At 60.7% G+C, this 57,066-nt stretch carries 52 protein-coding genes and 2 pseudogenes (1 of these 54 only partly in view); 33 read left to right on the top strand and 21 right to left on the bottom strand.

The window, feature by feature from the left end; genetic code table 11:
* The 3 genes and pseudogenes from ACP7BS_RS18430 to ACP7BS_RS18420 form a co-directional block, all read left to right on the top strand.
* Positions 1–317, top strand: a pseudogene (locus tag ACP7BS_RS18430) (MFS transporter) (its annotated part extends 901 nt beyond the left edge of the window); the annotation flags it as partial.
* Between the two features lie 124 nt (positions 318–441).
* Entirely contained in the window at positions 442–891 is a 450-nt protein-coding gene (locus tag ACP7BS_RS18425) for a RidA family protein (RefSeq protein ID WP_426239270.1), read from the top strand.
* A 174-nt stretch (positions 892–1,065) separates the two neighbouring features.
* Positions 1,066–1,163: pseudogene (locus ACP7BS_RS18420) on the top strand (cold-shock protein); the annotation flags it as partial.
* Between the two features lie 609 nt (positions 1,164–1,772).
* Here ACP7BS_RS18420 and ACP7BS_RS18415 read toward each other — a convergent pair.
* Together ACP7BS_RS18415 and ACP7BS_RS18410 are read right to left on the bottom strand one after the other, a co-directional pair.
* The gene (locus tag ACP7BS_RS18415; RefSeq protein ID WP_426239269.1) at positions 1,773–2,657 is read right to left on the bottom strand and encodes a sugar phosphate isomerase/epimerase family protein; all 885 of its coding nucleotides are present in this window, start codon (positions 2,655–2,657) and stop codon (positions 1,773–1,775) included.
* Between the two features lie 35 nt (positions 2,658–2,692).
* On the bottom strand, positions 2,693–3,655 hold the full coding sequence (locus tag ACP7BS_RS18410) for a Gfo/Idh/MocA family protein (RefSeq protein ID WP_426239268.1): 963 nt from the start codon (positions 3,653–3,655) through the stop codon (positions 2,693–2,695).
* A gap of 189 nt (positions 3,656–3,844) precedes the next feature.
* On the opposite strand from ACP7BS_RS18410, the gene ACP7BS_RS18405 reads away from it, so the two are divergent.
* Entirely contained in the window at positions 3,845–4,669 is an 825-nt protein-coding gene (locus ACP7BS_RS18405) for a helix-turn-helix domain-containing protein (RefSeq protein WP_426239267.1), read from the top strand.
* 25 nt (positions 4,670–4,694) lie between these two features.
* Here ACP7BS_RS18405 and ACP7BS_RS18400 read toward each other — a convergent pair whose 3' ends face one another.
* Positions 4,695–5,384 carry a hypothetical protein gene (locus ACP7BS_RS18400; RefSeq protein WP_426239266.1) on the bottom strand — a complete coding sequence of 230 codons (690 nt, stop codon included), beginning with the start codon at positions 5,382–5,384 and terminating at the stop codon, positions 4,695–4,697.
* A 401-nt stretch (positions 5,385–5,785) separates the two neighbouring features.
* Between ACP7BS_RS18400 and ACP7BS_RS18395 the strand changes: the two genes are divergently transcribed.
* From ACP7BS_RS18395 to ACP7BS_RS18345, 11 genes are all read left to right on the top strand, one after another.
* Positions 5,786–7,588, top strand: coding sequence for a thiamine pyrophosphate-binding protein (locus ACP7BS_RS18395; protein WP_426239265.1), 1,803 nt, complete (start codon positions 5,786–5,788; stop codon positions 7,586–7,588).
* Between the two features lie 89 nt (positions 7,589–7,677).
* The gene (gene hisD, locus ACP7BS_RS18390; RefSeq protein ID WP_426239264.1) at positions 7,678–8,994 is read left to right on the top strand and encodes a histidinol dehydrogenase; all 1,317 of its coding nucleotides are present in this window, start codon (positions 7,678–7,680) and stop codon (positions 8,992–8,994) included.
* Positions 8,995–9,077: 83 nt separating this feature from the next.
* The gene (locus tag ACP7BS_RS18385; protein ID WP_426239263.1) at positions 9,078–10,328 is read left to right on the top strand and encodes an ABC transporter substrate-binding protein; all 1,251 of its coding nucleotides are present in this window, start codon (positions 9,078–9,080) and stop codon (positions 10,326–10,328) included.
* 79 nt (positions 10,329–10,407) lie between these two features.
* A complete protein-coding gene (locus ACP7BS_RS18380) occupies positions 10,408–11,304 on the top strand; it encodes a carbohydrate ABC transporter permease (protein ID WP_426239262.1) in 897 nt (298 codons plus the stop codon).
* On the top strand, positions 11,294–12,172 hold the full coding sequence (locus ACP7BS_RS18375) for a carbohydrate ABC transporter permease (protein WP_426239261.1): 879 nt from the start codon (positions 11,294–11,296) through the stop codon (positions 12,170–12,172). The genes ACP7BS_RS18380 and ACP7BS_RS18375 overlap by 11 nt, the downstream gene beginning before the upstream one ends.
* Positions 12,173–12,176: 4 nt before the next feature.
* A complete protein-coding gene (locus ACP7BS_RS18370; protein WP_426239260.1) occupies positions 12,177–13,277 on the top strand; it encodes an ABC transporter ATP-binding protein in 1,101 nt (366 codons plus the stop codon).
* 9 nt (positions 13,278–13,286) lie between these two features.
* Complete coding sequence (locus ACP7BS_RS18365) at positions 13,287–14,789, top strand: GMC family oxidoreductase (protein ID WP_426239259.1); 1,503 nt, start codon at positions 13,287–13,289, stop codon at positions 14,787–14,789.
* Positions 14,789–16,435 (top strand): GMC family oxidoreductase, encoded by a 1,647-nt coding sequence (locus tag ACP7BS_RS18360; RefSeq protein WP_426239258.1) that lies wholly within the window; start codon positions 14,789–14,791, stop codon positions 16,433–16,435. Before ACP7BS_RS18365 ends, ACP7BS_RS18360 begins: the two co-directional genes overlap by 1 nt.
* Positions 16,436–16,698: 263 nt before the next feature.
* Positions 16,699–17,328 carry an HAD family hydrolase gene (locus ACP7BS_RS18355; protein ID WP_426239257.1) on the top strand — a complete coding sequence of 210 codons (630 nt, stop codon included), beginning with the start codon at positions 16,699–16,701 and terminating at the stop codon, positions 17,326–17,328.
* Complete coding sequence (locus ACP7BS_RS18350; RefSeq protein WP_426239255.1) at positions 17,325–18,107, top strand: DeoR/GlpR family DNA-binding transcription regulator; 783 nt, start codon at positions 17,325–17,327, stop codon at positions 18,105–18,107. The genes ACP7BS_RS18355 and ACP7BS_RS18350 overlap by 4 nt, the downstream gene beginning before the upstream one ends.
* A gap of 28 nt (positions 18,108–18,135) precedes the next feature.
* Positions 18,136–19,140, top strand: coding sequence for a glycoside hydrolase family 3 N-terminal domain-containing protein (locus ACP7BS_RS18345; RefSeq protein ID WP_426239254.1), 1,005 nt, complete (start codon positions 18,136–18,138; stop codon positions 19,138–19,140).
* An 82-nt stretch (positions 19,141–19,222) separates the two neighbouring features.
* On the opposite strand, the gene ACP7BS_RS18340 is transcribed toward ACP7BS_RS18345, so the two are convergent.
* Positions 19,223–20,224, bottom strand: a complete 1,002-nt coding sequence (locus tag ACP7BS_RS18340) for a glycoside hydrolase family 3 N-terminal domain-containing protein (RefSeq protein WP_426239253.1) — start codon at positions 20,222–20,224, stop codon at positions 19,223–19,225.
* 369 nt (positions 20,225–20,593) lie between these two features.
* Between ACP7BS_RS18340 and ACP7BS_RS18335 the strand changes: the two genes are divergently transcribed.
* Positions 20,594–21,826: an MFS transporter gene (locus ACP7BS_RS18335; RefSeq protein WP_426239252.1), complete on the top strand. Its 1,233-nt coding sequence runs from the start codon at positions 20,594–20,596 to the stop codon at positions 21,824–21,826.
* 83 nt (positions 21,827–21,909) lie between these two features.
* Positions 21,910–22,263 carry a hypothetical protein gene (locus ACP7BS_RS18330; protein ID WP_426239251.1) on the top strand — a complete coding sequence of 118 codons (354 nt, stop codon included), beginning with the start codon at positions 21,910–21,912 and terminating at the stop codon, positions 22,261–22,263.
* Between the two features lie 61 nt (positions 22,264–22,324).
* On the opposite strand, the gene ACP7BS_RS18325 is transcribed toward ACP7BS_RS18330, so the two are convergent.
* The 5 genes from ACP7BS_RS18325 to ACP7BS_RS18305 form a co-directional block, all read right to left on the bottom strand.
* Positions 22,325–23,089 (bottom strand): DeoR/GlpR family DNA-binding transcription regulator, encoded by a 765-nt coding sequence (locus ACP7BS_RS18325; RefSeq protein ID WP_426239250.1) that lies wholly within the window; start codon positions 23,087–23,089, stop codon positions 22,325–22,327.
* Positions 23,090–23,246: 157 nt separating this feature from the next.
* Positions 23,247–24,305: an SIS domain-containing protein gene (locus tag ACP7BS_RS18320; protein WP_426239249.1), complete on the bottom strand. Its 1,059-nt coding sequence runs from the start codon at positions 24,303–24,305 to the stop codon at positions 23,247–23,249.
* Between the two features lie 16 nt (positions 24,306–24,321).
* The gene (locus ACP7BS_RS18315; RefSeq protein WP_426239416.1) at positions 24,322–25,044 is read right to left on the bottom strand and encodes an ROK family protein; all 723 of its coding nucleotides are present in this window, start codon (positions 25,042–25,044) and stop codon (positions 24,322–24,324) included.
* Positions 25,045–25,388: 344 nt separating this feature from the next.
* On the bottom strand, positions 25,389–26,675 hold the full coding sequence (locus ACP7BS_RS18310) for a glycerate kinase type-2 family protein (protein WP_426239248.1): 1,287 nt from the start codon (positions 26,673–26,675) through the stop codon (positions 25,389–25,391).
* 19 nt (positions 26,676–26,694) lie between these two features.
* Complete coding sequence (locus ACP7BS_RS18305; RefSeq protein WP_426239247.1) at positions 26,695–28,284, bottom strand: GMC family oxidoreductase; 1,590 nt, start codon at positions 28,282–28,284, stop codon at positions 26,695–26,697.
* A gap of 225 nt (positions 28,285–28,509) precedes the next feature.
* On the opposite strand from ACP7BS_RS18305, the gene ACP7BS_RS18300 reads away from it, so the two are divergent.
* From ACP7BS_RS18300 to ACP7BS_RS18285, 4 genes are all read left to right on the top strand, one after another.
* On the top strand, positions 28,510–29,592 hold the full coding sequence (locus ACP7BS_RS18300) for a sugar ABC transporter substrate-binding protein (protein WP_426239246.1): 1,083 nt from the start codon (positions 28,510–28,512) through the stop codon (positions 29,590–29,592).
* Between the two features lie 102 nt (positions 29,593–29,694).
* Positions 29,695–30,735, top strand: a complete 1,041-nt coding sequence (locus ACP7BS_RS18295) for an ABC transporter permease (protein WP_426239245.1) — start codon at positions 29,695–29,697, stop codon at positions 30,733–30,735.
* 6 nt (positions 30,736–30,741) lie between these two features.
* Entirely contained in the window at positions 30,742–32,244 is a 1,503-nt protein-coding gene (locus ACP7BS_RS18290; protein ID WP_426239244.1) for a sugar ABC transporter ATP-binding protein, read from the top strand.
* 10 nt (positions 32,245–32,254) lie between these two features.
* Positions 32,255–33,214 (top strand): ABC transporter permease, encoded by a 960-nt coding sequence (locus ACP7BS_RS18285; RefSeq protein ID WP_426239243.1) that lies wholly within the window; start codon positions 32,255–32,257, stop codon positions 33,212–33,214.
* Positions 33,215–33,294: 80 nt separating this feature from the next.
* Here ACP7BS_RS18285 and gloA read toward each other — a convergent pair whose 3' ends face one another.
* The gene (gene gloA, locus ACP7BS_RS18280) at positions 33,295–33,708 is read right to left on the bottom strand and encodes a lactoylglutathione lyase (protein WP_426239242.1); all 414 of its coding nucleotides are present in this window, start codon (positions 33,706–33,708) and stop codon (positions 33,295–33,297) included.
* A 161-nt stretch (positions 33,709–33,869) separates the two neighbouring features.
* Here gloA and ACP7BS_RS18275 point away from each other — a divergent pair, with 161 nt between their 5' ends.
* Genes ACP7BS_RS18275 through ACP7BS_RS18260 form a run of 4 tightly spaced genes read left to right on the top strand, consistent with a single transcriptional unit; the run spans position 33,870 to position 37,726 of the window.
* Positions 33,870–35,327 carry an FAD-binding oxidoreductase gene (locus ACP7BS_RS18275; protein ID WP_426239241.1) on the top strand — a complete coding sequence of 486 codons (1,458 nt, stop codon included), beginning with the start codon at positions 33,870–33,872 and terminating at the stop codon, positions 35,325–35,327.
* Complete coding sequence (locus ACP7BS_RS18270; protein ID WP_426239240.1) at positions 35,324–36,106, top strand: FadR/GntR family transcriptional regulator; 783 nt, start codon at positions 35,324–35,326, stop codon at positions 36,104–36,106. Before ACP7BS_RS18275 ends, ACP7BS_RS18270 begins: the two co-directional genes overlap by 4 nt.
* Entirely contained in the window at positions 36,103–36,846 is a 744-nt protein-coding gene (locus tag ACP7BS_RS18265) for an SDR family oxidoreductase (RefSeq protein WP_426239239.1), read from the top strand. Before ACP7BS_RS18270 ends, ACP7BS_RS18265 begins: the two co-directional genes overlap by 4 nt.
* A 31-nt stretch (positions 36,847–36,877) precedes the next feature.
* A complete protein-coding gene (locus ACP7BS_RS18260) occupies positions 36,878–37,726 on the top strand; it encodes a fumarylacetoacetate hydrolase family protein (protein ID WP_426239238.1) in 849 nt (282 codons plus the stop codon).
* A 161-nt stretch (positions 37,727–37,887) separates the two neighbouring features.
* On the opposite strand, the gene larB is transcribed toward ACP7BS_RS18260, so the two are convergent.
* Genes larB through ACP7BS_RS18240 form a run of 4 tightly spaced genes read right to left on the bottom strand, consistent with a single transcriptional unit; the run spans position 37,888 to position 41,638 of the window.
* On the bottom strand, positions 37,888–38,568 hold the full coding sequence (larB, locus tag ACP7BS_RS18255) for a nickel pincer cofactor biosynthesis protein LarB (protein ID WP_426239237.1): 681 nt from the start codon (positions 38,566–38,568) through the stop codon (positions 37,888–37,890).
* The gene (locus ACP7BS_RS18250) at positions 38,565–39,362 is read right to left on the bottom strand and encodes an adenine nucleotide alpha hydrolase (protein ID WP_426239236.1); all 798 of its coding nucleotides are present in this window, start codon (positions 39,360–39,362) and stop codon (positions 38,565–38,567) included. Before ACP7BS_RS18250 ends, larB begins: the two co-directional genes overlap by 4 nt.
* Entirely contained in the window at positions 39,359–40,645 is a 1,287-nt protein-coding gene (locus ACP7BS_RS18245) for a LarC family nickel insertion protein (RefSeq protein ID WP_426239235.1), read from the bottom strand. Before ACP7BS_RS18245 ends, ACP7BS_RS18250 begins: the two co-directional genes overlap by 4 nt.
* Positions 40,646–40,660: 15 nt before the next feature.
* Positions 40,661–41,638, bottom strand: coding sequence for an NAD(P)-dependent oxidoreductase (locus ACP7BS_RS18240; protein WP_426239415.1), 978 nt, complete (start codon positions 41,636–41,638; stop codon positions 40,661–40,663).
* 56 nt (positions 41,639–41,694) lie between these two features.
* On the opposite strand from ACP7BS_RS18240, the gene ACP7BS_RS18235 reads away from it, so the two are divergent.
* Positions 41,695–42,447 carry a FadR/GntR family transcriptional regulator gene (locus ACP7BS_RS18235; protein WP_426239234.1) on the top strand — a complete coding sequence of 251 codons (753 nt, stop codon included), beginning with the start codon at positions 41,695–41,697 and terminating at the stop codon, positions 42,445–42,447.
* Between the two features lie 4 nt (positions 42,448–42,451).
* Here ACP7BS_RS18235 and larA read toward each other — a convergent pair whose 3' ends face one another.
* From larA to ACP7BS_RS18205, 6 genes are all read right to left on the bottom strand, one after another.
* Positions 42,452–43,744: a nickel-dependent lactate racemase gene (gene larA / locus ACP7BS_RS18230; RefSeq protein WP_426239233.1), complete on the bottom strand. Its 1,293-nt coding sequence runs from the start codon at positions 43,742–43,744 to the stop codon at positions 42,452–42,454.
* Positions 43,744–44,472: an ABC transporter ATP-binding protein gene (locus ACP7BS_RS18225; protein ID WP_426239232.1), complete on the bottom strand. Its 729-nt coding sequence runs from the start codon at positions 44,470–44,472 to the stop codon at positions 43,744–43,746. The genes larA and ACP7BS_RS18225 overlap by 1 nt, the downstream gene beginning before the upstream one ends.
* A complete protein-coding gene (locus tag ACP7BS_RS18220; protein WP_426239231.1) occupies positions 44,469–45,194 on the bottom strand; it encodes an ABC transporter ATP-binding protein in 726 nt (241 codons plus the stop codon). Before ACP7BS_RS18220 ends, ACP7BS_RS18225 begins: the two co-directional genes overlap by 4 nt.
* Positions 45,191–46,192 carry a branched-chain amino acid ABC transporter permease gene (locus ACP7BS_RS18215; RefSeq protein ID WP_426239230.1) on the bottom strand — a complete coding sequence of 334 codons (1,002 nt, stop codon included), beginning with the start codon at positions 46,190–46,192 and terminating at the stop codon, positions 45,191–45,193. Before ACP7BS_RS18215 ends, ACP7BS_RS18220 begins: the two co-directional genes overlap by 4 nt.
* A 32-nt stretch (positions 46,193–46,224) precedes the next feature.
* Positions 46,225–47,094 (bottom strand): branched-chain amino acid ABC transporter permease, encoded by an 870-nt coding sequence (locus tag ACP7BS_RS18210; RefSeq protein WP_426239229.1) that lies wholly within the window; start codon positions 47,092–47,094, stop codon positions 46,225–46,227.
* A gap of 137 nt (positions 47,095–47,231) precedes the next feature.
* Positions 47,232–48,449, bottom strand: a complete 1,218-nt coding sequence (locus ACP7BS_RS18205) for an ABC transporter substrate-binding protein (protein WP_426239228.1) — start codon at positions 48,447–48,449, stop codon at positions 47,232–47,234.
* Between the two features lie 148 nt (positions 48,450–48,597).
* Between ACP7BS_RS18205 and ACP7BS_RS18200 the strand changes: the two genes are divergently transcribed.
* From ACP7BS_RS18200 to ACP7BS_RS18190, 3 genes are read left to right on the top strand one after another with little or no spacing between them, the layout of a single operon-like run.
* Positions 48,598–49,584, top strand: coding sequence for an aldo/keto reductase (locus ACP7BS_RS18200; protein ID WP_426239227.1), 987 nt, complete (start codon positions 48,598–48,600; stop codon positions 49,582–49,584).
* 42 nt (positions 49,585–49,626) lie between these two features.
* Positions 49,627–50,505, top strand: coding sequence for an amidohydrolase family protein (locus tag ACP7BS_RS18195; protein WP_426239226.1), 879 nt, complete (start codon positions 49,627–49,629; stop codon positions 50,503–50,505).
* A gap of 6 nt (positions 50,506–50,511) precedes the next feature.
* Complete coding sequence (locus ACP7BS_RS18190; RefSeq protein ID WP_426239225.1) at positions 50,512–51,495, top strand: aldo/keto reductase; 984 nt, start codon at positions 50,512–50,514, stop codon at positions 51,493–51,495.
* Between the two features lie 57 nt (positions 51,496–51,552).
* Here the strand turns inward: ACP7BS_RS18190 and ACP7BS_RS18185 are convergent, their stop codons facing one another.
* Positions 51,553–52,593, bottom strand: a complete 1,041-nt coding sequence (locus tag ACP7BS_RS18185) for an aldo/keto reductase (protein WP_426239224.1) — start codon at positions 52,591–52,593, stop codon at positions 51,553–51,555.
* Between the two features lie 229 nt (positions 52,594–52,822).
* Between ACP7BS_RS18185 and kduI the strand changes: the two genes are divergently transcribed.
* The 4 genes from kduI (at position 52,823) to ACP7BS_RS18165 (ending at position 56,568) form a co-directional block, all read left to right on the top strand.
* A complete protein-coding gene (gene kduI / locus ACP7BS_RS18180) occupies positions 52,823–53,659 on the top strand; it encodes a 5-dehydro-4-deoxy-D-glucuronate isomerase (protein ID WP_426239223.1) in 837 nt (278 codons plus the stop codon).
* Positions 53,660–53,664: 5 nt separating this feature from the next.
* Positions 53,665–54,420: a 2-dehydro-3-deoxy-D-gluconate 5-dehydrogenase KduD gene (gene kduD / locus ACP7BS_RS18175; protein WP_426239222.1), complete on the top strand. Its 756-nt coding sequence runs from the start codon at positions 53,665–53,667 to the stop codon at positions 54,418–54,420.
* Positions 54,421–54,490: 70 nt separating this feature from the next.
* Entirely contained in the window at positions 54,491–55,477 is a 987-nt protein-coding gene (denD, locus tag ACP7BS_RS18170; RefSeq protein ID WP_426239221.1) for a D-erythronate dehydrogenase, read from the top strand.
* Between the two features lie 59 nt (positions 55,478–55,536).
* Entirely contained in the window at positions 55,537–56,568 is a 1,032-nt protein-coding gene (locus ACP7BS_RS18165; RefSeq protein ID WP_426239220.1) for an L-idonate 5-dehydrogenase, read from the top strand.
* Positions 56,569–57,066 lie beyond the last annotated feature (498 nt).

Genomic DNA, 57,066 nt, shown 5'->3' with positions numbered 1-57,066 from the left:
ATGATCGGGGCCCGGTGCTGATCCTGATCGACTACCACGTCGCAAAACAATACCGGACACAATTTCTGCACGCTCTTGATGAGATGTCGTCCGAGCGCCGCCGTGATGGCGCCTATGGCGGGGGTGTTACCGAAGATTCCGCGGACCCGGAGAAGATCACCGAATGGTTCATGGTGGAATCCTGGGCCGAACATCTGCGACAGCATAAACGCGCCTCGAAAGCGGATGCCGACCTGCAGAGCAAGGTCCTGGCCCTTCACAGCGGTCCTGAAAAGCCGGTCGTTCGACATCTGCTGTCGATCAACAAGCCTGGGAGCCACCTGATGCCAGGCATGGCTCCAATTTTTAAACGACTAGGATGCGGCCGAAGGCGGCAAAATCCGTTGAAGGTGGTGCCGATCTGATCGCTGTGGGTAAACACTCAACAAAAAGGTGAACGCAATGAGCAATTTACATACGGCAAAGCGTACCGAGAATTTCGGTGTCGCATGGGAAACGGTGTTCGGTTATGCACAGGCCGTACAGGTTAAGGATACCGTGTATCTCTCCGGCCAGCTAAGCCACGACCAACAAGGAAATCTGATTGCGCCGGCTCTATTGAATGCGGCGGGGAGGCCGGTGGATTTTTCGGCAATAGAAGAGCAAATGAGGCAGACTTACAAAAATGCAACTGCGCTCCTCGCGCGATTTGGGGCAACCCTCGAAGACGTAGTCGAAGAGACAATTTACGTTCTAGATGTCCCTGCAGCGTTTGAGGTGGCGGGGAAGGTCCGAAAGGAGATGTATGGAACCGCGATGCCCCAAGTGGCAAGTAACCTGATCGGGGTTTCCGGACTGGCGTTCCGTGAGCAACTCGTGGAAGTTGCGTTCCGTGCTGTGGTTAACATCTAACTGGCACGGTCCCCAGCGCAGGTGCGAGTGTGTGGCCGAAATAGGCCTTCAGCCTTACGAACTTCCCATTGTTGCGGGAGGTGCCGTCTCCCAGCTGGAGTCGATCTACATACTTCTGCCGACTGGCACGTCCAGCCACTATGAAGCAGTGCCAAACGGCTGGACGTGGATCGCTCGGGTGTCGAACGCGCCGGCATGCGCGAAATCGTTGAGGGGCAGAAGAGGGGCTACGACTCGAGCGCGGCAATAAGGCGGGCAAGATGTCGGCCTGATCTCCAGGCCGCTTAAATCGGTTAAGCTTTAGTTTGACCACGGATGTACTGGCATTTTCGAAAGCGCAACCAGACGAGGTCAGGCAATGGTTGCGGAACCACCAAGTGAGAGGCTGCGAGCGTTCCTTCCGAACTAAACAACCTGTCCTTCAAGCGCAATGCTCCGTGCCGGCCCCAAGCCTTCCTAAGCCGTGAGTTCAATAAATGTGCTTACCCGCCCAAGGTGGTGTAGCAATCTTGCGGGTCAAAGGCTTAGCTGAAACACTGGAACCGACGGTTCGATTCCGTTCAAGGCGGACATTACCATTGTCAGCTATCTCTTAAATCGGAAAGCGCGATCGGCGCCAAACCGGGTCGGTTTACCACGAGTTTTCGCGACTCGGCCTCGGGGTCATTTGGTCCTACACATTCAGGCATTACGAGCCATACGGCAGGTGGTGAACGTGGTGCAAATGAAAAGACATGGCCGCCTCGCTATTTGGGGGTTAGCCGGGTGGTCTAGCGATGCTGGAGGAGCGTCCCCCAAACCTCGGAATTTCTGGGATTCACGAAAGTTAGTTCCTTCCTAGAACAAGGATCAGTTCAAGGCCATGCACCTATCCTATCAGATCAAGACAGAATCAGGCTTCCCATCAGCGACTTCAGATCGTGAGCCACTTCGTAGCTGTTCTCCTGTTGCTGGCGATTGCAAAAGAGTTCGCAGCTCCACCAACCGGTAAATCCGGTCGCTTTCACTGCATCCACCCAGCTTTGCAGGTCGAGGGCACCGGAGCCTGTCGGGACATCGCGCAGGATGGCCTCGTTCGGGATGCCGCCGGTGAAGGGCAGGGAATCGCAGAGATGGACGCCGTAGATCAGTTCGCGATCCAGGCGGGCAATCCGCTCCGGCGTGTCGCCGGACGTATAGGAATGCCAGAAGTCGATGACGAGTTTCACATTGTCACGCTTGCAGAGCTCGATGACGCGCAGCTGGTCGTCCATCGTGTTCAACGGGGTCCAGGACAGTGCTTCCAGGTAAACGATGAGCCCGTAGCTGGCTGCGATATCGGCGACGGCCCGCAGGTTGTCAGCAGTCAGCGTCGTCTGCGTGTCGCTGGGCAAGTCGATGAGACCCCGGTAGAGCGTGGGATGGCGCTCGGCTGACCCGGCCTCAAACACCCTGAGATCGAGCGGCCCGGTGATCACCTCGATACCCTTCGCGCCGGCTGCAACAGCCAATTGGCATAGCCTCTCAGTTTCCCGCAACATGTCGCTGCGCTGTTCTCCCTGCCGCTCGACGTCGATGAGGAATCCGATTCCCGGCAGGAAGAGGTCGCCAATTCGGGCCTTCAAGTCCTGCTCGGTAAAGCCGGCATCGAGAAAGGCGGCGATTTTGGTGCCCGAAGTCTCAAGCCCGTCGAAACCCAGGCTGCTGGCAATGTCGATATCGATCGACAGGGTATTCCATCTGGACGCCATCGAATGGAAGATCAGCTGGTTGGATGTGTTTGCCATGGTTCGGTTCTCTTTTCGGTTTCGTGGGCCACGCGTCATACGGTCACGGTTCGGCGTTTCCGGGAGGCGGCCGCAATGGCTTCCACCGTGCGAAGCGCGATGACGTTGTCGTCTCCCCGGCACATCCATTTGGCTTGTCGTTGAAATGTGGCGAGGAAGCCTTCGAGCGTTGCGAAATGCTGGTCGCGCTCTCGCACCGGGATGAGTTCGTTACGGCCATTCAGGCGCCGGATCAACGTGCCGGATCCCTTGCCGTTCAATGTCCCATGGGCAATCAGCGTTCCGTGATCGCCGGCCAGCATGACGACGCTTTCGATCTCGGCGATCGCAAAGCTTTCATAGGCCTGGAACAGCGCGCCGCCGGACATGCCGATGGCATAGGAAACCTGATCGACATCCGCATCCGTCGCCTCGACCGGCAAAGTCGAAACCTCCAGCGGTTCCTGGCCAGTCAGAAACCGTGCAAGGTCGATATCTTCGGCGGTTATGTCGAGATGAATATCGCCGCGCTCCGTGACTTCGTCGGTCCGGCGATTGGGCGAGGGCTGGAACGGGGCGCCGCGAATGATCAGCAGGGACTGGAGCGTGCCGATCTCACCTTCGGCGAGCAGCCTGCGCATGGTCTGGTGGATGGTCGAGGCGCGGGCAGGCTGGTTCACCATAAGGGTGACGCCCGTATCCTTGCATTGTTGGGTCAAGGTGCTGGCAACGCGGCTGCTTGCGGCGATCGGCCCGTCGCAGAGGATATGTTTACCCGCCTTGGCAGCGGTCGAGATATAGTGTTTTCGCCTCTCGCGTACGGCGCTGATATAGACGAAGTTTACGAGCGGATCGCTCAGCGCCTGTCGCGCCTCGACGGATGTTTTCGGGATATCCAGATCCTCGGAGAAGAACCGGGCATATTCCCTGTTGCGGCTGACCACCCAGAGCGGCGCGTGACCGACGGAGCGGATTGCCGCAACCATGTGCTCGGCCGCGATGGAGCCTGTCCCCATCATCGACCATCCCGTTGCTCCCCTGGAATTCACCGCGCGATCCTCTCCACTCGATACCGGCAGATTGACCGGTTCAAGGCAGCGCCACAATTTCGCAGACGATTGAAGTCCTTTGCAAAGTGAAGTAGTATCAGCTTCACTTTGCTTCAGTTAGATTGGCTTCGTTTTTAAAACTTCAGTCGTGGGGAACGCATGGAACATCTGGGACGGGACGGCGCATCTCTGGCGATGAACCTGAGGACGCTGTGCGAGCGGCACGGCTCGGTCGCGGCCGTCTGCCGCAAGATCAACGTCAACCGGCAGCAGTTCAACAAATATCTCTCGGGCGCCCATGTTCCGTCGGCAACGAACCTGAGGATCATCGCCAACTATTTCGGCCTGAGCGTCCCCATCCTGTTTGCAGATCCCGACGAGTTTCGAACCCTCGTCGACGGCAATTTCTTCCATGCGATGGCAACGGCGCGGCAGTTGCCGGAATTTTCGCGTTTCGTGTCCAACATGATCGTCGAAAACAATTCCGACCACAATGACATCGTCGGGGTCTACGACCGCTATCAGTTCTCGTCGATCTACAAGGGGTTCGTGCTTCGCTCGGCGCTTTGCATCTACCAGAACAAGGAGTTCCTTCAGCACTATTACGTTGAAAGGTTCCCGAGTTTCGATGATCCGAGGAAGACGGAATATGTCTTCAAGTATTACGGTTTTTGTTTTCCGGTCGCCGACCGCCTGTTTACGGCGGATTTCGAAGGCATACAGTCCAACGAACTGACCTTCGGCGTCTATGCCCAGGTGAAACGCAATTCGAAGAAATTCATGTTCGGCATCTCCAGCGGCATCGCCGCCACCGTCTTTCGCCAGCCCTATTCGACCAAGGTAGCCCTGCATTACCGGGGACCGGGTCTGCTGCGTCGCGATCACCTGAAGGATCTGACCGTGATGGATCGCAACGACCCCGCGATCCCGCGCGAGGCGCTTCAGTATCTTGGCGACGGCTCCGACATGATCCAGATGAGCTGAGGCTCAGCCGTCGCCGCAGTCCGGCTCAGGGGTGCAGTTCGACGGCAAGCCAGACGCTGTCGCTGTCGGCGTAATAGCGGTGCCAGGGGTAGGTCCACTGGTTCTCGCCGGTGACACGGCAGAAGGGATCATGCGAATAGCCGATCGGCATGATGACGTCCTCGTAGAGCGTTGCCGGGTCTCGCTCATTGAATTTCTGCATTCGACCCAGGCCATGGATCTGCGTATGCGTTTCAAGGAAAGGGTGTTCGTTGTGGATGAAGCAATCCGTATCGCCCGGCGACCACCAGAGGTTCAGCTTCAGCGTGAAGCTCTGCGGCGCCTCCGGCTGCACCCGCTCGTTGGTGAAGACCCTGGGATCAAGGCTGACGGTGCCGATTTCATCCTGTGCCGAGATGTAGAGCGGCGTATCGCGGGGAAAGCTGCGAATGCGGTTGCCAAGCCAGTCCCATCCGCGGAACATGCACCCACCGAGATTGGTCGGGTTGACGACCTTGATGATCACGGCACGCTCGGCGGAGCGAATGCATCCGCCTTTCAGCCATGTGGATTTCCATGCAGGGACAATTGCCGGGTGTTCGGCTCCCGTTACCATGATCGACGGGCTGATGTTGACCACGACGGCGTCCTCGACGTCGTAGTCGACAACATTTTCAACCAGTTTGGCGGAAATGAAATCATCCGCAAAGGCCAGATCTCTCGTCAGATTCTGCACGTCGGCACTCCTGTAGCCTGCAATTGTATTCCATTGCAGAAAGCCACAAGGCACAGAAGCAAAACAGTGCGCGCAAGAATTTATTTATTCGCAAAGTGACGCAGTTTCGCCTTCAGCGTGCGAAGGGTGGCGATGCGAGCTTGGTCCGATTTCAAAGAGACGACGTCCATTTGGCATCGCTCATATTCATTGCCACGGATTCATACGGCAGACTGATTTCGACGGTTGGCATCCATAGCTGATGCAGTGTGATCCTAAGCCTGCGTCATCTTGCTTCAGTGATTCCGCACGTGCGAACTTGATGCGCATGGCAATTCGCCGAAGAATGACATCATCGTCGAAGGGAGCAGACAAGCGATCTGCATCCCCCGCAATCATAACAAGCTTAGAGGGTCGATCAAATGAAACTGACAGGTGGCCAAGTTGTTGCGAAAGCGCTCAAGGATTATGGTGTTGAATATGTCGCCGGCGTGCCTGGTCATGGCATCTGGTCGCTGTTCGACGCCTTCCTGCAGGAGGGATCCGAGATCCCCTTCATCCAGGTGATGCACGAGCAGAGCGCCGTCCACATGGCTGATGGCTACTACCGCGCTTGCGGCAAGCCGATGGCCTGCTCGACCTCGGTCGGCCCGGGCGCTGCCAACACGATTATCGGTCTTGCCACCGCCTATACCGACTCAACGTCGCTGTTCTACGTCTCCGGCTCGCCGCAGACCTATATGCACGGCCACGGCACCATGCAGGAACTAGAGCGCCAGCAGGACAATGCCTTCCCGCGCATCACCGAGCAGGTCACCAAGCGCGCCTGGCAGGCGAGCTCCGTTCAGGGGTTGCCGAGCATCATGCACCGCGCCTTCAGCGAAATGCTGACCGGTCGCCCAGGCCCTGTCCATGTCGAAGTGCCGATGGACGTCCAGGTCGAGGCCGCCGACGTCACCATCCATCCGCTGGACAAGCGCCTGCCGGTCGGCGTCGCTTATCCTGATCCGAAGGCGATAGAAGCCGCGGTGAAGGTGCTGCTCGCCGCCGAGCGCCCGGTCATCGTCGCTGGTGGTGGCGCCATCACTGCCGGTGCATCCGTTGCCCTGACGAACCTTGCAGAAAAGCTCGGTGCCGCCGTCTCCATCACTTGGAATGGCAAGGGCGCGATCTCCGAGGATCATGACCTGTTCATCGGTGCCGTCGGCCAGACCGGCACCACCTGCGGCAACAAGATCACCGCATCGGCCGACGTCGTCGTCTCGGTCGGCTGCCGCTTCACCGACTGGTCTGCGTCCTCCTATGCCAAGGGCGTGTCCTTCTCCATTCCCTCCGCCAAGCTGATCCATATCGACCTCGATCCGCGCGAAATCGGCAAGAACTACGAAACCGAAGTCGGGATCGTCGCCGATGCCAAGGTCACGCTAGAAGCTATCCTGGCCCTGATCTCGGACACCGAATCCAAGAACATGGTGTCGCGCCGCGAACTCTTCCTGGCTGACGTCCAGAAGGCAAAGGCCGATTGGCGCGACTTGGTCGAGCCGCGCGAAAACAGCCGCGAAACGCCGTTTACCTCGCAGCGGCCGTTGATGGCGCTACGCAAGGTTCTCGACCGCGATGGTATCGTCGTCGTCGGCTCGGGCAACACCCAAGGCTCGGTCAAGCAGAGCTTCCCGATCTATGAGCCACGCACCCATCTGACGTCCGGTTCCTACTCGCCGATGGGCTGGGCGGTTCCGGCCGCCATGGGCGCCAAGCTCGCCAAGCCGGATCGCCAAGTTGTTGCCATCGTCGGCGATGGCGACTTCATGATGTCGTTGCCGGAAATGGGCACGGCCGTGATGAACGGCATCAACGTCGTGTTCCTGGTCTTGAACAATCAGGGCTACATGTCGATCCGCGGTGGCCAGCGCAAGTTTATGGGGCGCCACATCGCCTCCGAGTTCAGCCATCATGCCGGCAATGGCGCACCCTATTCGGCTGACATCACCGCATCGGCTCGCGCCTTCGGTCTGCAGGCCTGGAAGGTCGAGAAGGACGAAGACCTGGAAAGCAGCCTGAAAGCAGCGCTCGACTGCGGCGGCCCGGCTTTGGTCGAAGTCATCGTATCGCGCGACGCGGCTGGCCCGTTCGCCACCGGCTGGTGGGACTTCCCGTCGCCGGCCTATTACGAAAAGGAACAGGCCGCCTATACCGAGATGCGTGCGCTTGAGCAGCATCTCTAACTAGAGACGGCTAAGCCGGCTCACACCTCATCCTTTCTATCCCCTTGGACTGCGGAGCGCGTCGCTTCCGCAAGCGAAGAGTCATTCTCATGATACGGCACATCAAAACAGCCCAGGTTTCATCTTCGGACACCAATGACGGTTCGGTCACCAAGGCCGTCGAGGCGCTCCTCGCCAAGGTGGAAAGCGGCGGCGACAAGGCCGTCCGGGAGCTATCCGTCCAGTTCGACAAGCTGGATCGGGCCTCCTACCGCCTGACCAAGGATGAAATCGCAACCGCGATCAATTCGCTGACTAGCCGGGAGCGGGAAGACCTGGATTTCGCCCAGGATCAGGTTCGCAGGTTCGCCCAGGCCCAGAAGGACAGCCTGAAGGACCTGGAGATCGAGACCTTGCCGGGCGTCGTGCTCGGTCATCGCAACGTCCCGATCCAGAATGTCGGCTGCTATGTGCCGGGTGGTAAATATCCGCTGCTGGCGTCGGCACATATGACCGTGTTGACCGCACGGGTCGCCGGATGCGAGCGGGTCATTACCTGCGCACCGCCGTTCAAGGGGCAGATCTCGGAGAAGATCGTGGCTGCCCAGGCGCTCGCGGGGGCCGACGAGATTTATTGCCTTGGCGGTGTCCAAGCAATCGCTGCGATGGCTTATGGCACCGAGACGATCGACGCGGTGGACATGCTTGCAGGCCCAGGCAACGCCTATGTCGCCGAAGCCAAGCGCCTGCTGTTCGGCAAGGTCGGTATCGATTTGTTCGCCGGCCCAACGGAGACCCTGGTGATTGCCGACGACAGTGTCGATGGCGAACTGGTTGCCACCGATCTATTGGGGCAGGCCGAGCACGGGATCAATTCGCCGGCCGTGCTGATAACCAATTCGGAAAAGCTGGCGCGCGATACGCTCGACGAGATCAAGCGGCTTCTCGCTATCCTGCCGACCGCCGAAATCGCCAGCAAGGCATGGGAGGATTTTGGCGAGATCATCCTGTGCGACACGATCGACGAGATGGTTTCCGAAGCCGACCGCGTTGCCTCCGAACATGTTCAGGTCATGACCCGGGATCCGGATTACTTCCTCAACAAGATGCGGAACTACGGCGCGCTGTTCCTTGGCGCCCGCACCAATGTCGCCTTCGGCGACAAGGTGATCGGCACCAACCACACGCTGCCGACCAACAAGGCTGCCCGCTACACCGGGGGTCTCTGGGTCGGAAAATTCCTGAAGACCTGCACGTACCAGCGCATTGAGACCGATGAGGCATCGGCACTGATCGGTGCCTACGGATCACGGCTCTGCCTCATGGAGGGCTTTGCGGGACATGCCGAGCAGGCAAACATTCGCGTTCGCCGCTACGGCGGCCGCAACGTCCCTTATGCGACGGCGGTGAAGCCCATCGACGCATAAAACCGAACGGTAGGTGCAAGCATCAGGACGACCGGACCTGCCGCCCTTACTCAAACACCAATGCTAAAAACAGGGGAACTGACATGAAATTGACCACACTTCTCGCTGCTTCGATCGCCTTTATCCCAGCCGTCGCCATGGCGGAAGAGAAAGGCAAAGTCGAGGGCATTCACCACTGGGTTTCCGAGAGCGAAGTGAACGCACTCAAGGTTATCACCGACAAGCTCGCAACCAAGGGGTACATCTGGCAAGACAGTGCGGTTGGCGGCCTCTCGGGCGCCAACGCCCTCCAGGCACTACGCACCCGTCTCGCTGCCGGCAACCCGCCGACAACGATGCAGTTCCTCGGTTATGAGGGCTTGGACTGGGCCAAGGAAGGCGTTCTGCGTTCGCTTAACGACCTCTACGCCAAGAACGGCTGGGACAAGGCGCTCGCACCGCAACTACTGGCATTCGTCAAGTCCGACGACGACTATATCTCCCTACCCATCAACATGCATCGCCAGAATTGGGTCTGGGCCAACAAGGCCGTGTTCGACAAGGCTGGTCTCGTCGAGCCCAAAAGCTGGGACGAGCTGATCGCCGCGGGTCCGAAGCTCAAAGAAGCCGGCGTGATCCCGCTTGCGATCGGCGACGAGCCCTGGCAGATCCTAGAAGTCTTCGAAGCCATTCTCGTTGATGTCAACGGCCCGGATTTCTACAAGAAAACCGTAATAGACCTCGACGAAAGCGCGCTTTCCAGCGACCAAATGGTAGCGACCTTCGACAAGCTCCGTCAGGTTCGCGGCTTGGTAGACGATGGTTTCACCGGCCGCGACTGGGCTGTTGCGACCGGCATGGTGGCCAGTGGCAAGGCGGCAATGCAGATCATGGGCGATTGGGCCAAGGGTGAATTCCTCGCTAAAGGCATGAAGCCGGGCGTTGACTTTCTATGCTTCCCGACCCCAACGGCAACACCGAATTTCAAGTTCGTGATCGACTCGTTCGGCGTGTTTAAGGTTGACGATCCGGCGGTCGTGGCTGGCCAGGACGCCTGGGCGGAATCGATCATGGATCCGGAAGTCCAGAAGAGCTTCAACAAGATCAAGGGCTCGATTCCGGCTCGCTCGGATGTATCGGTCGACGATTTTGACGCGTGCGCCCAGCGCAGCTTCGCCGATCGCGAGGCTGCTGTTACCAGAGGCGCCATGCTCGGCGGCCTGACTGAGGGCTTTGCCGCACCGGCGCAGTTTTCGGGTGTCTTCAGTGACGTCGTCGGCAAGTTTTTCGTGACTGACATGTCTTCCAAGGATGCGGTTCAGGCTCTCGTTGACGGGATCAACAACGCGCGCTGATCCAATCCTGATCCGCCCGCCGGGCTTCACCAGGCGGGCGGATCAAGCGGTGCCTTCGAAAAAAACGGGGAATGCTGTCATGCACAGTACACTTACGCTGAAGGAACGGTTCACACATTGGCTGCCTCGGCTTGTCCTATCACCAAGTCTTGTGGCGATCTTCGTGGGTGTCTATCTCTTCATCGCCTGGACGGGATGGATATCCCTGTCATCATCTAAAATGGTTGCGAAATACGATTTCGTCGGGCTGGAACAATACGTGCGACTGTGGGCCACCCCGCGATGGGAAACCGCTGTCTTCAACTTGTTCATCTTCACTTTGCTGTTCCTCGCCATTACGATCGCGCTTGGCCTTCTGATCGCCATTTTGCTCGACCAGCAGGTTCGCGCGGAAGGTTTCCTGCGCGCAGTCTATCTCTATCCGATGGCGCTTTCCTTCATCGTCACCGGCACGGCCTGGAAGTGGATCCTCAATCCCGATCTCGGTGTGGAAAAAGTCGTCAACGATCTCGGGTGGAGCGGATTTGTTTTCGACTGGATTACCCGGCCTGACTACGCGATCTACTGCGTGGTCATCGCGGCGGTGTGGCAATCGACCGGCTTTGCGATGGCTATTTTTCTCGCCGGTCTTCGCGGTATCGACACGTCGATCATCAAAGCGGCGCAGATCGAAGGAGCGGGCCTGCCGCGCATCTACATGAGCATCATCGTGCCGATGCTCCGTCCGGCCTTCCTCAGCGTCATCGTTCTTTTGAGCTACATCTCCATCAAGAGCTTCGACTTGGTTCTCGCGCTCACAAACGGGGGGCCTGGAAATGCGACAGAAATGCCGTCGACCTTCATGTTCTCCGCCACGTTCCGACGCAACCAGATGGGCGTCGGCGCAGCCAGCGCGATGATGATGCTGATGACAGTCGCCGCCATTATCGTTCCATATCTCTATTCTGAACTGAGGGAGGGCCGTAATGAACACTGAGGTCAACTCGGCGCGTCGCTCCCTTTTGCTCGGACGCATCTTCATCTACGGATCGCTGATTGCTCTTGCCGCATTTTACCTGATGCCGCTCTGGGTCATGATCGTTACGTCGCTAAAGTCCCTTGACGAAATCTATTCCGGCTCCTTCGTCGGCCTTCCCAAGGTTGTTACTTTCGAAGCCTGGGAGAAGGCATGGGGGCAGGCATGCATCGGCACGGCCTGCGATGGCCTGCGCCCCTATTTCGTCAACTCGCTGCTGATGGTTGTCCCGGCCGTCATCCTATCGACGGGCATTGGTGCGATCAACGGCTACATTCTCACCAAGTGGCGGTTCCCAGGATCAAATTTTATTTTCGGCATGGTGTTGTTCGGCTGTTTTCTTCCCTTTCAGGCAATCATCTTGCCGATGGCACAATTGCTGGGAAGCCTGCGCCTATCGGGGACAATTCCTGGGCTGGTGCTAGTACACACTGTTTATGGTATCAGTTTCACGACGCTGTTCTTCCGCAACTACTTCATCACCATACCTGATGAGTTGACCCGCGCGGCCCAAATCGATGGTGCGGGCTTCTTCCGAATCTTCTTCTCCGTGATGCTGCCGGCAGCGCTCCCGATCATCGTCGTATCCTGCATCTGGCAGTTCACGCAGATCTGGAACGACTTCCTCTTCGGCGTCTCCTTCACGGCGGGGCAATCGTCGCCCATTACCGTTGCGCTAAACAACATCGTCAACGTCACGATGGGGCGCAAGCAATACAATATCGACATGGCCGCGGCAATGATCGCCGCCATTCCAACTCTGATCGTCTACGTCGTCGCCGGACGTTATTTCGTCCGCGGATTGACCGCTGGTGCCGTGAAAGGCTGAGACAATGTCAACTCTTGAAATCGATCGCGTCCGCAAATCCTATGGCATTCACGAAGTCCTGAAGGAGGTTTCGATCTCCATCGGCGCCGGCGACTTCCTAGTACTGCTTGGGCCTTCCGGCTGTGGCAAATCCACACTTCTGAACATGATCGCGGGTCTGGATACTATCACGGGCGGTGAGATCCGCATCGCGGGCAAAGTTATCAACAACCTCTCGCCGAAGGATCGCGACATCGCCATGGTATTCCAGTCCTACGCGCTGTATCCGACAATGACGGTTCGACAGAACATCGAGTTCGGTATGAAGATCCGTGGCGTCTCCCCGTCGGATCGGGAAAAGGCCGTCAAGACGGCGGCCGATCTGCTGCAGATGACCCATCTGTTGGATCGCAAGCCCGCCCAGCTCTCGGGGGGGCAGCGCCAGCGGGTGGCAATGGGACGGGCGATCGTCCGCCAGCCAAAACTGTTCCTTTTCGATGAGCCGCTCTCCAATCTCGACGCTAAGCTGCGTGTCGACATGCGCACGGAAATCAAGCGTCTGCACGCTCGGCTCGGAACGACGATCGTCTACGTCACTCATGACCAGATCGAAGCGATGACGCTCGCGACCCGCGTGGCCGTCATGAAAGACGGTGTGGTGCAACAGCTCGACGAGCCGCAGGCAGTGTACGACCGCCCGGCCAATGTCTATGTCGCAAAGTTTGTCGGATCGCCGTCGATGAACATCATTCCCGGCGTGCTCGAGGTACAGGGCTCAACTGTAAGCGCCGTCATCGATGTCGCCAACCGGCAGCCTGCACGTATTTCCGGCATTCCAGTATCACTTCAGGCTGCGCGAAAATATGCGGGCAAGAAAGTGCTCGTCGGCGTCCGCCCAGAGAACTTTTCAATTGCTGCCGGCGATCAGGTATCGACGCTCGCCGTGGACATCGATGTGGTCGAGCCGACCGGTCCCGATACACTGGTCGTCTTCAATTGTGGCGGTGTCGAGGTAACGGCGCGGCTGCCGCCAAAGCAGGCGAGTGCCGGATCCGAGGCGATCCTGTCGGTCGACACGTCCAAGGTCGTCGTCTTCAATGCCGATACTGAAACCCGGATCGATTGAGGTGAAGCGATGACACAGACAGCAGACATCGTCATTATCGGTTCGGGCGTCGGTGGGGCGTCGCTCGCGCACAGCCTGGCCCCGTCGGGGCTGCGTATCGTCATCCTCGAACGAGGTGAGCAATTGCAGGACACACCTGAGGCCCGCGACGACGTCGCTATTTTCCAGAAGGGTTTTTACAGGTCGTCGGAAGAATGGCTGGGAACCGACGGCCAGAGCTTCCTGCCGGGCAACTATTACTATGTGGGAGGCAATTCCAAGTTCTTCGGAGCGGTCATGTATCGTTACCGTCGCGAGGACTTTTCAGCCCGGCCGCATATGGACGGCATCTCGCCGGGATGGCCGATGTCTTATGACGACCTGTCGCCCTGGTACGACCGGGCGGAAGCGATTTTCCGGGTCCGCGGCTCGACGCAGCAGGACCCGACCGAACCGGTGCATGCCAAACCCTATGCCTATCCCGCCGTGCCGGACGAACCGGCGATCGCCGCCGTGCGCAAGCGGCTGGAAAAGGCCGGCATTCACCCTTCCTCTCTTCCGCTGGCGATCGATCTCGATACCTGGCTTGGTCGTGCACCGACGGGCTGGGACGCATTTCCTAACACGGGCGAGGGCAAGATCGATGCGGAGGTCGGACCGCTGAAAAGCGCTCTCGACCACCCGAACGTCAGCATCGTGACGGGCGCCCGCGTCACGCGGCTGGACGTCGATGAGAGCGGCCGACGGGTCGTCGCCGCTGTGTACATCAAGGATGGCGTCGAGCAGCGCATTTCGGCCGGCCGCTTCGCCGTCGCCGCCGGCGCCGTGCAGTCCGCGGCACTCCTTCTGCGCTCGACCAGCATGGCGCATCCGACCGGACTGGGCAACACCTCCGATCAGCTGGGCCGCAATTTCATGAACCACAATACGACGGCAATGCTCGCCATCGATCCGTTCAGGCGTAACAGCAGCGTCTACCAGAAGACGATTGGCTTCAACGATTTCTACAACGAAAACAATGAGCATGGCTTTCCGCTCGGGAACGTCCAGCTGCTCGGGCATATCACCGGCAACATCTTGAAGGCGAACTTCCCGGTACCCGCGCCACGCTGGCTCACCAGCCTGATCGCGCGGCATGCCTATGGCTGGTTTTTGACCAGTGAAGACTTGCCGAACCCGGAAAGCCGGGTCACGGTTCGCGATGATCGCATTGTCATGCATTGGATCAGATCGAATATGCGTGCACACGAAGCCCTGATCGCCAAGACCCGCGCCGTCATGCGCAAAGCGGGATTCCCGATCGTGCTCACGCACACGTTCGGCCGCAAGACGACGTCGCATCAGTGCGGCACCGCGCGCATGGGCAGCGATCCGAAGACCTCCGTTGTCGATATGGATTGCCGCAGCCATGATGTGGAAAATCTCTACATCACCGACGCTTCGGTCCTGCCGACGTCGGCGGCTGTCAATCCGGCATTGACCGTATCAGCGCTGGCGATCAAGGCCGGTGCCTCCATCGCGAGGCAGGCATGATGACCTTTCGCAACCTCGGATCGGCACGCCTCGGCATTCGTCCCGCTCAATCGGCTGAACTGAACACGTTCGACTATATCGTTGTCGGCGGCGGCTCCACCGGCTGCGTGGTGGCCTCCCGGCTTTCGGAAGATCCGGCTGTCAACGTGCTGCTGCTGGAAGAGGGGCCGCGCGATCGCAGCCCGTACATTCACATCCCCGGCGCCTACTACAAGACCGCCCAGGGGCCGCTCCTGAAGCGCATTCCCTGGGAGCCGATGGCGGAGCAGGAGCGTACGGAAACGCCGACCATGGTGCAGGCACGGGTTCTCGGCGGCGGGAGCTCGGTCAACGCGATGATCTACATCCGGGGCGTCCCGTCGGACTACGAGCAGTGGGCGGCGATGGGCGCGGATGGCTGGGGCTATGCCGACGTGCTGCCCTATTTCAAGCGTGCCGAGGACAACAACCGCTTCAGCAACGATGTCCACGGCGTCGGCGGCCCGCTCGGGGTTTCCGACGTCTACTATATCCATCCCCTGACACGCGCCTGGTTGCAGGCCTGCCAGCAGGCGGGGCTCCCCTATAATCCGGACTTCAACTCTGGCGATCCGACGGGCTGCGGCCTGTACCAGATCACCGCCCGTGACGGTCGTCGCAGCTCGGCAGCCGTTGCCTATCTCAAACAGGCCCGCAAGCGCAGCAACCTGCGCATCGAGACCGGCTGCACGGTGACACGCGTCATCATCGAGAAGGGGCGGGCAGTCGGCGTCGAATGCGCCAAGGGCACGCGCAAGATTGTCTATCGGGCACAGAGGGAAGTCGTGCTGTCCGCTGGTGCCATTGCGTCCCCGAAGCTGATGATGCTGTCCGGACTTGGGCCTGCGGATCAGATCAGGCGACAGGGGCTGACCGTCCATGCCGACATTCCGGGTGTTGGGCAAAACCTTCAGGATCACACCGAGATTTCGCTGGTCTACCAGCTCAACGGTCCGCACAGCTACGACAAGTACAAGAAGCTGCATTGGAAGGCGGCGGCGGGCCTGAACTATGCCCTGTTCCGCAACGGCCCGGCGTCATCCAACCTGATCGAAGGCGGTGCCTTCTGGTGGGGCAACAAGGACGAGACGGTGCCGGATATCCAGTATTTCATGGTCGTCGGCGCCGGGATCGAAGAGGGCGTCGACGCGGTTCCCGGCGGCAATGGCTGCACGGTCAATCTCGGACAGATCCGGCCGCGCTCCCGGGGCGAAGTGACGCTTGCAAGCGCCGACCCTCTCGCCAATCCACGCGTCGCACCGCGCTATTTTTCCGATCCACACGATCTGGATGCGATCACAGAAGGCACGATGGCTGCCCTCGATATCATGGCGCAGCCCGCCATCGCGTCCTATGTCGAAACAAGACATGCGCCGGCGCCAAATCTCAATTCGCGCGCCGATATCAGGACGTTTTGCCAGCGAACGGCGCATGCGGCCCTGCATCCGTCCGGGACATGCCGGATGGGTCAGGACGACATGGCCGTTGTCGATCCACAGCTGCGGGTCAGGGGCATCGAGGGGCTGCGGATCGCCGATGCGTCGATCATGCCAACATTGATCTCAGGCAATCCGAATTCCGTCTGCATCATGATCGGCGAACGCGCGGCGGAATTCCTCCTCACATAAGGCCGGCGGAAGCATGTACCTCCCGCAACGGGCGGGAGGCGAAGCATTGCCCTGGCATGGGCGAGGCCCAAGCTGCCGGGATGGCTGCAACAGTCCCATATCAAATCGCCAAAGGAGCCGTGCCATCGTCGACGATGGCCCGTTGGCCTTAATTGCGCGTGATTGTGCATTGCCTCACAAATAATGCATGAATGTGCGGTTTTTGTTGCATGTTTCGGCGTGTTCGTGCATAAGAAAATTGTAGCAAGCAGAATGAGGCTGGAATGAACGCGCGTGTGGTCGTCTTTGATATCGGTGGGGTCCTGATCGACTGGAATCCTGCCTATCTCTATCGAAAATTGCTGCCGGATGAGGCGAGTGTTTCGCAGTTCCTGAAAGAGATTTGCACGGGTGCCTGGAACGAGCAGTTCGACGCCGGAGTGCCCTTTGCCGACGGCATTGCCGATCTTGCCGCACGTCATCCGGATAGAGCCGATCTCATCGAGGCCTACTGGCACCGGTGGCACGAGATGCTGGGCGAGGAAATACCCGGCACGGCCAGGGTCTTGGAGCGATTGAAGGCAGCTGACGTCCCCGTGCATGCCATTTCCAACTGGTCGGCCGAAACCTTTCCGCGCGCGCTGGAGCGCTTTCCTTTTCTCGATGCCTTCGACATTCTGGTCGTGTCCGGCCGGGAGCAACTCGTGAAGCCCGGGATTGCGATTTTCAAACTGTTCCTGGAACGGGCAGGGGTTCCGGCCGAGGACTGCCTTTTCATCGACGATAATCCCGCAAACATTGCAACTGCGGCATCGCTCGGGTTCCAGACGGAGCTTTTCCGGACGGCCGAAGCGTTGGAGAAGCGGTTGGCCGCCATGGGCCTTCTGCTGCAGATTGAAGAGGAGGGTGCATGACGACCGAGAAACAGGAGTTCGCGTCCCTCTCGCCCGAGGAGCGGCAATCCATCATCGTCGAGAAGGTCAATGCGACCGGTCGCGTGGTTGCCGCCACGCTGGCGCAGGAATTCGGGGTTTCGGAGGATTCGATCCGCCGGGATCTGCGCGACCTGTCCGATGCCGGGCTGGTCCAGCGCTTCCACGGCGGTGCTTCGCGTCTCGTAACGCCGGCACTCGACTTCCATCGCCGTGAAACCATCGGTGCCGGTGAAAAGCAGCTGATCGGCCGGGCCGTCGCCGCAACGATCCCGGAGGGTGCGACGCTGCTGGTCGATTCCAGCACGACCGTCATCCACTTCCTGCGCAGCCTGCCGCCGACGCTGTCCGTGCGCATCATCACCACGGCCGTGGACGTCGCAGCGGCAGCACTCGATCATCCGCTGGCCGAGGTCATCATGATCGGGGGTCGGCTTGGCCGGCTGACCCGCAATGCCACCGGCGCCAGCGCCATCGAGGCGATCCGTGCCTTGAAAGCCGATTACTGCATCCTCGGAACCTGTGGCGTCGACAACAACCTGATGGTTCGCGCCGATGATTTCGATGACGCCTATCTGAAGGCGACGATGATCAAGGCCTCCAACAAGACCTTGCTACTGGCAACCGCCGAAAAGCTCGGCCAGGCCGCAACCTACGAAGTCGCGCCCGTTTCCGTGGTGTCGACCCTGTTCACCAGTAATCACGACAACGCCATTCTGAAGCGCATTCAGGAGCTTGGTGTCGATATCGAGCTGAGCTGACAAAAGTATTTGTTTCAAGGAGATGATGATGACCTATTCGCTGGACCAGGACGCCAGGGCTATTCTCTTGCCCGCATTCGACGGCCTCGATTTCGCCGATGTGATGGAACCATTCCTGGAAAAGGGCGGCTGCTCCGTCCTGATCGGGGAAACGCGGGCTGAGTATGTCGCGCGGGCCATGTCGCAGGAGCGGCTGGCCGCTGAAACGCCCGCTGTCTTTCAGGCGGTCATCGAAAAGTTGAAAGCAAGATGCCCGGACCTGATTGTCGCGGTAGACCAAGAAATGGGTGGCATCCAGAGACTGCAGGGACTTGCTCCCGATCTACCGGAACTGGCCGATGCAGCAGGGCTTTCGGATGACGCGCTTGCCGACCGCTGCTTCGCCACGGCTGACGCCGCCCGCAAGCTGGGCGTCTCGATGTTCCTGGCGCCGATCGCCGACGTGATCGATGGCCGGAATTCTTGGCTGCAGGGTCGGACGATGGGGCCGGATGCGGAAACCGTGGCGCGGCTGGTCTCCGCCTATGTCAAAGGCGTCCAAAGGGCGGGGATCACGGCGGTAACGAAGCACTTTCCGGGCTTCAATAATCTCGATGCCGACCCGGCGCTGGTCGATGTGTCCCTTCAGACGGCCCGCGATCACATCCTAGCGAATGCACTGCCGTTTACCGCGGCGATTGCGGCCGGCACCAAGGCGGTCATGACCGGGCCAGCTCCCGTCTTTGCGTTCGACGCGAAGAACGCCGCCAGTACATCGGCCGCCGTCATTAATCTCCTAAGAGAACAGTTCGCCTTCAAGGGCTTGATCGTCAGCGACGACCTCGATTCGCCCGCAACGTTGCGCGGCCATTCGCTGCTGGAAACTGCGATTGCCTCGCTCAAAGCTGGCGCTGATCTCCTGCTTGTCGCCGGCGGGCCGCATCTCGACGCCCTCAGCGACGGTCTCGTAGCGGCCGCACAGGCCGGCACGCTGTCCGCCGAACGCCTGTCGGATGCAGCTGCGCGCGTGCGGAAAAACGCCGCCGGGCACTGACGCAAGACGGGTGCCTTAAAGTCTAAAAGGCCCACTGGAGCGATCCGGCGGGCCTTTTCAGTCATTGCATCTGCAGTAATATTTAGCTTGAAACACGATCGATGGCGGCCGAAGCAGCCTGCAATCGCGCCAGAGGCAGGCGCCCGTCCTCAACCGCTCGTTCGATGGCCCGTGCCAGCCTATCAAGATGCGGGACTGCTGCCGGCGAGACCAGCAGGAGGTCAGCACCCGCGACCAACGCCTCAACGGCGATGTCGACAAGGGACCGGCTGCCGAGTGTCGAGCGGTGATCGAGGTCGCAGGTAATGACCAGGCCAGAGAATTCCAGTTCCTGACGCAGCAGGCGGATCAGATCGGGTGAAATCGAGCCGGATTGCGGCGGCGTGACCGCATCGAAAATGGCGGGGCTCATGAAGACAGCATCGGCGCCGGCATCGATCCCCGCCGTGAACGGCGCGAGATACGGCTGCAACTCCTGCATCTTCAGGGGGACACGGGCATCCTGCGACGCCGGCAGCCCAGTGATGACAGGGTTGCCGGGAAAATGCTTCAGCGTGCTGCCGATTCCCGCCCGCTTCAAGCCGCGGACATAGGCCGCGACCAGCCGCGAGACATCGGCGATGTCGTCACCCAGCGTGCGGCCAGCGAGCCACGGATTGTCTTTCGCAACGACGTCGGCGGTCGGAGAGAGCAGGAGGTTTATCCCGAGTTGCCGTGCATCCCGCGCCATTGCCTCGATCCGGTCTGTGAACGCATCCTCGGCCATGGCTTGGCTTTCGCTCAATGTCGGCAGGGCGGCTGTCAGCCTGTGTAGACGGTGAACGGCGGAGATATCCGCGTCGAGGGCGAGCACGGCGGGGCCAGCGATCTGGCGGGCACGGTCGGTTACCGCGCGCCAGGCATCGGCCGTTTCGCGGCGGATTCGGTCGGGGCGGATGATGCCGGTTGCGTACTCGGTTCCATCTTCGCCGAAAAGGATCGCCCGTCCGCCGTTTTCGAGGAATGCGACCAGTTCGGCAGACAGCTCCAACTCCGTCGTGACCGGGAAAAGCGTGCTGTAGGCAAGGCGTCGAACGGAGGTCATGGCAAATCTTTCGTGGATGGTTTGACTAATTATGCGTTTTTATGCATTAATATGCACGAAGACGCAACGGTGAGATTGATTCTTGAAAACCATGCTGGGGATTACCCACGCCCGATGGGCTGGCCGCCAAAACCGTCCGTTGAACCGGACGGGTAGCTCCCGCTTGGCCGGGAACCGCGCCAAATCCACATCGATTCTTCAGGCAGGTGCGTCAGTCTGCTTCAATATTCCGCAAGGTGCGACCTTGCGTTCAAAACCCCGCGGACTATTCATCGTGGATGGCGGTGGCCTCGGCGCTGCTCACATGCCGCCCGGCAATCACGTGCAGCCTGGCATCCGCGCATTTCGATACAAAGGGCTTTGCCGAACATGACAGACAATCGCCTTGGCCTCGGTGGCATTCGCAGCTCAAAGCGACTGCGATCCAGCCTTTTCTTCCTGGCCGCTGGCGTTGGCATCGGCGCCTGGGCATCCAGCCTGCCGTTGCTGTCGGCCAAGCTGGACCTCGACAAGGGCGAACTGGGAACGCTACTCCTGTGCTTCGCGCTCGGGGCTATCGTCCTGATGGTCAATGCCGGGCGATATCTCGACCGGTCGAAAAACCTTCATCGCGTCAGTCTGGTCGCCAGCGTCATCTTCGGCATCGCCGTCGCGATCATTCCCTTTATCGGGAACGTCTGGCTCCTGGGCGCCTTAGTCTTCCTGGCAGGCGCCGCTTTCGGGACGCTGGACGTGTCGATGAACACCGAAGCATCCGCGATCGAGCGTGCAACCGGACACCACCTGATGTCGTCCTTCCACGCGATGTTCAGCATCGGCAACATCGTCGGAGCGTTTTTCGTCGGCAAGGCGGTGGCGTATGGCGGCACGTTGTTGGAGTGCCTCGGAGGCGCCGGTATCGTCGTCCTCCTGACCGCATTCTCGACGCTGTTGATCGTGGATGAGGCGGCCACTCAGGCATCGACCACAAACTCCGCGCCCACGACCGGTCAAAACGGATCTTTCAGCCGCTCGCAGAGGCGGCTCATTTTCATGTTCGGCGCAATTGGCTTTCTCGCCTTCCTCGCGGAGGGTGGAATGCTGGACTGGACGGCAATTTACATGGTTGACATCCTCGGAGCATCCGAAAGCCAGGGAGCCTATGCCTTTGCCACGTTCGCCGCCGCCATGGCGATCGGCCGCTTGTGCGGCGATTTTGCGACCAAGCGGCTCGGCCATGCGAACCTCCTGAAATATGGCGGCATCGTCTGTGCCCTGTCGATCCTGTCGATGCTCCTGGCAAACAGTGCGACGGTTACGCTGGTCGTCCTGGCGTTCTGCGGATTGGGTGTCGCCAACATGATACCCGCCGTCTTCGCCTCAGCCGGCCATATCGGCGCGCATGCGGCGGGGCGGGCGATGGCGATCGTCACGACCATGGGATATAGCGGTTTGCTGCTCGGCCCGGCACTGCTCGGTTTCGTGGCGCAAAGCTCAAGCCTGACTGTCAGCTTCGGCCTGATTATGCTGGCATTCGCCGTCATCTCGACCGGCACGCTCTATCTGAACCGCCGCCTGAAACAGCACCATGCCCAGACCCAGGCGGCGAAAAGCATCGCCTGATCGAAACCCTGGTCGTGCTCTCGATAATTCGTCACGTTTAATTGGTGATTTCAATGAAGGCGATAACCACTACGGATCCATGGATGGCAGCAGGAGCGCCTTATGCCGGTGAGTCGCTTGATCGGGACGAGCCATCCCAGAAAATCAGCCGTCGCGCCGCCCGCGACTGGCTGGAAAGCCTGCCGGCCTGCAGCATGTCGCAATATCGCAAGAAGATCCGCGATGGCGCCGAGCCGGTCTTCGTGCTGGACCAGGACTCCTCGTTTCTGAACCCGATCTGGCTACTGCTCATCAGGGAAAGACACGGCCCGCTCCTACGCGTCACCACGCCAAAGAACCCACTGACCCGCAAACTGATCTCCATCCGCCAAGTCTACCAGATCGCCCGCACAAGCGGCCTGCGCTCGGTTTCGATTCCCGTTGAACGCAAACGGTAGCGTGAAAAAGTAAGTCGGCGCTCGGACCTTAGCTTGATCGAAACAAAGGGCCCTTGAGTGTTTACGTCTTGATCAAGATGAAACCCGCGGTGGTCAGAGCATCTGCGACGAACGCCGACACCCTTTTCTCGACGATCAGGCAATCGATCTCATCACCCTTAGCAATCCGGTACGGGGCCCGGCGATCGAGAGCTTCCAGCGATGCGAGCGCGATACGAACCCCGCTTCGGCGCAAAACAGCGCGCTTAAAGGCAGCGTCAGAGTGGTCGTACACGCTGAGACCATCTTGCGATGAAACCGCGTCAGCGTTGATGAAGCATCGATCGATGTTCATCTTCTCAACGGTTTCGAACGCTGCCACATCAAAACAGGCTCCAGTAACAGCATTTACCCGTCCCCCAATAAGTATTAACGGGATGTCGCCTCTGTTTAAAACCATCGACGCGATATCGATTGAGTTTGTTGCGACAGTCAGGGAACTGTTCCCGCGCAGGAAATCAACGATGGCCAAGTTCGAATTTCCAGCATCCAGGAAAAGCAATTCACCCGGCAAAACCGTTGCTGCTGCTGCGGCGGCGAGTTCGCGAGTTTGGGTCACAGCCTGCACTATCTTGGCAGGCAGCGGTCGCTCGTCCTTCAAAGGCGGAAGAGCTCCGCCATAAACACGCCGACACTTGCCTTCTGCTGCCAATGTTCTCAAGTCTCGACGGATCGCGTCTTCAGATATCTTAAATTCCTGTGCGAGTGCTGAGGCTTCGACGGCCTGACCTCGAGCCAGACGCACTGCAATCTCTTCTCGTCGCAATAATGGAACCTGAATGTACATAAACGTGCACTATTGCGCTAAATGAAGAAAGGTCAACGGTATACGACATTGGTTCCTGATGAGACGCTGAGCATCTGGTTCGGATCTTCCCGTCGATGGCAGCCTCCGACCATACCAATTTAGGCCGGCTCAGGAACTGAGCCGGCCAGCTTCAGTATTACTCGATCACGGTGATCTTTGAGCCGTTGAGGAATTTGGCAGGCTCGAACCCGCGGGCGATAGCCATCGGAACCATCAGGAGCTGGATGGGGAGGATTTCGAGTACCGGCAGCAGGCCTTCGGCTACGTCGGGCAGAAGCACCACACGATCGTCGGCTGAAAACGCAGATGCCGCACTTCCGGGTGCGACGACAAAGCAGCGGCCGCCCAAGCGATCTATGTCGGTTATGGTTTTAATATTGAGGTCAAGCGTTGTGTCCGTGCCGCCGATAAACATCATACTGCGGAAGCCATCACGCACCAGCTCCAGCGGACCGTGGCGGAACTGGCCACCGGAAAGCGCCTGCGTCGGCGCCTTGGCGGCTTCCGCAGTCACCAGCGCGGCCATCATTGCGCTGCCATAGCTTCCGCCGCGGCCGATGAAGGTCAGTGGGTACTCATGTCCGAGGAAAGCCAGCGTTTCCGTCATCTTTTCCGGTAGCGTGGACAGAAGCTGCTCGGTGGCATCGGCAAGCGTTGCAATTTCCTGAGCAAGAGCGGCATCTTCGCCGGTCAAGAGCCGTTCGAAGATATAGAGGGCAACGAGACCTGCCGTGAAGGTCTTGGTCGAAACGGTCTGCTCGGGGCCGACTTGGGTTGCGAGCTTCAGCGTTGACCAGCGTGCCAGCGTGTTATCGATGGTATTGGTGATTGCCACCTTGACGCTCACGCCGTTGTCGAGGTCCGTCATGCGGCAGAGTTCGACACTTTCGCCCGATTGCGAGATGGCGACGACGATAGTTCCCTCGCGCAACAGGGCTGGCGCTTGCTGGATCAGCTCGGAGGCATCCCAAAGCGATACAGGCACCGGCAAAGCCTGGCTTAAGCGAAGCCAAGTGCCGTAGGCACTAAACAGCGAGCCCCCCATGCCAGTGAGGATGAGGTGCCGCAGCTCACCCTTGTCGATCATCCTGCGGATTGACTTGATCGTGTCGATCAGGCCGGGGGTGATCAGCTGACCGAGTTTGCGGATGGCGGCTGGCTGTTCGCCGATTTCATCGAGATAGGACTGGGACACGGAAACTCCATTGTGTTCAGGTGTTGAGAAAAATCTGTGCGGCCGCTCCGATCACTCCGGCGTCGTTGCCGAGCGAGGCGAGCGAAAAACGGACATCCCGGAGATACATGTCGAGGCCGCACAGCCGGGCTTCGCGCTCTAGCGGTTCAAGCAGGAGATCGCCGGCGGCACTCAGTCCGCCTCCCAGCAGGATGACATCCGGGGCGAAAATCTGTGCCCAGGTGGCGGCACCACGTCCGAGCCAGCGCCCGACATCGGCAAGCATCGCTTTTGCAGCCAAATCCCCTTCGAGTGCCACGACGATGACATCCGAGGCATCGACTTTCCGACCGAGGCTGCGTGCCCTCGTGGCAATCGGACTTTGCGGAACCTCATCGCAGTAGCGCTGTGCTATGCCGTTCAAGGCGTCTCCCGAAGCCAGCGATTCCAGGCAGCCGACGCATCCCTGGCGACATGGGCGACCGTCGCTGCCGTGCATAATGAGCTGCCCGGCATTGCCCAGGCCTCCGCCCGACGTGATGAAAGGCTTGCTGTCGACGGTGAGCGCGACACCGATACCGGTTCCGGCCGCGATCAGCAGAAGGCGTCGAGCATCCTTGTCGTTGCCGAACATGGCTTCGGCAAGACCAGCCGCCGTTCCATCGTTTTCCATCCGGGCGGGAAGCCGAAACAGCCCGCCGATGCGCTCAGCCAGGGGAAAGTCATCCAGGGATGGTATGTTACCGAGGTCGCCGGACAGGTTGCCTGGATGGATGCGGCCGGGAAAGCCAATGCCGATACCCCGTAATTTGGCATCCGGATGCGTTAGTTCGGGATGTGGAATGCAACTTCGGGGACAGTCGGTCCCGATTTCCGCCGTGCCGGCGGCGCGTTGCTAAATCTCCTGCGGCTGTCCCGGGGACCGAAGTTGCATGCGCGAATTCCCGAACCGTGGCTTTGCCACCGCTATGCTCGGTTCTCCGATATGCTAATTGTAGGTTGCCAGACAAGACCTGACGAGTAGCTACTGCTTCCCCAATCCTGCTTTTATGTTTCTCCATATTTTTGCTCAATGCCGCAGTTCATACGACGATACGAAAGACACTATCCACGGTCCGAACTGCACTCTTGAATCAAAATGGCACGAAAATCGTTGACGTTTGTTCCGGTCGGGCCAGTGACAAGCAAGTCACCGATCGCGTCAAACGCCGTCCAGGCGTTGTTCTGCATCAGCATCGATTTGGCATCGACACCGGCCTTGCGCATGCGCTCGACGGTCTGGCCGTCGGCAAAGGCACCGGCATTCTCCTCCGAACCGTCGATGCCATCGGTATCGGCGGCGACGGCATGGATGCCGGAAACGCCGTTGATACCGAGCGCGAAGGCGAGCAGGAACTCGCTGTTGCGCCCGCCCTTGCCTTTGGCGCGTATCGTCACGGTCGTTTCGCCGCCGGATAGCAACAGGATGGGCTTGGCGAAGGGCCTGTCGCGGGTTGCGATCTCGCGGGCCAAGGCCGCATGCATGCTCGCCACGTCACGCGATTCACCCTCGATCGAGTCCGAAAGGATGACGGCTTCGATGCCTTGCTTGCGGGCCTCTTCAGCGGCAGCTTCGAGCGAAACTGCAGCGGAGGCGACAACATGAACCTGATTGCCTGAAAATCGAGAATCGCTTGGCTCCAGTGCGTCTGCCGCCGGCGAGTTGAGATGCGCCATGACGGCTTCGGGAAGGCTCACGCGATAGGCGGCGGTCAGGGCGAGCGCCTCCTGCCGGTTTCCGGCATCGGGTACCGTTGGGCCGGAGGCGACCAGCGCGGGATTGTCGCCGGGAATATCGGAGACGACGAAGGAGACGACCCTGGCCGGATGGGCAGCAGCCGCAAGGCGTCCACCCTTGATGGTGGAGATGTGCTTGCGGATGGTGTTCATTGCCGAGATCGGCGCGCCGGATGCCAGCAAGGCCTCGTTAACGGCGATCTCGTCGGCAAGTGTCAGGCCTGGCGCGGGAGACGGCAGAAGTGAAGAGCCACCACCGGAAATGAGTGCGACGACGAGATCATCCGCCGTCAACCCTTCCACCGCTTGGAGCAGGCGGCCGGATGCGGCGAGGCCAGCCTGGTCCGGAACGGGGTGGGACGCCTCGATGATTTCGATCTGCTTGCAGGGCGCTGAAAAACCGTAACGGGTCACCACCACACCTTCCATCGGCCCGTCCCAGAGCGCCTCAAACGCCGCCGCCATTTGCGCCGATGCCTTGCCGGCACCCACAACGATCGTGCGTCCCTTTGGCTTTTCGGGCAGGTGCTGCCGAATGCCATGGATTGGGTCGGCGGCCCTGACGGCGGCATCGAAGGTCGCGCGCAGGAAGCTGCGTGGGTCGAAGGATTGCATGGGGGTTCCGTTTCTTGCTTCAGTGCCCGGCACGGATGAGATCGGCCGCTTTTTCCGCGATCATGACTGTTGCCGCATTGGTATTGGAGGAGATCAGGCGCGGCATGATGGAACTGTCACAGACGCGCAAGCCTTGGATGCCACGCACGCGCAACTGAGGATCGACCACCGCGTCGGCATTGTCGGCCGAGCCCATGCGACAGGTGCCGACGGGATGATAGGCCGAGCGGCCGTGCTCGCGGGCAAAGGCCATGGCCTGTTGGCGGTTGGTGACCTGCGTGCCGGGAAGATGCTCGCGCTTGATGTATTGTTTGAAGGCCTTTTGGGCCAAGATGTCGCGGCTGATGAGGATGCCGTCAGCGGCACGCTCAAGGTCGTAGGGTTCGGCATAGGGGTTCGGGTCGATGATCGGGGCGTCCGTGGCGTTTGCGGTGCGCAGCGTCACGCTGCCGCGCGAGCGCGGGCGCACGGGATAGGAGTTCAGCGTGCAGCCGTTGCCGCCGGGCACCGAGCCGATCCCTTCCTCGACCCCTGCGCCGGGAAGAAAATGAAACTGGATATCGGGCGTCTTTTCCGCCCTGTCGCCCCACCAGAAGGCTCCACCCTCGACGATATTGGATGCGACCGGCCCCTTGCCGAACAGCATGTATTCAAGTCCCGCCATCGCTTGCCAATGCAACTTCTTGTAGCGGTCGATACCGTGCGACCCGGACAGTTCGGCGAGAACGTCGACATCCATATGATCCTGGAGGTTCTGGCCGACTCCGCTGAAATCATGCAGCGCGTCGATGCCGACTGAACGCAGATGCTCGGCCGGGCCAATGCCCGACAGCATCAGCAGCTTCGGCGAGCCGATGGCGCCCGAGGTGACGATGACTTCACGGTCTGCCCGCAGGGTGACGGGTCTTCCGTTCTCGACGATCTCGACACCGATCGCCTTGCCGTTCTCGATGACGATCCGGTTGACCATTACATCGGTGCGCAGCGCCAGGTTCTTGCGGGCAAGGGCCGGCTTCAGGTAGCCGGTGGCGGTGCTGCTGCGTTTGCCGTTCTTCGTCGTTGCCTGGTAAAAGCCGGTGCCCTGCTGGTTGCCGCCGTTGAAATCGCCATTGTAGGGCATGCCTGCTTCCTGCGCCGCGCGCACGAAAACGCGGGTGAGCGGATGCGGCGTCGTCGAGGTGACACCAAGCGGGCCCTCGGTGCCGTGATGCGGTCCGCCAAGCGAATCGTTGCCTTCCGAGCGCCGGAAATAGGGCAGCACATCCGCGTAGGACCAGCCGTCGCATCCTTCCTCATTCGCCCAGGTATCGTAGTCCTCCGGGCAGCCGCGGGTGAAGACCTGCGCATTGATGGAACTGCCGCCGCCGAGCACGCGGGCCTGCGGATAGACCATCCGGCGTCCGCCGATCTCGCGGCCGGGCGCGGTCTCATAACCCCAGATCAGTGGTCCTGCCGTCATCTTGAAGAAGCCCACCGGCAGGTGGATATAGAAATTCGTGTCGCGCGGTCCTGCCTCGAGCAGGGTGACGGTGATGGTAGGATCTTCGGTCAACCTTGCCGCGAGGACGCATCCCGCAGAACCGCCGCCGATGATGATATAGTCGGGCATTTCATTTCTCCGCTTGAGGTTTTCTGCCGGTTTTTCATCGGCTCTGCATCTCTTCGACGCGCACCATCTCAAGTCCCTTGTGCGGCGTCAAGAGAAAGGGTATGGTTATCGTGTTGAAGGGTTGTCGTACAAATTGTGGAGGATGCGACGATCTTTCTTACCTGTTCCAGCATCCGCACAACGCTGCTGAACCGCAGTTTGAAAGTTCCAACGGGAGGATTGAGAATGAAAGACGGAAAGACTTTGATGAGTTTCGGCGAGATCAATCGCCGCACCCTGATGATCGGTGCAGCGACCGGTCTTGCCGTTTCGGCGATGCCGAAGCGGCTGTTCGCGCAGGGCGCCCCGACGCTGGTGACGTCGATCCGCTCGCTATCCAATCCCTACCATGCCGTCTGGAAGTCCGGCGCCGAAGCTTTCGCCAAATTCGCGGGCCTGGAGCATGTCACGCTCGTTTCCGAAGGCAACAGCGAAAAGGGCATTGCCGACATCAAGGCGATGCTGGCCAAGACGGGCGGCAACATGGTTCTCAATTCCGACCCGAACGATACACCGGATGCGCGCCCGATCGTCGAGGCCTGTAAGGCGGCTGGCGCCTATGTCGTCACCCAGTGGAACAAGCCGGCAGATCTGCACCCGAAGGATTTCAATCCCAATTACGTCTCGCATATCGAGTTCGACGGCATTTCCAGCGGCAAGGCAATCGCCGAGATCCTGTTCAAGACGATCGGTGGCTCCGGCGGCATCATCGCTCTCGGCGGCCAGATTTCCAACACGGCAGCCATCGAGCGCAAGAAGGGTCTCGATGAAGCCCTGGCTGCCAACAGCAATATCAAGCTACTCGATTTCCAGGTGGCCAATTGGAAGTCCACCGAAGCCTTCGACCTGACCGGCAACCTCTTGACGCGCTTCGGCGACGACATCAAGGGCATCTGGGCCGCCAACGATGACATGGGCACAGGCGCGCTTGAAGCGCTTCGCGCAGAAGGTCTCGCCGGCAAGGTACCGGTCGTCGGTATCGATGGTATCAAGACGGCCGTGGATGCGGTTCGCAGCGGCGAATTTGCCGCCACGATCACCTCGGACCCGTTCTGGCAGGGCGGTATCGGCCTCGCGCTCGGCTACAATGCCCTGACGAAGAAGTTCGACCCGACTTCGGAGCCGCCGGAGCACCGCGAATTCTACGGCAAGGTGGTTTCCATCACCAAGGACAATGTCGAGGAATACTACAAGACCAACATCGAGTCCCAGCCGACCCTCGACTGGAGCGATCTTTGGGGCCGCGTCGTCGGCCAGATCAGAACGTAGCATCTCTTAAGCAGATGCCCGGCGCGGCTTTGCCGCGGTTTATCGCCGGCAGCGAAAACTTTTCGCTGCCGGCTGTTTCAGCGCGGATGCGGAGTATATCTTTTGACGATCAATTCTGAAACCATGAAGCCCGTCACCAACCTGGAGCGGACATCAGCCATGGGTGCTGTTTTTGCGCGGTTTTTTCGGGGTGAGGGCGCGCGCCGCCTGCGCACGTTCGCGCCGCTGATCGTGCTTGTCGTTCTATGTGTCCTGATCACCATTGCAAACCCGAATTTCATCGAGCTGCGCAATCTCATCCGCATCGCCAACTCGGCTGCGGTGCCCCTGACGCTGGCGATGGGCATGACCTTCATCATCCTGATGGGCAGCATCGACCTGTCGGTGGAAGGCGCGCTGTCCGTCGCCGCCATGGTGCTGGTGCTGCTCGCAACCAACGACGCCAACGGCAATGACTATGGTTGGCTCGCCGTTATCGCGGCCATCGCCGCCAGCACGGCCATGGGCCTGCTCAACGGCATCATCCAGACGGTTCTGCGCATTCCCTCGTTCATGGCAACGCTCGGCGTCTGGTTCATCGGCCTTGGACTTTCGGTTTTCATGCTTGGCGGCTCGGCCATCCGGCTGATGGATAATTCCATCCGCTCGCTGGCTCTTGAGCGTTTCCTCGGCCTGCCATTGGCGGTCTGGGTCGCGGCCGCAGCCTTCCTTCTGGCGATCGTCATTCAATATCACACGCGCCTCGGCCGCCATATCCTGGCGATCGGCGGCGGCGAGGACGTGGCTGAACTGTCCGGCGTCAATCTCAAGCGTGTCCGCATTACCGCTTTCGGCGTCGCTGGTTTCTTCTTCGGCATCGCCGGGGTTCTGGCCGCTGCACAGCTTGGCCAGTCGAATGCCGTGATCGCCGACGGGCGCCTGTTTGCGGCCGTCACGGCTGTCGTCGTCGGCGGCACGGCGCTGACCGGCGGCGAGGGCGGCGTGCTCAACACGCTGGTTGGGGTACTGATCGTCACCGTGCTTGCCAACGGCATGGTGCTTCTGGGCATCTCCCCTTACGTGCAGCAGACCGTGCAGGGCCTGATGATCATCGCCGCCGTCGCGCTGTCGCTCGATCGTCTCCGCCTCAAGATCGTGAAGTGAACGGCCATGTTATCAGTCAACGGAATCTCGAAATCCTTCATGGGCGTCAAGGCGCTGAAGAACGTCTCGCTGGAAATCCGGCCGAATGAAGTCATCGGCCTGATCGGCGAAAATGGCGCCGGCAAGTCGACACTGATGCGCACGCTGGCCGGTACGCTGCAGCCGGACTCCGGCACAATGACGCTGGATGGCGAGCGGTTGCGGCTGCGCAGCACGCGCGATGCCGCTATTCATGGCATCGGCATGGTGTTCCAGGAGCAATCTCTGCTTCTCAACATGTCGGTCGCCGAAAATATCTATCTCGGCCAGGAACATCAGTTCACTCGGCTTGGCATCGTCAACTGGAAGGCGATGCGGGACGCAGCACGGCGCCAGTTGGCCAAGATCGGCGTCGATATCGATGTGACGACGCGCACCTCCGAACTCACCTTCGCGGCCCGCCAGATGGTCGAGCTCGCCAAGGCGCTGACGCTGGAAGAAAGCGTGTCGCGGCCGCTGGTCATCTTGCTCGACGAGCCGACATCGGTCCTCACATCTTCCGACATCGACGTGCTGTTCGAACGCATCCGCTCCCTTAAGAAGCGGGCCAGTTTCGTCTTCGTCTCGCATCGCCTCGACGAAGTGCTGCGCATTTCCGACCGGGTCTATACGATGAAGGACGGGGAAGTCGTTGCCGAGCACCAGGCCAGCCAGGTGACCGGGCCGGAACTGCACGAGATCATGGTCGGCCGCGGTCTGCAGACGGAGTATTACAAGGAACCACGCCAGATGGCGCCGGGTCCGGAGGTCATCCTCGAAGCCAATGGCCTTGGTGTCAAAGGCGCCTTCCATGGCGTCGACTTCAAGATCCATGCGGGCGAGATCGTCGGCATTGCCGGCGTCGTCGGCTCCGGCCGCGAGGAAATCACCCGCACCCTTGGCGGCTTCCTGCCGCAGACAGAAGGGTCGCTGAAAATCCATGGCGAGTCCGTGCGGTTCACCTCGCCGGAACAGGCGGTGCGCAAGAGCATCGGCTATGTGCCACGGGAACGCCGGATCGAGGGGCTGGTGATGTTCCTGTCGATCGCCGAAAACATCACGCTTGCCGATCTGTCCAGCGTCATGAAGAACGGCAAGATCGATTATGGGGCAGAGCGGAGGCTTGCCATCGACTGGATCCGCAAGCTGCGTATCAAGGCGCCGGGTCCGGACATTGCCTGCCGCAAACTCTCGGGCGGCAACCAGCAGAAGGTGGTGCTGGCCCGCTGGATGACGGCAGGCTCCCGCGTGCTCATCCTCGATCACCCGACGCGCGGGCTGGATGTCGGCGCCAAGGAAGAGGTTTACGAGCTCGTTCGCGATCTGTCCGCGCAAGGCATCGCCATCCTGCTCCTGTCCGACACGCTGGAGGAAACCATCGGGCTTTCCCACAGGGTTTTGGTGATGCGGGACGGCGAAGTCACGGCGCGTTTCGATGCTGCAGCTGGCAATAAGCCGGATCAGGTCGATCTTGTGCGGGAAATGGTGTGAGGAAACGGCCATGAAGAAACTCTCCGATTTTTTTGCCGCTGGCTGGGTCCAGGGTGCCATTCCTCCGGTCCTTCTGGTGCTGCTGATCGCCATCGTCGAGATCGGCTCGCCGGGTTTTCTGACGGGTGAGACGCTGGGGCTTCTGCTCGGTAACACCGCTGTGCTCTTCATCCTCGCAACCGGCGTCACATTCGTCATCTTGATCGGCGGCATTGACCTGTCGATCCAGGCTGTGGCGTCGCTGGCAAGCGTCATTCTCGCGCAGCTGCTGCCGTCGATCGGCGCACTTGCGTTTCCGGTGGCAATCGGGTCCGGGCTCATCTTCGGCATTCTCAGCGGTATCGTCCACGTGCGCCTGCGCGTGCCGTCCTTCGTCGCGACCCTTGCGACCGGCGGCGTAGTTGCTGGCATGGCGTTGTGGTTTGCACAGGGGCGGGCGATCACCATCGAGGAGGGTGGGCGCCTCAGCACCACCTGGATCAACGGAACCGTCGCCGGCATACCCGTGGTCGCCATTCTCGCGGCCATCGTCGGCATCATCAGCTTCATGGTGCTTCGCTACACGCGCTTCGGCCGCTACAGCCTCGCGGTCGGCGCCGGTGAGCCGGCTGCACTTGCCGCGGGCGTCAATGTCGATCGTACCAAGATCATCGCTTTCGCCATTTCCGGCACATTGGCGGCAATTGCCGGCGTCATTCTGGCGGCAAGGCTTTCCAGCGGCTCGCCCAGCCTTGCCAACCAACTGTTGCTGCCAGCAATTGCGGCGGTTATCGTCGGCGGCACGGCCATTACCGGCGGTCTGGGCGGCGTGGCGCGCACGGCAGTGGGCGCGCTGATCATCTCGATCGTGCGCATCGGCATGACCTTCATCGGCGTCAATATCTTTGCGGAAAACGTGGTTTTCGGGGCCGTGCTGATCATCGCGGTGGCCATCACCATCGATCGCTCGAAAATCCCGGTCATCAAATGAGAACGCAATTTCCTCCCAGGAAAGCGGCCCGCGGTCGGGAAAGGAACCGCGCCATCGGGCGCGGTTCCGAAAACGTCCGCTCAGGACATCGCGTCGAGGCCAATCAGTTCTATCTTGTAGCCATCCGGATCCTCGATGAAGGCGATGTGCGTCGTGCCGTGCAGCATAGGGCCCGGCGGGCGTGGAATTCTGGCACCCTGTTTCTCAAGCTCGGCGCAGACGGCGTAGATATCCTGAACGCCGAGCGCCAGGTGGCCAAAGCCGGTGCCGAGCTCGTAGCGCTCCTCGCGACCCCAGTTGTAGGTCAGTTCGATGACCGTATCGGTCTCCTCCGGACCGTAGCCGACGAATGCATTGGTGAATTTTCCGCCCGGATAGTCGTCGCGGCGCAGAAGCGTCATGCCGAGAAGCTCGGTGTAGAATTTGATCGAGATGTCCAGGTCCAAAACCCGGATCATCGTGTGCATGTTGCGAAAGCCGCTTGCAGCGCTCATCGTTTTCTTCCTCCAATAAGATATGGTTTTCATTCTGATTTTCGACATAAGAGCGGGGCGCAAAGGCGCGGCGCTCTTGATGTTCAATATCAGTGTTGTATGATAACCATGCAACTGGCGTCATTGTCCAGCTGTTTTCGATCTGACGTGGAGGCCGCTTGATGGACGCCGTTACCATACCGCGCGAACAGCTGCTGGCGACACTCAACGCGGCCCTTCCCAACGAGATTCTACTGACTGCCAAGGATGATATCGAGCGCTATACGCGTGACTGGTCCGGCGATCATTTCGGCATGCCGCTTGCCGTCGCGCGTCCCCGCTCTGTCGACGAGGTCTCGCTTTTGATGCGCTGTTGCAGTGCCAACGCAATTCCGGTCGTGCCGCAGGGCGGGCTGACGGGTCTGGTCGGGGCTGCCGTAGCGGCCCCCGGCGGCGGCGAGGTGGTGATATCGCTGGAACGGCTGAACAAGCTGCGCTCCATCAGCGCCATCGATTTTGCCATGGTGGTCGAGGCCGGCTGCATTCTGGAAGAGGCCAAGCGCCATGCGGAAGCCGAGGATTGCATCCTGCCGATCACCTTCGGCGCACAGGGCAGCTGCCGCGTCGGCGGCAATGTCGCCACCAATGCCGGCGGCTTCAATGTGCTGCGCTATGGCATGACCCGCGATCTCGTCCTTGGGCTCGAAGTGGTTCTGGCGGATGGGCGGATCTGGAACGGCCTGAAGCTTCTGCGCAAGGACAATCGCGGCTACGACCTGAAGCAACTCTTCATCGGCAGCGAAGGAACGCTCGGCGTCGTCACCGCCGTGTCGCTGAAGCTGTTTCCGAAGCCGACGCAGGTGGAGACGGCGCTGGTCGGCCTTCGCTCGGTCGAGAACGCGATGGCGCTCTATGCCCGAGCGCGACGCGAATGCAGCGATCTGATGACAGCTTTCGAGCTGATACTGCGCGGCGGTATAGATATCGCGCTCGGCGCGAGCCCCGGCCTGCGCGACCCGCTGTCCGAAGTCTGCCCCGTCTATGTGCTGATCGAGGCCTCTGCCGGCGGTCGCGTCGATCTGCGCGCCATCCTTCAGGATTTTCTTATCAGTGCCGACGATCTCATCATCGACGGCGTGGTTGCCGCAAGCCGGGCGCAGGGCGACCAGCTCTGGCTTCTGCGGGAGCTCATGGTCGAGTACCAGGGGCGCGGCGGTCGCTATCTGCGCACCGACGTCTCCGTGCCGATCTCGATGCTGGCCGGTTTCGTCGAAGACACGTTGGCCGCACTCGGAAAAAGCCACCCGCATGCGCTGGCCGTGACCTATGGGCACGTCGGCGACGGCAACATTCATCTGAACGTCGTACCGCCCGTCAGCATGGTGGATGCGGACACGATCGAAACGCTCTTCCACGAAACCGAAGAGGTGATTTTCGATGTCGTGGATCGTTACGGCGGCTCGCTCAGCGCCGAGCACGGCATCGGCAAGGTCAAGCAGGAGGCTTTCCTGAAGCGCATCGACGATGTTTCGCTTGATCTTGCAGGCCGCATCAAGGATGCGCTAGACCCAAAGGGAATCATGAGCCGGGGAAGAATTTTTCTGCCGCGTGCGCACATTCCGGAAGCAGGTGAGCGATGACGCTGAAACTCGACAAGGTCAATCGCGGCCCGCACCTCTCCACGCTCGTCGCCAGCTCGATCTCGCGCGAAATCGCGCAAGGGCGGCTGAGCCCGGGCGATCAGCTGCCGACCGAGCAGGCCCTGGCGCAGACCTTCGGCGTCAGCCGCAACGTGGTGCGCGAAGCGATCGCGCGGCTGCGCTCGGAAGGGCGCATCTGGTCGCAGCAGGGCCGCGGCGCCTTCGTCGCCGACGTGCCGAATTCCACCGTCCTCACCATCGATCACGATTCGCTGCAGCAGGCCGACGCCTTCCAGAATCTTTTCGAAATCCGCGGCATCCTGGAAGTCCAGGTCGCCGCCCTGGCGGCCCAGCGCCGCACGGAAGCCGATCTTGCCGCCATGCGCGACGCTTTGGCGACCATGGCGGCAGCGCCCTACGGCAGCGTGACCTGGCTGAAGACCGATCTGGAGTTCCACAAGACGGTCGCGGCGGCAACGCAGAACGTCTACATGGTGCCGTTTTTGATGTTTGCCTCCGAGCGGGTGCGCGACAGTATTCTCGCCTCCGGCAACCAGCGGCGCTCCGACGATCTCGCCAGCATCACGCTCGGCGAACACCAGCAGATTCTCGATGCCATTGAGGCGGGTGATCCGGACGCTGCGCAGCGGGCCATGCATCTGCATCTGGCGGGTGCCGCGCAGCGTGTCGGACTGTCGCTGGCAGCCGATCCCGCAGATATCGAACCGGGCTCCCTGAGCGCGGCCATTCAGGAAACGTCCAAGGATACCCAGAAATGACAGGCAGACTTGAAGGAAAGACAGCGGTCATCACTGCTGCTGGCCAAGGCATGGGCCGTGCGGCTGTATTGGCCTTTTCACGCGAAGGCGCGACGACGATCGCCACCGATATCGACGCATCGAAATTGCAGTCTCTCGAGGGACTGCCCGGCGTCACAACGCGGGCGCTCGACGTGCTGAACGCCAAGGCGATCACGGATTTCGCCGGTGAGATTAAGGCGCCCGATATCCTCTTCAATTGCGCAGGCTACGTCCACAACGGCTCGATCCTGGAGTGCGACGAGGATGCCTTCGATTTCTCCGTGAACCTCAACGTGCGCGCCATGTACCGGATGATCCGGGCTTTCCTCCCCGGCATGCTCGACAACGGCGGCGCCTCCATCGTCAACATGGCCTCTGTCGCCTCGACGGTGATCGCCGCTCCCAATCGTTTCATCTACGGCACGACCAAGGCTGCCGTCATCGGCATGACCAAGTCGGTCGCGGTCGATTATGTCGGCAAGGGTATCCGCGCCAATGCGATCTGCCCCGGCACGGTCGAAAGCCCGTCGCTGCAGGACCGCATGCGGGCCACCGGCGATTACGATGCCGCCCGTGCCGCCTTTATCGGCCGGCAGCCGATGGGTCGGCTGGGCACTGCGGAAGAAGTCGCCGAACTTGTCGTGTTCCTTGCCAGCAACGAATCGGCCTTCATGACCGGCAATGCCATCGTCGTCGACGGCGGCTGGTCGAACGCCTGATCATCATTTTCATCTTTCACAGGATACCATCATGAAACTTCTCCGTTATGGCCAGCCGGGCGCCGAAAAGCCCGCACTTCTCGATGCAGACGGCAAGGTGCGCGATCTCTCCGGCCACGTGCCGGATATCGGCGGCGCGGTGCTGACACGTGCCGGCCTTGCCGCGATCGAAGCGCTCGATCCGAAAAGCCTGCCGCTGGTCGAAAATCCCGGTCGCCTCGGTCCCTGCGTATCGCGCGTCGGCAAGTTCATCTGCGTCGGCCTCAACTATGCCGACCATGCCGCCGAGACCGGCGCCAAGATTCCGGAAGAACCGATCCTGTTCATGAAGGCGACGAGCGCCATCACCGGCCCGAACGACAATGTCATCATCCCGCGCAATTCGGAGAAGACCGATTGGGAGGTCGAACTCGGCGTCGTCATCGGCGACGAGGCGCGCTATGTGACCGAAGCCGACGCGATGAACCACGTTGCCGGCTATTGCCTGATCAACGACGTATCGGAGCGCGCATTCCAGTCGGAGCGCGGCGGCCAGTGGACGAAGGGCAAGTCAGCCGACAGTTTCGGCCCGATCGGTCCCTGGGTGGTAACCCGCGACGAGATCGCCGATCCGCAGAACCTGAAGATGTGGCTGACCGTCGACGGCGTGTCACGCCAGAACGGATCGAGCAAGACGATGATCTTCGGGGTATCGTTCCTGGTGCATTATATTTCGCAATTCATGAGCCTGCAGCCGGGCGACATCATCTCCACCGGCACGCCCCCTGGCGTCGGCCTCGGCATCAAGCCGGACCCGATCTTCCTGCATGCCGGCCAGACCATCAAGCTCGGCATCGAGGGTCTCGGTGAGCAGCAGCAGCTGACGGTCGACGCGGCCTGAGGTTCTCGAAAGTGCCTCGGTTCACACCTCAGCTCCGTCGTCATGGTCGGGCTTGACCCGGCCATCTGCGGTTTGGGCAGGCGCTGATGGGTCCTCGGCTCAGGGCCGAGGATGACGGAGCGCGGAGAAAATTCACGGCGCAAAACAGGCCGATGACTCTATCAATCCAGATCGCGCATCTTTGCTGCACTTTCAAGGATGCGCAGGGAGGCACAGGCCGCACCATAGCCGTTGTCGATATTGCAGACGGTGATTCCCGGCGCGCAGCTGACCAGCATGGCGTTGAGCGCTGTCCGCCCGTTCTCCGCCGCGCCGTAGCCAACGGAGGTCGGAACGCAGATCATTGCCGACGAGACAAGGCCGCCGAGCACGCTGGCGATGGCCGCATCCATGCCGGCGACGGCAATGACCACCGGATGACGGCGGATGTCGTCGAGCCGCTCAGTCAGCCGCCAGAGCCCGGCCACGCCGACATCGACGATCAGCGAGGCTTCGACACCGGCATGGCGCAGGGTGCGCGCTGCCTCGCGGGCAACCGAAGCATCGGACGTTCCGGCCGCGACGATGGCGATGGCGCCGCGCGAGGCGACGGGCCGTAGCGGCCCGAAAAATGCCGTCTGCGAGATCGGGCAATAGTCGATCTGTTCATGATGTACGGGTGAAAGTGCGGCCAGTTTGTCCGCGTCGAGACGTGTCAGCAGCAGGCCGGCGTTTCTTTTCGATGCGCCGTCGAGAATGGCATCGATCTGCGCGGGGGATTTCATCTGGCAGAAGACTGCCTCATCGAGGCCGATCCGCTCGGCGCGGCCGAAATCGAAGACGATGTCGTTGCCGCCGCTCATGGTTTTGCGCCGACGAATGCGCTGCCGTTGCGATAGGCGGCAAAAGCGATGGGCTTGCCGGCGAGCGTATTCGGCATGAGTTCTGCGATTGATGCGGTGAGTGCCAAACGTTCGGTCGAACTTGCGGCATCGAGGCTCAACGCGTCGAGTTCGACGACGATACCCGTCTGCCGGACGCGGCAGCGCACGGTGTGGGGGGCGAGCCGATCCGCGATGAGCAGTTCGACGGCATGGATGGCCTGCAGCGTTTCCGGCTCGATGCGGATCAGCGTTTCGACCCGGCTCGAAAGGCAGGGCGAGGCGGGGAGGTCGGAGAGATCGCCGAGGCCGAGGGTGCGGGCGAGCGACCGCACGCCGCTCTTGTCGATCCTGGCTTCGAGATAGGGATGGCGGACGAAATATTGGCGGGCGGCATCCAGCCCCGGCCGGTATTCGCCGAGATCGTCGGTATTGGCGCCGGACACAATCTGCCGGTCGGTCAGGTCGGCGATCGTGCCGTAGAGATTGCCCTTGCAGAAAAAGCAGCGATTGAGCGGATTGCTGCGATATTTCTCGTCCGCCAGTTCCCCGCCATCGATCACGCGCAAATCCCACCCTTCGATCGCAGCCCAATGCCTGACGCGCTGTGTCGCCTCAGGCGGAACGGCAGCGGATGCGGCGTGCATGATTGTTACCCGATCGCCGCCGAGCGTGCGGTTTGCGAGAACCGCGAGCGTCATCGAATCGACGCCGCCGCTAACGGCGATCGTTGCCGAACCGATATTCCGGAGAATGTCGCGCAGTGCCTCCGTCATCCCGCGTCCTTCGTCTTGTCGGTCATTTCGACCATCCTGCGGATCGTATCACGTGCGCCCTTGCCGGCAATATCGGCGAGATCGTCGGCTTCGATTTTCAGGGTCGGGCCGCCGGGCCGGATCGCCGTCTTGGTGCGAAACAACCGGTCGCCGTTTTGAATTTCCCCCGCCTCGCGCGGCAGCGTCATACGCCGGACCAGCGAATGCCGGATACCGATCGTGCTGGTCTCGTCGAAAACGCGTTGCGCCACGGCCTGCAATGAATCCGGCCGGGCGAGAATGCGCACATGCGCCATCATCCGGCCCTTCTTGCCGAACACCGGCGCCTGCACCACGTCGAGCACGCCGTCCTGCGCCCGCAGGTGATCGATGGCATGGGCAAGATCTTCCCCGGTCTGGTCGTCGGTCTCGAACTCGATCACGGCGATGGCTTCCGTGGCGGTGGCAGCGTCCGCTGTTTCGAAGCAGAGAATGCGCAGGCAATTGCTGATGCCCGGCAGCTTGCGGGTTCCAAAGCCGTGGCCGGAGGCGATGAGGGTGCGGGGCGAGGGCACTGCGGGCTCCCTGCAGAGATAGCCAAGGATCGCCGCACCTGTCGGGGTCACCCGCTCGCCGCCGACACCGTCATAGATGGTCGCAAAACCTTGCATCAAGAGCGCGGTCGCCGGGGCGGGGACCGGCAGCAGCCCATGAGCGGTCCGAACCCGTCCGGAACCAAGCGGCAGAGGACCCACCGTCCATGACGAAGCATCCAGTTGCGCGATCAGATAGGCCGCGCCGACAATATCGGCGATCGAATCCCAGGCCCCGACCTCGTGGAAGCTGATGTCCTCGGGTGTGGTGCCATGCACCTTGGCCTCGGCCTCGGCCAGCAAAGCGAAGATGCCGATCGCATGCCGGATGACGGCGCGATCGAGCCGCGAGCTTTCCAGCGCCGACCGGATATCCCGCCATGCGACATGCGTGTGCGAATGATCGTCCTCGGGATGATGATCGTGGTGATTGTCATGGTCATGATGGTGGTGATGATGCCCATGCCCGCCATGGACATGGCGATGCTCATCCGCCGCACTCCGGTCATCGGGACGATCGACCACAAACCGCTGCCCGGTCAACACGCCGTCATTGTGGCTGACGACGGTGACGGAAACATCTGCAATCAGCGGGCAGCGCGATAGGGTTTCGCGAAGGCCGGCTTCGAGATCCGGACGCACGTCGAGGATCGCGGCAATGAACATGTCGCCGGCAATGCCGCCAAGGGGATCGAGGTGAAACGACTTCATTCGTCTTTTGCCTGCCTAGCGTGCCGGGGTCGGGTCCGTCAGCGATACGCCGTTCAGCCCGGCAATCACATCCGAAAGTGCCGGAACGAAAGCCTCGCCATGGCCGGTCGCGACGGCGGTGGCGAAACTGTTGCGCACGGCGGCTCCGATCGGGTTGGCGACACCGGCGGATTGGGCGAAGGAGGCGAGATAGGACATATCCTTCAGGGCGTTGACCATGGCAAAGCGCTGGGCGTTCTCATTACGGTTCAATACGAAGTCGAAGAAGGCCTGATAGAAGGAGCAGTCCATGCGGCTGCCGCGAATGACGCTGTCGAAGACCTGCGGCGTCAGTCCCGCCTTGACGCCGAGCGTCAGCGCCTCGGAATAGATCGCCGAATAGCCCATAGAGATGAAGTTGTTGAGAAGCTTCATCGTGTGGCCGCTGCCGGTCGGGCCGGTATGGATGACGCGGGCAGCAAATGCATCGAGAACAGGTTTTGCCCGTGCGAAAACCTCCGGTGCGCCGCCGGCCATCACGTCGAGTTTGCCTTCCGCGGCCTCCTTCGGCGTGCGGGCAAGGGGTGCATCGATCAGGGTGATTCCGGATGCCGCAAGATCGGCTTCAAGCGAAACGGTGGTCGAGGGGTTGGATGTCGAGCAGTCGATGATCAAGAGCGGCTTGCCGGCGGAGGCAAGGCCGTCCGGTCCCTTGATCGCCTGTTCGACCTGTGGCGAGCCGGTGACGCAGAGCACGACGATGTCGCTGGCCAGCGCTAGTTCCCGCCCTGTCTTTGCTTCGTTGGCACCCTTGGCGACCAGATCGTCGATTGCCTCCCGGCGGCGATGGGCAAGTACAGTCAGAGGAAAACCCTTGGCCAGGAGATTGGCGGCCATTCCGGAGCCCATGGCGCCGAGGCCGATAAAGCCGATCCGTTCATTCATACTATCTTCTCCCGTGTGGTTCGGTCGTGCCTTTGCAAGCCTGTTTTGCTTTTTTTGCTGCCATCGGATAGCAGGAGTGAAATGGATTTTACGGAAAGGGCTCGCGTGAAAGGGTCACTCAGACGATGACGGAAAAGGAAGGGGCGTTTTTCAACGCCATCCAGCATACGCCGAACCTGCGCAGCGGCCTGGTCGATACGCTGATTGCGCAGATCGAATCCGGCGATCTTGCACCCGGGCAGCGTCTGCCGACCGAACAGGCGATCATGACGGCGACGGGCGTCAGCCGCACGGTCGTGCGCGAGGCGCTGGCGTCGTTGCGTGCGAAAGGGTTGATCACGACGCGTCAGGGTCTTGGCGCCTTTGTGTCCAACGATCCGACGCCCCGGTCCTTTTCCATCGTTCCGAACGATCTCGAATCGATCGAGGAAGTCATCAGCGTGCTGGAACTGCGCATCGGCATCGAAGTCGAGGCGGCCGGGTTCGCGGCGCTGCGGCGCACCGACGAGGATCTGGAGCGCATGCAGGCGCGGCTCGATGCACTCGATGCCTCCATCCTCAATGGCGGCTCCGGTGCGGCCGAGGATTTCGCCTTCCACCGGGCGATTCTGGTGGCGACGCAGAACTCCTATTATGCCCGGCTGTTCGATACGTTCGGCAACCTGATGATCCCGCGGCAATGGGCGCGGTTCGACACGATGGGTGCAGCCGAGCGGCAAAAACACATGACCCGCATGCGCCGCGAACATGGTGCCATCTTTGCGGCGATCCGCGATCGCGACGAGAACGCCGCCAGAAAGACCCTGCGCAACCATCTCAGCCGAAGCGCCGACCGCTTTGCGGAACTGCGCGATCACACCGGCCAGCCGGCCTCCTGATCGTTCACGCCGAAAACTGCGGAATGACATACGGCCCCTCCGGGATGACGGCCACCTGGCGGTCGCCGCTGCGCTGGATGCTTTGCGCGATCGCATCGGTGAGGTCGCCGATCATGGTCACGCCGGTCAAATCCCGGTCCGCGCCGGCAAGACCCGTCGTGTAAAGCTCGATCTGGCCGACCCGCATCGGCTTCAGCTGCATTTCCGTCTGCCATTCGTCGATTTCGGCGAGTGATTTTGCGGTCAGGGTCGCCAGGAAACGTTCGGGGCCGAGTTGGACCAGCCGCGCCTGTGCTTCGCGGAATTCATGCGAACCGAAGCCTTCCGAACATTCCGACACCATGATCAGCGTGCCGCCGGGCTCGAGAATGTCGAGCGGCGTCACCATGCCCTTGATCGTCTGGTAATAGGTCTTGTCGAGCGGGTAGCCGGCGGACGAGGTGACGACGGTGCCGTATTTTCTCGGCAGGCCGATGCGCGTGGCGTCGCTGACGAAATCGACCGCCGCCGCGTGGCTGGCGATGATTTCGCCGAAGGTGACGCAGACGAGGTCGCGCTCTTCGTCAAGCACCGTGTTCAGCGCATAGACCTCGCCCAGCAGCTTGACGATTTCGAGCTGCTCCTCATGCAGCGGATTGCCGATCAGGTTGCACTGGACGGCCAGCGGATCTTCCATGAAGCGGGCGGAATGGAAGGTGCGGATGGTTTCGTGATGGGCGACGCCGGGCGCGATGACCTTGCGTCCGCCCGACCAGCCGGCCATGAAATGCGGCTCGACCAGCCCGGTCGCAATGCGAAGATCAGCTTCGACGAACAGCTTGTCGAGTTTGACCGGCGTATGCCGTGTCGGCGTGAAGCCGAGATCGATATGGTCTTCCTCATTGCGGGCATAGTGGTTTTCGACGCGCACGGTTTCGAGCACCCAGCGGTCGCCGACCAGCTCGGCCAGCTCCTCGCCGAGATTGGGGCGATGAAGGCCGGTCGCGACGAGGACGGAGATATTCTCGCGCGGAATGCCGCCGGCAAGCATGGTCTCGATCATCGGGCGCAGGAAGAGATGGTTCGGGACCGGCCGGGTGATGTCGCAGATCAGGATGCAGGCGCTGTTGCGGCCCCTGACCAGCTGCGACAGCGGCGCGGCAGCGATCGGATTTTCGAGCGCCGCGACCACGGCCGCCTTCGGATCGGCGAGCTTAGGCAGCGGTTGTTTGCGGATGACCGTCGGCTCTGCGCCCTCCGGCATCCGGACGGCGAGGTGGCCGCGTCCATAGGAAACCGCAATCGTTTCGTCCTGCATCAGGCCGTCTCCTTGATCCCGCCGAGATAGAGTTCGCGCATCAGCGACATATCTCTCAACTCTTCGATAGGTCCGGAGATGGCGATGCGGCCATTCTGCATCAGATAGCCGCGGGCAGCAACGGAAAGGGCGAGCCCGGCATTCTGTTCGACCAGCAGTACCGAGGCGCCGAAGCGCTCGCCGATATTGAGGATGATCGCCTTGATTTCCTTGACGAGAAGTGGCGAGAGGCCGAGCGAGGGCTCGTCGAGCAGAAGCACCTTCGGCCTTGCCATCAGGCCGCGGGCGATCGCCAGCATTTGTTGCTGGCCACCGCTCAGCGATCCGCCCTTGTCGTTGCGTTTCGCAGCTAGGATTGGAAAGAACGATTCCATCGTCTTCACATCGGCATTGATGCCGTCTGCATCGCGCCGGGTATAGGCGCCGAGGCGCAGGTTTTCCTCGACCGTCATGTCCGCAAATATGCGCCGACCTTCCGGCACCAGCACGACGCCGAGCTTGGCCATCACGTCCGGCGGCTGTCCGGTGACGGTCTCGCCGTCGAAGGTGATCTGTCCGGCACGTGGTTTCACCAGCCCGGCGATGGTGCGCAGCAGTGTCGATTTGCCGGCTCCGTTGGGGCCGAGAATGGTGATGATCTCGTTCTTTTCGAGGGTCAGCGATGCGTCGCGATTGACGATCGTCGGACCATAACCGGTGGTGACGTTGGAAACGGAGAGCAGGGTCACAGTTCACCTCCGAGGTAGACTTCGAGAACCTTCGGGTCGTGCAGCACATCGGCCGTCGGCCCATCGGCGATCTTCGAACCGAAATCGAGGACGGCGAGACGTTTGCAGAGCATCTGCATCAGTTTCATATCGTGGTCGATGACGCAGACGCTGATGCCGTGCGCCGGAAACTGCTGAACAAGACCGACAAGCGCTGCGGTTTCGCGATCGTTGAGACCGGCCGCGGGTTCGTCGAGCAGAAGTAGGGATGGACGCGTCGCCAGCGCAAGAGCCAAGCCAAGCAGGCGTAGGCTGCCGAAGGGCAGGATGCCGGCTCTCTCATTGGCAAGGCTAGGTATGCCGACGAATTCGAGAAGCGAGGCCGGTGTCGGCCAGGCGAAATCCGTGCGGGCGGATGCCGCGGAATGTTCGGTGGCAATCTGGACGTTTTCCAGCACGGTCAGTCCCGGAAAAGCCATGGCCTGCTGGAAGGTGTAGCCGATGCCGTTGCGTGAAATCTGATTGGCGGGAATGCCGGTAATGTCTTTGCCCTTCCAAGTCACGGTGCCGGCGGTCGGCTTGTGGACGCCGGTGACAACATTGAACAGCGTTGTCTTGCCGGAACCGTTCGGGCCGACCACACCCAAAATCTCGCCTTCGTTAATGGCGAGATCGACGCCGGAGAGAGCGGTGACGCCGCCGAACTGCTTACGCAGGCCTTTTATGTCGAGAAGGACGCTCATCGGCCCGCCTCCGGAACGTTACCCGTAGCCGGCGTGCGCTTCGACATCTTGACGAGCCAGGTCCAGCCATCGGCGATACCGGCGATCAGGCCGTTGGGCAAGAACAGGATTACCGCGATCAGGCAGACGCCGTAGAGAATGCGGGACTGGACGGGATCGAGGTTGAGCACTTCCGGCAGGAAGGAGACGAGGATGCCGCCGGCGAGCGGCCCGAGCAGCAGGCGCGCGCCGCCGATCATGACCATCAGCGCCAGATAGATGCTCGGAAAGGAGGCGAACTGACCGGGCGAGATATGGCGCAGGAAATAGGCGAGCAGTACGCCGGAAACGCCGGCAAAGACGCCGCTGACGATGAAGGCGCCGATCTTGTGGCGGCCAACATTAATGCCGAGCGCGGCGGCCAGCTTTTCGTTTTCGCGGATAGCGCGCAGGGTGCGGCCATAGGATGAATTGATGATCGCCCAGCTTGCCACCGCGCTGATCGTCACGAAGGCGACGACGAGCAGATAAAAGCGCGGCAGGGCGTCAAGGTCCGCGCCGAACATAGTCACAGGTTTTCCCATATCAAGGCCACTGGCAGCGCCGGTATAGTCGCCGCCGTTGGTGAGGATGATCGTTAGCAACTGCCCGAAGGCAAAGGTCATGATAACGAAGTGATGGCCGCTGACCCGCAGCGACGGAATGCCGATGAACGCCGCGACGATGGCTGCCATGATGCCGGCGAGCGGAATGGACACCCAGAAGCCGATATCGAAATCGCGGGCCAGAAGCGCCGCCGTATAGGCGCCGACCCCGACCAGCGCCGCATGGCCCATCGACAGGATACCGGTCTGGCCAAACAGCACCGAAAGGCCATAGAGCGCGATGATGTTGATGCCGGCCGAGATGGCAAGCGACAAAAAGCGGTTGCTCGGCGAAAACAGCGGAATCAGCGCCAGCAACAATAGGACGAAAAGAACCGGTGCGAGCGAGCGCAGCGAGGAGACGGATTTGATCATTGTGTCGTTACCGATCATTTCATAGGCCTCTGTCAGGCCATTTTCGGGCCGCTGGTCCCACCGAAGAGACCATGCGGACGGAACAGCAGGACGAGGATCATCAGGCCGAAGGAATAGGCGTCGGTCCATTCGGAAAAGCCGTAGCCGGCGCTGAGGCCCTCGACGATGCCCAGGATCAACCCGGCTGCGACAGCGCCCGACAGGTTACCGAGGCCACCGATCAACGCGACGGCAAAGCCCTTCATGACCATGGTGCCGCCGGTGAACGGCGTGATCGGAAAAAGCGCGATCAGCAGGCCGCCGCCGAGACCGGCCAGTGCGCTGCCGAGCACGAAGACCCCGGTGATGTAGCGGCGCACGGGAATGCCCATCAAGGCTGCCGTATCGCGATCCTCGACGCTGGCGCGGAGCGCCCGGCCGTAGCGGCTGCGGGTGATCATGACATAGGTCATGGCAACGACCGCGATCGTCATCAGGATGACCATCACCCGCACGGAGGCGATGCGCACGCCGCCGATTTCCCAGACGGTCGTCAGCGGACGCGGAATGCTTTTCTGGTTGGCGTTCCAGAACAGGATGACGATGTGCTGGAGAACGACGATCAGGCCGAGCGAGACGATGAAGCCGTTCGTCGGCCGCTCCAGCGTGAAGCGGAAGATGACACGCTCCAGCACGAAGCCCATGAGAGCCACGGCAATCACCCCAAGGACGAGGGCGGCCGGAAAGGGCAGGCCATTGCTGACTGCAAGCCAGGTGACGATGCTGCCGACCATCAGAAATTCCCCATGCGCAAAATTGATGATGCCGGTCAAGCCGAAGATGAGAGTGACGCCGACCGCAATCAGCGTGATAACGCTGGCGATCGACAATCCGTTGAGGAGTTGTTGCAGGAGAATATCCACGGTGGTTTTCCTGTCGGTTGCCTTGCCACTTGCAAAACTGCACGGCCTTTTCTGGAATGGCAGTCCGCCGGACGGTAACATCCGGCGGACTTGAAGACTGTGGCGAAGGTGCCGTCGCCTTCACTCGGGGAAAGTGATTATTCAGGCGCCTTTTCCGGCGGCTGCTGCATCGAGCAGGTGATGTCGCCACCGGGTGCTGCCGCGCAGACTTCCGTTGCGTGGGTCACCTGGTGCGTCTCGTTAAAGGCGAGCGTGTCGGAAACGACGCCCGAATATTTCATCGACATCAGCGCATCGACCGTCTTGTCCGGATCGAAGGAACCGGCTTTTTCCCATGCCTTGGCAAGGAAGTGGACATAGTCATGATAGAGCAGCGACACGGACGAGGTCACGCCATGTGGTGCGCCGGCTGCGAAATAGGCGTCGAAATACGGCTTCGAACCCGGATTGGACGATGCCCCCCAGCAGATCGGCACGCAGCTCATCGCCACGGGAACGTCGGCGGTCAAGCCGCGTTCCTTCCAGATGCCGGGGTCCACACCGAACATGAAGTAGCTTTTCGCAGCTCCGAGTTCGAGCGCCTGCGGCAGCGCCGTCAGCGTCGAGTCGCCGTTGTACCAGAAGTGGATAACGTCCGGATCATAGCTTTTTGCCTTGGTCAGGAAGGGCGAGAAGTCAGTGGTTTCCGGTGGATAGAAGATGATGTCAGGAACGTCCTGGCCCTCTGCCTTGAGAGCGGTGATGTAGAAGGACGATAGGAATTGGCCTGTCGCATCATTGCCCGCAATGACGACCGACTTCTTCGGCTTGGCGCCGAGCAGCGGCTCGAGCAAGCTGAGTACGCCACGTGCGGTCGATCCGGAACGCTGGAATTCCTGCGGTTCCGACTGGAAGAGATAATGGTTCTCGCCTCCGGCCTTGACGGCTTCGGGCGTCAGGACCTTGCCGAGCGTCGAATTGCCGGCGAAATGCAGAATCTTGGCAGGCTGGGTGATCTTCGCCATGGCCAGCGTGAAATCGTGCGATTCCGAACCGAAGATCGCAGCGACCTTTTCGTCGCGCACCAGTTCCTGCGTCGCCGCGATCGCCGTCGCGATGTCCGTGCGGTCGTCGCGCTTGACCATCTCAAGCTTGTAGTTCTTGCCGCCGACGTTGATGCCGCCGGCATCGTTGATCTGCTTGACGGCCAGGCCGACGCCGGCCGGAAGTGTGTGGCCGGCGGAAACGAATGCGCCGGATTCAGCGGCGACGACGCCGATCTTGACTGTATTACCTGCGTCCTGGGCAAGCGCCGGAAATCCGGACGCGCCGAGGCATAGCGCCAATGCTGCGCTCCTCACGAGATTGCTTTTCACGGTTTTCATCCTCCCGATGAATTTTGCAGTCTTACCGGGTTGTCGTACAACCCTGTTTTCTGATAATACCGGTGGCAGAGGATGTCAAGCGATTGCGGCTTGCGTCCCGCCCGGCAGAAAGCCGGCTTGAGCAGCGAGGGAGAACACCATGCGATCCAGACCATTTGGCCGGACAGGCCGCAACGTCAGCGAAATCGGCTTCGGCGCCTGGGCGATCGGCGCCGCCTGGGGCGAGGTCAATGACGACGACGCCATCAAGGCGCTGCATGCCGCGCTGGACAGCGGCGTCACCTTCATCGACACAGCCGATGTTTACGGCGACGGCCATTCCGAACGGCTGATCGCCAAGGCCATGAAGGAACGCGGCGGCGAGCGGCCGTTCATCGCGACCAAGGCTGGACGCCGTTTGCCGGAGCAGACCGTTGCCGGCTACAGCGCCGAAAACCTCACATCCTATGTGGAGCGCAGCCTGAAGAACCTCGAAACCGATACGCTCGACCTGGTTCAGCTGCATTGCCCACTGACAGACCTTTATTACCATCCGGAAGTGTTCGAGCGGCTGGATCGTCTCGTCGAGCAGGGAAAGATCCGCAATTACGGCGTCAGCGTCGAGCGCGTCGAGGAAGCCCTGAAGGCGATCGAATATCCCGGCGTCGTCAGCGTGCAGATCATCTTCAATGCTTTTCGCCAGCGTCCCGCCGAGCGGTTCTTCGCACTGGCGCAGGAAAAGAACGTCGCGATCATCGCCCGCGTGCCGCTGGCAAGCGGCCTGCTTTCCGGCAAGTTCAAGCGCGACACCAAGTTCGAAACGACGGACCACCGCCTTTTCAACCGCAATGGCGAAGCCTTCGATGTTGGCGAAACCTTCTCCGGCGTGCCCTATGAGGTCGGCCTTGATGCGGTCGAACGCATCCGTCCGCTGGTCTCCGGCGATACGACCATGGCCAAGTTCGCCCTGCGCTGGATCCTGATGTTCGATGCCGTCACCGTCGCCATTCCCGGTGCCCGCAATCCGGCACAGGCCCAGTCCAACGCCGAAGCGGCAGCCCTGCCGGCGCTGTCGAAGGATGTCATGGAAAAGATCGTCGAGATTTACGACGAGGATATCCGCAAGCACGTTCATCAGAAGTGGTGAGAGAGCACCCCGTCACACACCTGAAAACCAACGGATATGTCCATGGCCACACCCATCATCGATACACATCACCACTTCTGGGACCCAAAGAGCGGCGGCGACTATGGCTGGCTGAGCGGCCCCTTCGAACCGATCAACCGCGTCTTTGCGCCCGCTGATCTCAGGCCCTCGCTGGAAGCCAACAGGGTTTCCGGAACCGTTCTGGTCCAGACATGGAACGATCTCGGCGAAACCTGGGATTTTATCCGCACGGCTGAGGCAACGGACTTCGTCGCCGGCGTCGTCGGCTGGGTCGATCTCACCGATCCGCATGTCGCGGAAACTCTGGCCGCGCTTCAGGCCAGCCCCGAAGGCAAATGGCTGGTCGGCGTCCGCCATCTCATCCAGACGGAAAGCGATCCGAACTGGCTGCTGCGTGACGATGCACGCCGCGGCCTTCAGGCCATCGAGGCGGCGGGACTGGTTTACGATCTCGTGCCGAACCTGCCGCAGCTTGCCTCCTGCGTGCGCACCGTCGAAGCGTATCCGAACATGCGCTTCGTGCTTGACCATATCTCCAAGCCGAATATCCGTGATCGGGAGTTTGACGATTGGGCAAGGCTGATGCGCGGTTTTCGCACCGAGCGGGATCATGTCTGGTGCAAGCTCTCCGGCATGGTCACGGAAGCGGACTGGCAGAACTGGACGCCGGAAGACCTCAAGCCCTATGTCCGCGAGGTGCTGGACATCTTTGGTGTCGATCGCTGCATGTTCGGCACCGATTGGCCGGTCTGCCTTGTCGCGGGAAGCTACGACCGCGTGCTTGACGCCCTGCGCGAGTGCTTGAAGGACCTTGGCAAAAGCGATCTCGACAAAATCTTAGGCGGAAATGCCATTAAGGCCTATCGGTTGCCGGGATTCTCATCCCGGTCGAGCGGGTGATCGATCATGACCAATGATACAAACGGTCATCGCCGCATCGGCTTTGCATCCCGGTTGGGTTTCGGCGCGAGCGGCATCGGCACGCTCTATCGGGATGTCTCGGAGACGGCGGCACGGGAGGTTCTGGCGACGGCCTATAATGCGGGCCTGCGCTATTTCGATACCGCACCGCTCTATGGTCACGGCCTGAGCGAACTCCGGCTCGGCCAGTATCTTCGCACCGTGCCGCGCGACAGCATCACCGTCTCGACGAAAGTCGGCCGGTACATGGTGCCGCCGCGCGGAGAAAGCGTGGACTACGGGCTCTGGGCCTCTCCGCTGCGGCTGAAGCCCGTATTCGACTACAGCTATGACGGAACGATGCGGTCGCTGGAGCAATCGGCCAACCGCCTTGGCTTTCAGGACTTCGATCTCGTCTATATCCACGATGTCGACCGGTTCACGCATGGCGATGCCTATGAGCGCCGGTTCGGCGAAGCCATGGATGGCTCCTACCGGGCGCTCGACGATCTGCGCAGGGCAGGTCATGTCAAGGCGATTGGCGTCGGCGTCAACGAGGGCGACGTTGCGACGCGCTTTGTCGAGGCGGGCCAGTTCGATGCTGTGATGATCGCCGGGCGCTATACGTTGCTGGATCACAGCGCTGCCGCCGATCTCTTTCCTGCCGCCGAAAAGGCCGGCACGGAAATCGTCGTGGCCGGCGTCTTCAATTCCGGCATCCTGGCGACGGGGTCGGACAAGAGCGCCGCGACCTACGACTATGGTGCGCCGCCAGCGGAGATCACGGCACGGGCGCAGCGGATCGAACGGATCTGCGAAAAGTACGACGTTCCGCTTCAGGCCGCCGCCATCCAGTTTCCGTTCCGCAACAGGCTCGTGTCGGCCGCGGTGCTCGGGATGAGCAGGCCGGAACGGGTCGCGCAGAACCTGGAATGGTCGAAATACGCGATACCGGAAGCGTTCTGGCAGGAGATCGACGATCTTTGCTAAATCCAGTCTGCCTTTATGACACCCCGCCTGATTTCCGTCCGGCGGGGTATTGTCGTCTCAGGCCGCAGCACCCAAAGGCAACGGCGAGCCAGACTCCACGAGGCCCTCGGCCATCAGGTCGTTCCAAAGGGCGGCGGGGATGTTGACCCGCATGTAATCCAGATTCTGGGTCAGTTCGGCGACCGAGCGGGCGCCCGGAATGACGCTGACGACGGCGGGGTGGCCGAGCGGAAACTGCAGCGCTGCTGCGGGCAGCGGAACGCCGTGGCGGTCGCACACTGCCTCGATCTGCCGGACACGATCGAGCACATGGGCTGGAGCAGCACGCGTGTTGAACGTAGCGCCGTCCTTGGCGCCTGTCGCGAGAATGCCGGAATTGTAGGGGCCGCCGATGACGATCTTGGTACCGCGCTCTTCGCAGACCGGGAAGAGAACCGATAGCGGCTCCTGCTCCAGAAGAGTGTAACGCCCGGCCAAAAGGAAATAGTCGAAATGGCCGGCAACGACAAAATCAGACAGCATCTGCCACTGGTTGATACCGACGCCCACCGCCTTGATCACGCCCTGCGCCCGAAGGTCGTCAAGCACCACATAGGCGCCGTCCATCGCCTCGCGAAAACGGCTGCGGGCATAGGGGTCTTCGCCGGGTGCAAAATGGATGGCTTCGTCCGGGTCGTGGATCGCCAACATATCGACGTAGTCGGTGCCGAGCCGTTTCAGCGTGCTTTCGATTGAACGCAGCACGCCGTCGCGGGAATAGTCGAAATCCGCCCGGAACGGCGGCGCGTCGTCCCACAGTTGCGGTGTCATCTCGGATGGCGGAATTGGAACGAGATCGTAGCCGACCTTGGACGAAATAACGATTTCGTGGCGCGGCAGCGACTTGATCGCCTCGCCCAGGCGGCTCTCCGCCAGGCCGAAACCATAGACCGGTGCCGTATCGAAATAGCGGATGCCGTTCTCATAGGCCGCATGCACCGTGGCGTAGGCATCCTGCGGATCGGTGGAGCGATACATATTGCCGAGCCCGGTTCCGCCCAGCCCCATAGTGGTGACGCTCAAGCCATCCGTCACGGCTCTCGACAGAATTTTCTTCATTTCCACTTCCTTTAACCTCGTTCCTGCGAACCGCCTATCGAACGATCCCGCAGTGCGGCCTTGCTCCGAACCACATAAAGACATTGACATAAAACTTGTCGTACAACAAGGTAAGAGGATGATAGAGTGAGGCGACGATGCGCTTGCAGCGCTTTCTGGCGCTTCTCCTATCGAGCGGGGCGGCCAGGATTTTCCAAGCGGATTGCCTTGATAAAAAGGGATGGAAACGATGAAAATTGATGTACGGCACGCCTCGCACCCGGAGGCGGTCCGGGCCTTTGACACCGAAAAGCTCAGGGAACAGTTTCTCGTCGAAACGATCTTCAAGCCGGGTGAAATCGTCCTCACTTATTCCCATTATGATCGCATGGTGCTCGGCGGGGCGATGCCGCTTGCCACACCTCTCGCCCTGTCAGCGTCCAAGCCCCTCGGTCAGGAAACATTCCTTGCCGAGCGTGAACTAGGCGCGCTCAACGTCGGAGGCCCGGGCCGTATCCGCCTCGATGGAACGGCTTATGATCTGGCCCGGCTCGATTGCTTGTATATCGGCAAGGGCATCGTCGAGGTGCTGTTCGAAAGTATCCATCGTGAAAATCCGGCGAAGTTCTACCTTGTCTCGGCGCCCGCCCATGCGATCCACCCGACCGTGCATCTGACGCCCGAGAAGGCCCGCCAGATGAAGGTCGGGGCGCTGGAGACGGCCAACAAGCGTTCGATCTTCCAGTTCATCCATCCGGAGGTCTGCCAGTCCTGCCAGTTGACCATGGGCTTCACGATGCTCGAACCGGGAAGTGTCTGGAATACCATGCCTTCCCATACGCATGACCGTCGCATGGAAGCCTATCTCTATTTCGATGTTCCCGTAGATCAGCGAATTTTCCACTACATGGGTGAACCGACGCAGACGCGTCATCTGCTGGTGGCCAACGAGCAGGCGGTCATCTCGCCGCCATGGTCGATTCATTCCGGCGCCGGGACCAGCAATTACAGCTTCATCTGGGCGATGGCAGGCGACAACAAGAATTTCACCGACATGGACCATGTCGCAATCGGCGAATTGAGGTAACCGGCATGCCAAACCCTTTCGATCTTTCCGGCCGCGCCGCCATTGTGACCGGCGCCAACACCGGCATCGGCCAGGGCATCGCCGTGGCGCTGGCGCAGGCCGGGGCGATGATCGTCGCCGTCGGTCGCTCATCGATGGCGGAAACCGAAGCGCTTGTCCGCGAGGCCGGCGCCGGGTTTCATGCGATTGCTGCCGATCTCGGCTCCATCGATCCGGTCAAGCGGATCGTGGCTGAGACCCTCGAGACCTTCGGAAACATCGATATCCTGGTCAACAATGCCGGCATCGTCCGTCGCGCCGACGCGATCGATTTTTCCGAGGACGACTGGGATGCGGTGATGAACATAAACCTGAAGACCGCGTTCTTCCTCACCCAGGCGGCTGCTCACCACATGCTTGAAAAGGGCAGGGGCAAGGTTATCAACATCGCCTCGATGCTGTCCTTCCAAGGCGGCATCCGCATCCCATCCTATACGGCATCGAAGAGCGGCATTGCCGGACTGACCAAACTCCTTGCCTGCGAATGGGCGGCCAAGGGCGTCAACGTCAATGCCATTGCCCCCGGTTATTTCGTCACCAACAATACGACGGCCTTGCGCAAAGATCCGGAACGCAGCAGCAGCATCCTTGCGCGTATCCCGGCCGGCCGCTGGGGAAATCCGGCCGATATTGGTGGTGCCGCCGTCTTCCTCTCCTCTGCCGCGTCAGACTACGTGCATGGTACCGTGCTGCCGGTGGACGGCGGCTGGCTGGCACGATGAGCAAGGTCTTCAGGCGGCGCCAGCCGGAACACCGCCATCGGCCGCATATTCAAAATAAAGGGTGAATAGGATGCATGTGCTGATCATTGGAGCGGCCGGGATGATCGGTCGCAAGCTTGCGGCCCGTATTGCCGCGGATGGTACGCTGTCCGGCCAGCCGGTCGACAAACTGACCCTGGCCGATATCTTTCCACCGAGCAGTCCCGCCGGATTTTCTGGCGAGGTCACGACCGAGATCGCCGATCTTTCCGAAGGCGGGCGTGCCAGAAATCTGATTGCGCAACGGCCCGATGTCATTTTCCATCTGGCGGCCATCGTTTCGGGAGAGGCGGAAGTCGATTTTGCCAAGGGTTACCGGATCAATCTCGATGGAAGCCGACTGCTGTTTGAAGCCATCCGCGTCGAGAGCGAGGCGAACGGCTATTTTCCGCGCTTGGTCTTCTGCTCCTCGCTTGCCGTTTTCGGCCCGCCCTTCGCATCGCCGATCACCGACGAATTCCTGACGGCGCCGACCACAAGCTACGGCACGCAGAAAGCGATCACGGAGCTGCTGCTTGCGGACTATAGCCGCCGCGGAATTTTCGATGGCGTCGGCATCCGCCTGCCGACAATTTGCGTCCGGCCGGGAAAGCCCAACGCAGCGGCATCCGGGTTCTTCTCCAATATCCTGCGCGAGCCGCTGGTCGGACGGGAGGCAATCCTGCCGGTAGAGGATACGGTGCGCCACTGGTTCGCCAGCCCGCGCTCCGCCGTCGGCTTTCTCCTGCACGGCGCGTCCATCGATCTGTGCGGCCTTGGCGTGCGGCGAAACCTGATCATGCCGGGTCTTTCGGCAACGGTCGCCGACCAGATCGAAGCGCTTCGCAACATTGCGGGCGAAGATGCCGTCAAACTCATCCGCCGCGTGCCGGACGAGCGCATCAAGGCGATCGTTGACGGCTGGGCTTTCGACTACGCACCGGTGCTGGCACTATCGCTCGGCTTTCGAGCCGAAAGTACCATGGCTGAGATCATCCGCATTTATGTGCAGGATGAACTTTCTGGCGGGATCGGATAGCGAATCTGCGCCCGCCATTTTGGACGATTGCTGCCAACAACCGTTTTTAGGAAGAGATAATGAAAGCGATCGTTATTCATGGCGCAAGAGATTTGCGAGTCGAGGAGCGCGCCGTCGAAGACGTCGGTCCTGGACAGGTCGAGATTGCTGTAGAGGCTGGCGGCATTTGCGGGTCGGACCTGCATTATTACAATCATGGCGGTTTCGGTGCGGTCCGCCTGCGCGAGCCGATGATCCTTGGTCATGAGGTCGCCGGTACGGTAAAGAGATTGGGCAAGGGCGTTTCCCGACTTGGTGTCGGTGATCGTGTCGCGGTATCACCGAGCCGCCCCTGCAATGCCTGCTGCTATTGCCTGGCGGGGCAGCAGAACCACTGCTTGAATATGCGCTTTTACGGTAGTGCCATGCCTATGCCGCATATCCAGGGCGCTTTCCGCCAAAGCCTAGTTGCTGAGGAATGGCAGTGCCATAATGTTGCCGATGGAGTGTCAATCAACGAGGCCGCCTTTGCCGAGCCGTTAGCGGTAACCCTGCATGCTGTCGCACGGGCGGGATCACTCCTTGGCAAGCGCGTTCTGGTCACTGGCTGCGGTCCGATCGGGAGCCTGGCGATCATCGCGGCCCGCATTTATGGCGCCCGTGAAATCGTTGCTACGGATGTGACAGGTGCCGTGCTGGAAAAAGCCCGCAGGATTGGCGCTGACCGGACAATCAACATTGAGGCGGATCGAGACGGCCTATCGGCCTATGCTACAAACAAGGGTTACTTCGACGTCCACTTCGAGGCTTCCGGGAACGGTCAGGCGGTTCGATCCGGACTCGATGTCTTAAAGCCGCGGTCGGTGCTGGTTCAACTCGGGCTGGGCGGCGACGTGTCAATCCCACAGAATTTGCTGGTAGCCAAGGAGATCGAGATGAAGGGCACCTTCCGCTTCCATGAAGAGTTCGGAACGGCGGTCGCCCTCATCAATTCAGGCAAGGTCGATATGAAGCCATTGCTCACTAGGATATATAGCATCGACGACGCATTTGCTGCCTTTGAGCTTGCCAGCGATCGGACCAAATCCATGAAGGTCCATATCTCTTTCTAACCGCGTGAATAGCCATGCACCCACTGTATCCTGCGGTGGGTCAATGTCTCATTTTACTCTCGACTTGCCCCTCCGGCGCAAGCGGTCAAAGTTCTCCCGCTCAAGCCTCTGCTCGTTCTTGAGATTTCCCCGGCAGGGCGCAATGTTGATCCTGGATTGCAAGCTGCCAAAGTTCCTTAAACGCTCTTCGCCACAAAGCGTGCATTTTTCAGACGCTTATCCTATTTTCCCCACCCGTGTGCGGTTCGACTCCGTTCAAGGAGGTAGAGTTGGACAAGCTTCCAGGCCATGACCTTGGAGCAGGCGAATGGGAGCGGCCTAAGAGGAGCATTGCCGTCGCCAATGGAATCCAAAGCAGTGAACAATAGTGCGTTGCCACGTAAGTTTCGGCCGCAATTCGGATACGCCGGGTTGGGTGGTGACGAAACGAACGCCATTCGACGACGGTCCTCATGAGGTCCAGAAGGTCATTCCTTACCTGGAGCGCGCCTTCTTGCA

The organism is Pararhizobium sp. DWP1-1-3, assembly GCF_049896125.1.
Taxonomy (GTDB): Bacteria; Pseudomonadota; Alphaproteobacteria; order Rhizobiales; family Rhizobiaceae; genus Pararhizobium.
Note: the sequence above shows the minus strand (reverse complement) of the source record. Positions and strands in the feature narration are given on the sequence as shown.

Coding starts and splice junctions, on each gene's coding strand:
- ACP7BS_RS18365 (WP_426239259.1), top strand. CDS start 13,287: ATGACACAGACAGCAGACATCGTCATTATCGGTTCGGGCGTCGGTGGG.
- ACP7BS_RS18345 (WP_426239254.1), top strand. CDS start 18,136: ATGACCTATTCGCTGGACCAGGACGCCAGGGCTATTCTCTTGCCCGCA.
- ACP7BS_RS18330 (WP_426239251.1), top strand. CDS start 21,910: ATGGCAGCAGGAGCGCCTTATGCCGGTGAGTCGCTTGATCGGGACGAG.
- ACP7BS_RS18270 (WP_426239240.1), top strand. CDS start 35,324: ATGACGCTGAAACTCGACAAGGTCAATCGCGGCCCGCACCTCTCCACG.
- ACP7BS_RS18290 (WP_426239244.1), top strand. CDS start 30,742: ATGTTATCAGTCAACGGAATCTCGAAATCCTTCATGGGCGTCAAGGCG.
- ACP7BS_RS18415 (WP_426239269.1), bottom strand. CDS start 2,657: ATGGCAAACACATCCAACCAGCTGATCTTCCATTCGATGGCGTCCAGA.
- larA (WP_426239233.1), bottom strand. CDS start 43,744: ATGCAGGACGAAACGATTGCGGTTTCCTATGGACGCGGCCACCTCGCC.
- ACP7BS_RS18310 (WP_426239248.1), bottom strand. CDS start 26,675: ATGCAATCCTTCGACCCACGCAGCTTCCTGCGCGCGACCTTCGATGCC.
- ACP7BS_RS18200 (WP_426239227.1), top strand. CDS start 48,598: ATGCGATCCAGACCATTTGGCCGGACAGGCCGCAACGTCAGCGAAATC.
- ACP7BS_RS18195 (WP_426239226.1), top strand. CDS start 49,627: ATGGCCACACCCATCATCGATACACATCACCACTTCTGGGACCCAAAG.
- ACP7BS_RS18250 (WP_426239236.1), bottom strand. CDS start 39,362: ATGACGGAGGCACTGCGCGACATTCTCCGGAATATCGGTTCGGCAACG.
- ACP7BS_RS18325 (WP_426239250.1), bottom strand. CDS start 23,089: ATGTACATTCAGGTTCCATTATTGCGACGAGAAGAGATTGCAGTGCGT.
- larB (WP_426239237.1), bottom strand. CDS start 38,568: ATGAGCGGCGGCAACGACATCGTCTTCGATTTCGGCCGCGCCGAGCGG.
- ACP7BS_RS18360 (WP_426239258.1), top strand. CDS start 14,789: ATGACCTTTCGCAACCTCGGATCGGCACGCCTCGGCATTCGTCCCGCT.
- ACP7BS_RS18275 (WP_426239241.1), top strand. CDS start 33,870: ATGGACGCCGTTACCATACCGCGCGAACAGCTGCTGGCGACACTCAAC.
- ACP7BS_RS18220 (WP_426239231.1), bottom strand. CDS start 45,194: ATGAGCGTCCTTCTCGACATAAAAGGCCTGCGTAAGCAGTTCGGCGGC.
- ACP7BS_RS18375 (WP_426239261.1), top strand. CDS start 11,294: ATGAACACTGAGGTCAACTCGGCGCGTCGCTCCCTTTTGCTCGGACGC.
- ACP7BS_RS18305 (WP_426239247.1), bottom strand. CDS start 28,284: ATGCCCGACTATATCATCATCGGCGGCGGTTCTGCGGGATGCGTCCTC.
- ACP7BS_RS18385 (WP_426239263.1), top strand. CDS start 9,078: ATGAAATTGACCACACTTCTCGCTGCTTCGATCGCCTTTATCCCAGCC.
- ACP7BS_RS18260 (WP_426239238.1), top strand. CDS start 36,878: ATGAAACTTCTCCGTTATGGCCAGCCGGGCGCCGAAAAGCCCGCACTT.
- ACP7BS_RS18370 (WP_426239260.1), top strand. CDS start 12,177: ATGTCAACTCTTGAAATCGATCGCGTCCGCAAATCCTATGGCATTCAC.
- ACP7BS_RS18405 (WP_426239267.1), top strand. CDS start 3,845: ATGGAACATCTGGGACGGGACGGCGCATCTCTGGCGATGAACCTGAGG.
- ACP7BS_RS18355 (WP_426239257.1), top strand. CDS start 16,699: ATGAACGCGCGTGTGGTCGTCTTTGATATCGGTGGGGTCCTGATCGAC.
- ACP7BS_RS18410 (WP_426239268.1), bottom strand. CDS start 3,655: ATGATGGGGACAGGCTCCATCGCGGCCGAGCACATGGTTGCGGCAATC.
- ACP7BS_RS18380 (WP_426239262.1), top strand. CDS start 10,408: ATGCACAGTACACTTACGCTGAAGGAACGGTTCACACATTGGCTGCCT.
- ACP7BS_RS18185 (WP_426239224.1), bottom strand. CDS start 52,593: ATGAAGAAAATTCTGTCGAGAGCCGTGACGGATGGCTTGAGCGTCACC.
- hisD (WP_426239264.1), top strand. CDS start 7,678: ATGATACGGCACATCAAAACAGCCCAGGTTTCATCTTCGGACACCAAT.
- ACP7BS_RS18285 (WP_426239243.1), top strand. CDS start 32,255: ATGAAGAAACTCTCCGATTTTTTTGCCGCTGGCTGGGTCCAGGGTGCC.
- ACP7BS_RS18190 (WP_426239225.1), top strand. CDS start 50,512: ATGACCAATGATACAAACGGTCATCGCCGCATCGGCTTTGCATCCCGG.
- ACP7BS_RS18265 (WP_426239239.1), top strand. CDS start 36,103: ATGACAGGCAGACTTGAAGGAAAGACAGCGGTCATCACTGCTGCTGGC.
- ACP7BS_RS18350 (WP_426239255.1), top strand. CDS start 17,325: ATGACGACCGAGAAACAGGAGTTCGCGTCCCTCTCGCCCGAGGAGCGG.
- ACP7BS_RS18165 (WP_426239220.1), top strand. CDS start 55,537: ATGAAAGCGATCGTTATTCATGGCGCAAGAGATTTGCGAGTCGAGGAG.
- kduD (WP_426239222.1), top strand. CDS start 53,665: ATGCCAAACCCTTTCGATCTTTCCGGCCGCGCCGCCATTGTGACCGGC.
- kduI (WP_426239223.1), top strand. CDS start 52,823: ATGAAAATTGATGTACGGCACGCCTCGCACCCGGAGGCGGTCCGGGCC.
- ACP7BS_RS18395 (WP_426239265.1), top strand. CDS start 5,786: ATGAAACTGACAGGTGGCCAAGTTGTTGCGAAAGCGCTCAAGGATTAT.
- gloA (WP_426239242.1), bottom strand. CDS start 33,708: ATGAGCGCTGCAAGCGGCTTTCGCAACATGCACACGATGATCCGGGTT.
- ACP7BS_RS18335 (WP_426239252.1), top strand. CDS start 20,594: ATGACAGACAATCGCCTTGGCCTCGGTGGCATTCGCAGCTCAAAGCGA.
- ACP7BS_RS18235 (WP_426239234.1), top strand. CDS start 41,695: ATGACGGAAAAGGAAGGGGCGTTTTTCAACGCCATCCAGCATACGCCG.
- ACP7BS_RS18215 (WP_426239230.1), bottom strand. CDS start 46,192: ATGATCAAATCCGTCTCCTCGCTGCGCTCGCTCGCACCGGTTCTTTTC.
- denD (WP_426239221.1), top strand. CDS start 54,491: ATGCATGTGCTGATCATTGGAGCGGCCGGGATGATCGGTCGCAAGCTT.
- ACP7BS_RS18245 (WP_426239235.1), bottom strand. CDS start 40,645: ATGAAGTCGTTTCACCTCGATCCCCTTGGCGGCATTGCCGGCGACATG.
- ACP7BS_RS18340 (WP_426239253.1), bottom strand. CDS start 20,224: ATGACCTCCGTTCGACGCCTTGCCTACAGCACGCTTTTCCCGGTCACG.
- ACP7BS_RS18425 (WP_426239270.1), top strand. CDS start 442: ATGAGCAATTTACATACGGCAAAGCGTACCGAGAATTTCGGTGTCGCA.
- ACP7BS_RS18300 (WP_426239246.1), top strand. CDS start 28,510: ATGAAAGACGGAAAGACTTTGATGAGTTTCGGCGAGATCAATCGCCGC.